Here is a 57671-nt window from a genome sequence, read left to right as displayed (position 1 = left end):
CTCATGGGCGGCGTGCTGGCCGCGCTGCCGTTCATCCTGATCGTCGCGTTCGCGATCGGCGGCACCCCGGGCTCGCGGGGCGGCGACAGCGACCGGATCACCCTGATGGACACCGCGACCGCGTCCGCCGCGAACTTCGCCGCGACCTGCCTGTTCGTCTCGGCCGGGTTCCTGCTCGTCGTCCCGATCGCGCTGTTCTGCGGCGACACCGTCGCCTCCGAGGCGAGCTGGTCCTCGCTGCGCTACCTGCTGGCGGCGCCGGTGCCACGGGCCAGGCTGCTGTGGAGCAAGCTCGTCGTGGCGCTCGGCTTCAGCCTGGCCGCCATGGTGCTGATGCCGCTCGTCGCACTGGCCGCGGGAGCCGTCGCGTACGGCTGGGGGCCGCTCGAACTGCCCACCGGGGGAGCACTCGCCGTCTCGCAGACCGTGCCCCGGCTCGGACTCGTCGTCGCCTTCGTCTTCGTGTCCCAACTGGTCACCGCCGGACTGGCCTTCTGGCTGTCCACCAAGACCGACGCCCCGCTCGGTGCGGTCGGCGGCGCGGTCGGGCTGACCATCGTCGGCAATGTGCTGGACGCCGTCACCGCACTCGGCCCCTGGCGCGAATTCCTGCCCGCGCACTGGCAGTTCGCCTGGGCGGACGCGCTCCAGCCGGAGCTGGAGTGGGGCGGAATGACCAAGGGGGCGGCGGTCTCGGTGACGTATGCCCTGATCCTGTTCGCGCTGGCCTTCCGGGGGTTCAGTCGTAAGGACATCGTGTCCTGACCTTGACTTTCCGCCGCTTTCCCGGCCTTCGTTGCCGCATCGAGATCCTTCCGCAACGTCTTCGTCGGCTCCCCGGCGCCATCTCGCGCGTCACATTCACAAGTGTTGACACGACGACGTTGGGGGCAGGCGATGGAACGCCGGACGGCTGGACACACCAGGCGGCGCGTACGGAAATGGCGGGGCGCACTCGGGGTGCTGCTGGCGGGCGGGGTGCTGCTCACCGGGTGCTCGGGGACGTCGAACGGGAACAGGGCCACCTCCGACAGCCGGGGCGGCGGGGCGCTCCCGGGCCCGGCGCCCGCCGCCTCGGCCGGTGCCGAGAGCGACGGCGCGAAGAAGCAGGACGGGCTGCGGGAGTCCGCACCGCCCGACTACCTCTCCACCTTCGCCCTGGACGTCGACACCGCTTCGTACGGCTACGCGCGCCGCACCCTGGCCGACAGCGGCCTGCCGGATCCGTCCACCGTGCGGCCCGAGGAGTTCGTCAACAGCTTCCGCCAGGGCTACCGGCGCCCGGACGGCAACGGCTTCACCGTGAACGTCGACGGGGCCCGCGCCGGGGACAAGGACGGGGACTGGTCGCTGGTGCGGGTCGGGCTGGCCACCCGGGCCGCCCCCACCCGTGACGAACGCCCGCCCGCCGCGCTCACCTTCGTCGTCGACATCTCCGGCTCGATGGCCGAGGCGGGCCGCCTCGACCTGGTGAAGGAGTCCCTGGACATCCTCACCGACGAACTCCGCGACGACGACTCGGTCTCCCTGGTCACCTTCAGCGACGAGGCGAGGACCCTGCTGCCGATGACCCGGCTGCGCGACCACCGGGGCAGGATCCGCGAGCGGGTCGACTCCATGGAACCCACCGACTCCACCAATGTGGAAGCCGGCATCCGCCGCGGGTACGACGAGGCGGTCGACGGCCGCGTCGAGGGCGCCAACAACCGGGTCGTGCTGCTCTCCGACGCTCTCGCCAACACCGGCGAGACGGACGCCGAAGCCATCCTGGAACGCATCGGCTCCGCCCGCCGCGACCACGGCATCACCCTCTTCGGCGTCGGCGTCGGCAGCGAATACGGCGACGCGTTCATGGAGCAGCTCACCAACAAGGGCGACGGCCACACCACTTACATCGCCGACAAGGACCAGACCCGCAAGGTCTTCGTCGACCAGCTGCCCGCCCACCTCGAACTGACGGCGCGCGACGCCAAGGCCCAGGTCGCCTTCGACCCCAAGACCGTCAAGCAGTTCAAGCTCATCGGGTACGAGGACCGCAAGGTCGCCGACGAGGACTTCCGCAACGACCGGGTCGACGGCGGCGAGGTCGGCCCCGGCCACACGGTGACCGCGCTCTACGCCGTACGGCTCAGGGCGGGCGCGTCGGGCCATGTGGCCACGGCGACCGTGCGCTGGCTGGACCCGAAGACCCGGGCGCCGCACGAGCAGCAGGGCGCCGTCGGGACGGGTGCGATCGACGGACCGCTGTGGAGCGGGGACAGCAAGCGCCTCCAAGTGACCGCGGTCGCCGCCTACTTCGCCGAGGAGCTGCGCGGCGAGGAGCTGCCGGGCGCGCCGGGCCTCGGCGTGCTGTCCTCGCACGCGAGGAAGCTGGCCGCCGAGACCGAGGACGACTCGGTGGAGAAACTGGCGACCATGATCGGACAGGCCGACCGGCTCAAGAACGGCCCGGGAGACGGTGGTTCGGACGAAGCACCGGAGGGCGAACTGGGCTGACCGGGCCGACCGGGCCGATCGGACCGGCTGGACCGAACGGGGGGCGGCGGCCCGCCCGCCGAGGACATGATGTGCCTCATGTCCTCTTCCCTGTCCTCCCTGTTCCTGGCGCTCGCCGTGATCACGACGGGCCTCTACGCCGGATTCATGCTGACCTTCCTGATCGCGGTCATGCCGGGCATCGCCGCGCTGCCCGACGAGCGGTTCGCGGACGCCATGCGCCGGTTCAACGAAAAGGTGCCGGGACCGGCGTTCCTGGTCCTCTTCCTCGGCGTGATCGCGTTCCCGGCCGTCGTGACCATCGGCGGCGACGGCGGCAGGGACCGGGTGCTCGCCGTCGCGGCGCTGGTCTGCGCGGTCGCCGGCCACCTGATCACGATCGCCGGCAACATCCCGCTCAACAAGGCGCTCGCGGAGTCCGAGGGCGGCGACGACAGCGCGGCCCGCGCCGCGTTCGAGTCCCGCTGGAACCGGCTCCACCGGGTCAGGACGCTGCTGGCCCTCGCCGGGTTCGCCCTGCTGGCCGTGGTCGGGGCGGAGTTCTAGTCCACGTCGTGCAGGGCCCGTACGGCGCCGAAGGACTTGCTCGCTTCTTTCAGTGCCAGGACCGGGGCGGCGGGGTCCGGGGCCGGGTCCTCGGCGAACTGGTTCATGAGGGCTCCTCAGCGGAGGCACGCACCGATGGAACGCGGTTCCCCACGCCGTGAAAGGATTCAATGAGGGACTCGGAAGCTCGGCGGGGATCGCTGGCACCGTCAATGGTGCGGTGGCGTCCCTGTTCCGTACCCGCCCGGCAGGGGCCCGGGTGGAGGAGCTGTGACGGTTGCCGTGTGAACGCAACCGCCGTGCGCCACCGCGGGTCTGACTCTGCGAAGCACCGGTGCCGTACCGCCGCACCGGACCATCCGCGTACGCCGGATCTCGGACTCACACCAACCTCCCACACCCGAACGAAGGAGCCCATGTGGCATCCCGCGCGCTAGGAACCACCGTGGTGCTCGCCATCACCGTGGCGACCGCCGTGATCACCTTCCCCGCCGCCCAGGCGGCGACGCCCGACCGCGCCGCGACCTCGGTGTCGGCGTCCGCGGACGGGGCCGTGCCCGCACCGGTCCCGCGCCGCGACGACTTCAACGGGGACGGCTATCCGGACCTGGCGTTCACCGCGCCCGGCGCCACCGTCGACGGCAAGGCCAAGGCCGGTTACGTGGCCGTGGTGTACGGCTCCGGGAACGGGCCGCGGACCTCCACCAAGCAGGTCTTCACCCAGGACTCGCCCGGCATACCGGATTCCTCCGAAGCCGGTGACGCGTTCGGTGGCTCGATGGTCTCCGCCGACCTCGACAAGGACGGATACAGCGACCTCGTGGTCGGCGCGGGCAACGAGAAGATCGGCTCGGCCGGGTCCGCCGGTTCGCTCACCGTGATCTGGGGCGGCGCGCAGGGGCTCTCCGGCGGCGCGACCCTCCTGACCGGCGACGAGCTGTACGACGAGGTCGGCGCCAGGACCGCGGCAGGCGACTTCGACGGCGACGGCGCCATGGACATCGTCACGGTCGGCATGCACAACACCTATGTCCTGTCGGGCCCGTTCAAGCGCGACGGCAGCACCGCGGCCCCCGCCAGGGAGATCCGCGACATGGACGACCTGCGCTACATGGACATCACCGCGGGCGACTTCGACGGCGACGGCCACGACGACCTGGCCGGCGTCGTCCACGACGGCGACGAGTACGACGCCCGCCGCATCCTCGTCCGCGACGGCGGCGCCACCGGCCTCGCCGAGGACTACACCACCGTGAACGCGGCCAACGGCTACCGCCTCCAGGGCGGCGAGACCATCACGGCCGGCCGGATCGACGGCGACAAGTACGCCGACCTCGTCGTGGGCCGCCCGGTCGACGGCTACGACAGCGACCTGGACCTCCCGCTCGCAAAGGGCGGCATGATCACCTACGTACCGGGCGGCGCGAACGGCCCACGGGGCGACCGGGCCAAGGTCTTCAACCAGGACAGCGCCGGTGTCCCGGGCGCCGCCGAGCGGGGCGACGGCTTCGGCGCCTCGGTGTCGATCGGCGACATGAACGGCGACGGCTACGGCGACATCGCCGTCGGCGTCCCCTACGAGGATCTCGGCACGACGAAGGACGCGGGCTCGGTCCTGGTCCTCCCCGGCACCGCGTCCGGCCCGACCGGGACCGGCACCGTGGGCTTCAACCAGGACACGGCGGACGTTCCCGGAGCGGCCGAGGCGAACGACCGGTTCGGCGGCGCCGCCAAACTGGTCGACGCCAACCGCGACGGCCGCAGCGAACTGGCCGTCGGCGCTCCCGGCGAGAACACGGACGCCGGCTCCCTGTGGATCTTCCCGACCGCGGCGTCCGGCCCGGTGGCCAAGGGCTCGTTCACCTTCGGCCACGGAGCGCTCGGCACCGTGGGAACGAACGCGGCGCTGGGATCGTCCTTCAACCGCTGATCCTGATCCCGCGATCCCGCCCCGGGGTAGGGCCGGCCCTACCCCGGGAGTCGGGCAGCACGGATGTACCCGCCCGGGACCGGCTTCTACGGTGGGGCCATGAGCCCGAGGCAGCGTCAGCCAAGTCCCGTCGTACTCCCGGCGGATGCGGAGCCGGACGGTCCCCGGACACGCCCCCGCACCGTCTGGCAGGCCCTCCCGTTTCCCCGCTACCCGCTGTCCTCCTGGCCCTGGCGGTCGGCGGGTTACCTGATCAGCGGCGCCCTGACAGGTGCGGTCGTCCTGGTGGTGACCGTGACCGCCGCGGTCGTGGGCGGCGCGCTCTCCGTCGTGCTGATCGGCCTGCCGCTGCTCGCCCTCCTCACCCTGACCGGCATCCCGGTGGCGGCCCTGGAGCGGCGCAGGCTCGGCCTGATGGGCCCGGCCCCGGCCCCGGACCCGCACCGCCGCCCGGCCGAACCCGGGCTGCGGAGCTGGGCGGCATGCCGGTTCCGGGAACGGGCGACCTGGTGGGAGCTCGGATACGCGGCGCTGTTCGCCCTGGTCCTGTGGCCGCTCGACGCCCTCGCGGTGGCCCTCTGCACGGCCGCACCTCTCGCGATGGCGGGCACCCCCGTACTGATGGAGGTCTACGGGGACGGCGAGGAGCTGCGCGTGGTGAAGCTGTGGACGGTCACGACCTGGCCCGGGGCCTTCGCGACGGCGGCGCTCGGGCTCGTACTCCTGCTGCTCGGCGGCTACGCCCTGGGCGCCCTGGCCGGAGCCAGGGCGGAACTGACCCGCCTCCTGCTCACCCCCGGCCCCTCGGAGCCGGACGCACGGGTGATGGAACTGACCCGCTCCCGGGTCCGGCTGGTCGACGCCTTCGAGGCCGAACGCCGCCGCATCGAACGCGATCTGCACGACGGCGCCCAGCAGCGCATCGTCGCCCTCACCATGATGCTGGGCCTGGCCCGCCTGGACGCCCCGCCCGGCCCCCTCGCCGACCAGCTCACCCGGGCCCACGAGGAGGCGGGCAGGGCCCTCGCGGAACTGCGCGAACTGATCCACGGAATTCACCCCCAGGTGTTGGCCGACTACGGCCTCCAGGCCGCGGTCGCCGACGCCGCCGAACGCTCCACGATCCCCGTCGGACTGAACGTCGAACTGCCCGGCCGGCTCCCCGAAGCCGTCGAGACGGCCGCCTACTTCGTGGTCTGCGAGGCCCTGGCCAACGTCGCCAAGCACAGCGGCGCGGGCCGCGCCGAGGTCAGCGGGGGCCACCGCGCGGGCCGCCTCTTCCTGGAGATCCACGACGACGGACAGGGCGGCGCGAGCACGTCCGGGGGCGGCAGCGGACTGACCGGCCTCGCCGACCGGGTCTCCGTGCTCGATGGCAGACTTGCGCTGTCCAGCCCGGCCGGGGGACCGACCCGATTGCGTGTGGAGATTCCTTGCGAGTGGACCGATCGCTCCGTGTAGTCCTGGCCGAGGACAGCGTGCTGCTGCGCGAGGGACTGACGGGTCTGCTCGGCCGCTTCGGCCACGAGGTGGTCGCGGCGGTCGGCGACGCGGAAACCCTCGCCACGGCCGTGGCCGAACACGCCCCGGACATCGTCGTCACCGACGTCCGGATGCCGCCCGGCTTCCAGGACGAGGGCCTGCACGCGGCGGTCCGGCTCCGCGAGCGGCAGCCCGCCCTCCCGGTGCTGGTCCTGAGCCAGTACGTGCAACGCGCCTACGCCGCCGACCTCCTGGACTCCGGCGACGGCTCGGGCGTCGGCTATCTGCTCAAGGACCGGGTCGGCCAGGTCGAGGAGTTCATCGACGCGCTGCGCGAGGTCGCCGACGGCGGTACGGTCGTCGACCCCGAAGTCGTACGCCAGCTCCTGCGCCGCCGCCGCGACCCGCTGGAACGCCTCACAGCCAGGGAGCGCGAGGTGCTCGCCCTGGTGGCCCAGGGCCGGTCGAACGGCGCGATCGCCCGCGAACTGGTCGTCTCCGAGGCGGCGGTGGGCAAACACATCGGCAACATCCTCGCCAAACTGGACCTCCCGCCGGCCGACGAGACGCACCGCAGAGTCCTGGCGGTCCTGACCTTCCTGCGCGCCTGACGGACCCGGACCCGAACCGGTCCGAGGACGGCAAGAAGACCCTCCCGGAGGAGGGTCTTGATCCGTGCGCCCCCGGCAGGACTCGAACCTGCGGCCAAGTGCTTAGAAGGCACCTGCTCTATCCACTGAGCTACGGGGGCCGGGTGGTGGCCTCGGCGGCCTGGAGCCCTGGGGCCGGGCCGGTCGGTGACCTGCCGGGACAAGGATAGGGCTCCGATCGCCTCGTCCCGGTTGCTTCACCTGCGTGGCACGATGTGGAGGTTCGGTGAAGCGAACCGATAATCGCAGGTGGGTGGGATTCCCGCACGGCTTTTGGCGCCTCACGCCCCGGGTGTTGTGCACTCGTTATGCCTGCGCCCCACTCATCCCCTCTGTCCCGACTTCATTCCTGGGAGAGAACCGGCGCGCAGAGGTGGCTATACGCTTCAAAAAGGCTCCAAAATTGGGCATTCTTCGCATGTGGTGACCTTGGACGTACGGCCTCAGCTCATCGACGCACTCTCCGCCCTGCGCGACCGTGTCGCCGCCGTGCGTCTCCCACTCCCGCTGCCGGGAGCCGCCCGCGCCCGGCAGACCCGGAGCGAGCTGCTCGCGCAGCTCGACGACTATCTGCTTCCCCGGCTCAGGGATCCCGAAGCACCGCTGCTCGCGGTCATCGGCGGGTCGACCGGTGCGGGGAAGTCGACGCTGGTCAATTCGCTGGTGGGGCGGCCGGTCAGCGAGGCCGGGGTGCTGCGGCCGACGACCCGGACACCCGTGCTCGTCTGCCATCCGGACGATCACCACTGGTTCGCGGGGGCACGCGTACTGCCGCAGCTGACCCGCGTCTGGCTGCCGCCGGAGGAGTCCGGGGAGCCCGGCCGGTGCGACGACCTCGCCGGGTGCGAGGAGGAGAACGGGACCTTGTTGCGGGTCGAGACCTCGCCCGGGCTGCCGCGCGGGCTCGCGCTGCTGGACGCGCCCGACATCGACTCGCTCGTGGTGCGCAACCGGATGCTGGCCGCCGAGCTGATCTGCGCCGCGGACGTATGGGTGATGGTGACGACGGCCTCCCGCTACGCGGACGCGGTGCCCTGGCACCTGCTGCGTACCGCCAAGCAGTACGACGCCTCGCTCGTCACCGTCCTCGACCGGGTGCCGCACCAGGTGATCGCCGAGGTGTCGCAGCAGTACGGGGCGTTGCTCGCCCGTGCGGGGCTCGGCGAGGTGCCGCGCTTCACCATCCCCGAACTGCCCGAATCGGCCGGTGGCGGCAGCGGGCTGCTGCCCACGACCGCCGTCGCCCCGCTGCGCGCCTGGCTCAGTCACCGCGCCCAGGACCCGGCGGCCCGCCAGCAGGCGGTCGGGCGTACGGCGGCCGGGGTCATCGACTCGCTGGACGTACGGATGCCCGAGCTGGCCGGGGCCGTCGCGGCGCAGTACGCGGCGGCCGTAAGGCTGACCGGTGTGGTCGAGGACGCGTACCGGGGGGAGGGCGCCCGGGTCCGGCGCAGGCTGCACAGCGGCGGCGTGCTCGCCGGGGACGCCCGGACCAGGTGGCGCGGCTACCCGCAGTACAGCACCCCCGGGGAGCTCCTCGAAGCGCTGGTCGAAAGCCTCGCCGCGCTCCTGCAGTGCGCCGTGGCCGCCGCCGACGAGCAGATCCGTACGACCTGGCAGCGCGAACCCGCGGCCGACGGGTTCGGCTTCGAGGACGTCGGCCGGGAAGCCGGGGGATGGGGGCCCGCAGAGGACATCCGGGGCCGGATCGCCATGGCCGTACGGCGGTGGTGGCGGGTTCTGGAGGAGCTGGCCGAGGAAGAGGTGCGCAGCCTGGAACGCAATGCCGCCCCCGACCCCGAGACCGTGGCCGCGCTGCTGGCCGCCGCGCTGCTCGGCGGCCGCCGCACCCGCGGCGCCGGGGAACAGCTCGCCGAACGGATCGGCGCCCAGACCGCGCTCCGGCTGCGCGACAAGGGCGGGGCGCTGCTCACCGAATGCCTGGACCGGGTGCTGGACGGCGAGCGCGACCGGCGGCTCGCACCGCTCGATGCGCTCGACGTCGCCCCGGAGCCGCAGGCCGAACTGATCGCCGCGCTGTCCGTACTGCAGAAGGAGAGGTGGCAGCGATGACTGCCGTCACTGACGAGGGGACCGCACCGGCCGGGAGCCCCGCTCCCCCCGAGGACCGGGAGACCGACGGGCCGGTCCCGGTGCCGGAGACCGGCCGGGTGCCGGAGCCGGGCAGGGTGCCGGAACCGGGCCGGGAATGGAACGACGGGCTCATCGCCCGGCGGGCGGCGGCCAAGGCGGCGGACCCCGGGCCCGAGCCCGGCGGGGACGACGACGTACGACCTCCCCAGGTCGAGGCGTACGTGCCCTCCGGCGGCCCGCTCCGGCCCCGGCTCGATGCGCTGCGGGAACTGGTCGGACTGTCCCGGGCCCGGCTGGACGGGGACACCCTCGCCGAAGCGGGGCGGGTGCTCGACGAGGCGGCGGCCCGGCAGCGGCTCTCCTCCCGGCACACCGTCGTCGCCATCGCCGGGGCCACCGGCAGCGGCAAGTCGATGCTCTTCAACACCCTCGCGGGCGCCCAGATCTCCGAGACCGGGCTGCGCAGGCCTACCACCGCCGCCCCCATTGCCTGCTCCTGGACCGACGGGGCCGCCGGGCTGCTCGACCGGCTCGCCATCCCGGGGCGGCTCAGGCGCAGGCCGCAGCCGGGCGGCGCGGACACCGACGAGGCCCTCCAGGGGCTCGTACTCGTCGACCTGCCCGACCACGACTCCGCGGCGACCGCACACCGGGAACAGGTCGACCGGGTCCTGGCACTGGTCGACGCGGTGATCTGGGTCGTCGACCCGGAGAAGTACGCGGACGCGGCCCTGCACGAGCGCTATCTGCGGCCGCTCGCCGGACACGCCGAGATCACCTTCGTCGTCCTCAACCAGATCGACCGGCTGCCCGGCGACGCCGCCGACCTGGTCCTCGACGATCTGCGCCGGCTGCTCGACGAGGACGGCATGGCGCTCGGCGAACACGGCGAACCGGGCGCCACCGTCATGTGCCTGTCCGCGCTCACCGGCGAGGGCGTCGATGAACTGCGCGAGGTGCTCGGCCGGTTCGTCCAGGAACGCACCGCGGCGGCGCGCAGGCTCTCCGCGGACGTGGACGCCGCCGCGGCCAGGCTCCGCCCGGCTTACGTGGCCGAGGGGCGGCCCGGCCTCGGCGAGCGGAGCCGTGAGGAGTTCACCGACCGGCTGGCGGAAGCCGTCGGGGCGGCAGCGGCGGGCCAGGCGGCCGAGCGCGAGTGGCGCAGGAACGCCGGACGGGCGTGCGGCACGCCGTGGCTGCGGCTCTGGCGCTGGTACGAGTCCACCCGGCGGCCCGGAAGCCTGGAGCGCCCGGTGCGGCCCGAGCCCCCCGAGGAGCGGCCCTCCTCCCGGCAGAGCGTCGAGCAGGCGGTGCGGAAGGTGGCGGACGAGGCCGCCGACGGGCTGCCGGGCCCCTGGGCGCAGGCGGTCCGCGAGGCGGCGGTGAACGGCGCGGACGGGTTGCCGGAGGCGCTCGACGCGCTGGCGGAAAGGTCCGGTGCGGAGCACGCCCCGGGCGGCGGGGCGGTGGTGGCCACGGGTGTGGCCGGGGCCTGTGGAGTGGCGCACAGTGGCCGGGTGAGCGGGAAGCCGCCGCGGCCGAAGTGGTGGCCGGCGGCGGTTCTGGCCCAGGCCGCGATGACGTTGCTGCAGGTCTTCGGAGGGCTCTGGCTGGTCGGGCAGATCGTCGGCGTGCTCGAACCGGGCTACTTCACGCCCGCCCTGGTGATGCTGGCCGGGATCGTCGGCGGGCCGCTGGTGGAGTGGTCGTGCGTGGCCGCGGCGCGTGGGCCGGCACGACGGTACGGGCAGGAGGCCGAGCGGCAGTTGCGCGAGGCGGCGGCGGCCTGCGGGCGGGCCCGGGTGCTCGATCCGGTGGCCGCGGAGCTCGTGCGGTACCGCGAGGTGCGCGAGAGGTACGCGGCGGTGACGGAGATTTCCACAACCGGCGGGTAGTCCCCAGGCGCGAGCAGGATTTCCGCCTCTCCTTCAACCTGGGGTCAGTGACCGCGTGGACGCGATCGCTGTTCCGAAGGCCGAAGGGGAGGCGGAGTCATGAACGACACGTTGGTGACATTGGTGGGCAACGCGGCTACGGGCGTGGAGTTCCGGGAGACCGCGACCGGTGGAATGGCGCGATTCCGGTTGGCGGTGACGCCGCGCCGCTGGGACCGCGAGAAACAGCTCTGGACGGACGGGCACACCAGCTTTTACACGGTGTGGGCCTGGCGGACTCTGGCCTTGAATCTGTCCGGTTCCGTTTCCGTCGGGGAACCACTCGTCGTGCACGGCCGGCTGAAGGTGCGCGAGGAGGAACGGGAGGGGCAGCGCAGGACGTTCGTGGACATCGAGGCAGTCGCGGTGGGCCACGATCTGACGCGGGGGACGGCGGCGTTCCGGCGGGTGATGAGGGGCGACCCCGCGCTGACGGCACGGGTGGGGAGTGCGGACGGGTCGGGGGCGCCGGCGGAGCCGGAGGAGGTCGCGGGGCCGGGCGGCCCCGATGGGTCCGGGGGACCGGACGGCTCCCGGCGCCGGCGGCCGACGGTCCGTCAAAAGGCTGCGAAGGAACTCGCGTCGGTGCCGTGACGGGCCCGGAGCGGTCCAGGAGCAGGGCGAAATACGGGCCCGGGTGGGCGGGGAAGGGGCCGTGGAGGCGCACGCGGGTGATACCGGCGATAACGATTCCGATTCGGAATGGTTGTACGACGGTATGACGGGGGACTGTTCATCGCTTCCTCCTTAGGATTCCCCAGTACTCACGGGGCACTTGAGTCGACTGGCGGGGCAATCCCCACACGCGCATAAGGCGCGGAGGGCCCCGCCCGGAGGGGAATTCTGTGTTTTCTGCTTCTTCAGCGACCGCTTCGTCGTCCTCGGGGACGACGGCCAGTTCTCCGAGGCGGCGCGGCATAGCCCGGCTGGCCGCATCGATGGTGGCATCCGGTCTGGTCATGGCAGGCGCCCTCGTCGGCGCGGGCGGCGCGGTCGCCGACGAGGCACCGCAGCATCAGGGCGGCGCGGCCGCGGTGCTGGACGGGTTGAAGACCTTCGACCGCGCCGTGCTGCACACGGGCGGCAAGGACCAGCAGCTGCCCGCCGGCCTCTTCGAGATGACCGTCGACGGCGGCGGCAAGCTCAAGACGTACTGCATCGACATCCACAACCCCACCCAGGACCAGGCGAAGTACCTGGAGACCCCCTGGAACCAGACCTCGCTCGGCAGCAACAAGAACGCCGGCAAGATCCGCTGGATCCTGGAGCACTCCTACCCGCAGGTCGACGACCTCGCGGCGCTCGCCAAGGAGGCCGGCACCGGCCCGCTCACCGAGAAGACCGCGGCGGCGGGCACCCAGGTCGCCATCTGGCGCTACTCGGACGACGTGAAGATCGACGCGACCGACGGCCAGGCCGAGAAGCTGGCCGACTGGCTGGAGAAGAACGCCGTCGACCAGGCCGAACCCAAGGCGTCCCTCGCCCTGGACCCGGCCGCGGTCTCCGGCAAGTCCGGCGAGCGGCTCGGCCCGGTCACCGTCCACACCAACGCCGGCCAGGTCTCCGTGACCCCGCCCGCCGACGCCGCCACCGGCGTCAAGGTCACCGACAAGGCCGGCAAGCCCGTCACCGCCGCGGCCAACGGCGCCGAGCTCTACTTCGACGTGCCCGAGGGCACCGCCGACGGCTCCGCCTCGCTGACGGTCCAGGCCACCACCTCGGTGCCGGTCGGCCGCGCGTTCGCCGGTGTCACCAAGAGCCAGACCATGATCCTGGCCGGCTCCAGCGAGTCCACGGTCTCCGCGACCGCCACCGGCACCTGGGCCAAGAAGGGCGCCATCCCGGCCGTCACGGCGAAGAAGAACTGCGCCAAGGGCGGCGTGGACGTCACCGCCTCCAACACGGGCGACGAGGCCTTCACCTTCGAGCTGGCCGGTGTGAAGCACACCATCGAGGCGGGCAAGTCCGAGACGGTCACCGTCCCGGTCGCCGAGGACCAGGCCTACGACTTCACGATCACCGGCCCCGGCGGCTTCTCCAAGACGTTCAAGGGCGTCCTGGACTGCAAGACCAGCGGCAGCACCACCGGCGGCACCGACACCCAGACCGGCGGCGACAAGCCCGCTCCGGCCACGTCCGGCGGCAGTTCCACCACCGGCGGCTCGGGTGACCTCGCCGAGACCGGTGGCTCCAGCGCCACCCCGGTCATCGCGGGCGTCGCGATCGCCCTCGTCGTTGTCGGCGGCGGCGCGGTCTTCCTCCTCCGCAAGCGGAAGACGCAGACCTCCGCACAGTGATTCCGCACCGTCGCGCCGCACCCTTGATTGCGGAGTGACGAACGGGGGGCGGACTGTCACGTTCGCTGATGAGGGCCCCAGTACGCCGACGCGTACCGGGGCCCTCGCATGCCCGGCGACGGCACCCCGCACGCTCCGGGGCCGCAACGGAGGGTCTCGCGGACCGGGCGGGTTTCCATCCTGGGATGGACGTCAGGCAAGATGGGGTGTATCTGCCCACACATCGATTGCCGGACGGTTTCTCTTGGCTGAGTACATCTACACCATGCGCAAGACGCGCAAGGCGCACGGCGACAAGGTGATCCTTGACGACGTCACGCTGAGCTTCCTGCCCGGGGCGAAGATCGGTGTGGTGGGTCCCAACGGCGCCGGTAAGTCCACGGTGCTGAAGATCATGGCGGGCCTGGAGCAGCCGTCCAACGGTGACGCGTTCCTGTCGCCCGGTTTCAGCGTCGGCATCCTCATGCAGGAGCCGCACCTCGACGAGACCAAGACCGTCCTGGAGAACGTCCAGGACGGCGCCGCCGAGGTCATGGGCAAGCTCAAGCGCTTCAACGAGGTCGCCGAGCTCATGGCGACCGACTACTCCGACGCGCTCATGGACGAGATGGGCAAGCTCCAGGAGGACCTGGACCACGCGGGCGCGTGGGACCTGGACGCCCAGCTGGAGCAGGCCATGGACGCCCTGGGCTGCCCGCCCGGCGACTGGCCGGTCGTCAACCTCTCCGGTGGCGAGAAGCGCCGCGTCGCGCTCTGCAAGCTGCTGATCGAGGCCCCCGACCTGCTGCTCCTCGACGAGCCCACCAACCACCTCGACGCCGAGTCGGTCAACTGGCTGGAGCAGCACCTCTCGAAGTACTCCGGCGCCGTCGTCGCAGTCACGCACGACCGGTACTTCCTGAACAACGTCGCCGAGTGGATCCTGGAGCTCGACCGCGGCCGCGCCATCCCCTACGAGGGCAACTACTCCACGTACCTCGACAAGAAGGCCGCCCGTCTCAAGGTCGAGGGCCGCAAGGACGAGAAGCGCGCCAAGCGGCTCAAGGAAGAGCTGGAGTGGGTCCGCTCCAACGCCAAGGGCCGGCAGACCAAGTCCAAGGCCCGTCTCGCCCGTTACGAGGAGATGGCGGCCGAGGCGGACAAGATGCGGAAGCTGGACTTCGAGGAGATCCAGATCCCGCCGGGCCCCCGGCTCGGTTCCATCGTCGTCGAGGTCGAGAACCTCTCGAAGGCCTTCGGCGACAAGGTCCTCATCGACGACCTGTCGTTCACGTTGCCGCGCAACGGCATCGTCGGCGTCATCGGTCCGAACGGCGCGGGCAAGACCACGCTGTTCAAGATGATCCAGGGCCTGGAGACCCCCGACAGCGGATCGGTCAAGATCGGTGACACGGTCAAGATCTCCTACGTCGACCAGTCCCGCGCCAACATCGACCCGAAGAAGACCCTCTGGGCCGTCGTCTCGGACGAGCTGGACTACATCAACGTCGGCCAGGTCGAGATGCCCTCGCGGGCGTACGTCTCCGCGTTCGGCTTCAAGGGCCCGGACCAGCAGAAGCCGGCCGGGGTCCTCTCCGGTGGTGAGCGCAACCGCCTCAACCTGGCGCTGACGCTCAAGGAGGGCGGCAACCTGCTGCTCCTCGACGAGCCCACCAACGACCTCGACGTCGAGACCCTGTCCTCGCTGGAGAACGCCCTCCTGGAGTTCCCGGGCGCAGCGGTGGTCATCTCCCACGACCGCTGGTTCCTGGACCGCGTCGCCACGCACATCCTGGCGTACGAGGGCGACTCCAAGTGGTACTGGTTCGAGGGCAACTTCGAGTCGTACGAGAAGAACAAGGTCGAGCGCCTCGGTGCGGACGCGGCCCGCCCGCACCGTGCCACGTACAAGAAGCTCACGCGAGGCTGATCGTCTTGGCTCGTCACATCTACAACTGCCCGCTGCGCTGGTCGGACATGGACGCCTTCGGCCATGTGAACAACGTGGTCTTCCTCCGCTACCTGGAGGAGGCGCGCATCGACTTCATGTTCCGGCTGGCGCCGGGGGACGGTTCGCCGTCCTTCGCGGGCGGCTCCGTCGTGGCCCGGCACGAGATCGACTACGTACGGCCGCTGGTCCACCGGCACGAGCCGGTGACCGTCGAGTCGTGGGTCACGAAGATCGGCGCCGCGTCGCTGACGATCGCGTACGAGATCAAGGACCCGGACCAGGTGTACGTCCGGGCCTCGACCGTCGTCGTGCCGTACGACCTGGCCGAGGAGCGGCCCCGGCGGATCTCCGCCGAGGAGAAGCTCTTCCTCCAGCAGTACCTGGCCGAGGAGCCCGCCGCAGCATGACGGTGCCCGTACGGTCGCTGGAGTTCGCCGACCCGAGGGAGGCCGCGGATCTCGCGGCCTTCCTCGGCCGGCTGCTCCACTACGACCGGGCCGCCGCGGTGCGGATGCAGGCGGGCGGCGGTGCGCTGGCCGTGTTCGGCAGGCCGCCGTCGTTCGAGGTCCTGGCCATCCGGACGGCGCGGCTGTCCGGGCCGGACGACGACTTCGACGTCACGGTGTCCGCCGGTGAACTCCTCGAATCCCTCGGGGAGTCCACCGGCACCGGCGCCGTTCCGGCACCCGTCACCGGGCCGCCGTGGACGGGGGTCCTCCCGCCCCGCGGCGGCTGGCGCGAACTGCCGGGCCTGCCCGACCCGGTCTCCCTGCGCGCGGCGGTCACCGCCGCGGTGGCGGAGTTCCGCTCCCGCGACGAGGCGCTGCCCGAGGAGCGCCGTACCCGGGCGGAGCGGGACCTGATCGGCCGCGAGATCTGGTCGCGCACGGTCGCCGGCACCGGGCTTCCGCTGCGGGCCGTCCACGCCGCCCAGTCGCTCGGATTCCTCCGCCCTGCGCCCGACTTTCCCGTCGCCCTGCTCACGGCCGGGTCCTGGCTCCGGCTCCGTACCCCGTACGGCTCCGTCGCCCTGCGCGGTCCGGGCAGCGGGCTCGGCCCGCTCAACCTGTCGGTGGGCACGGGCTGAGCGAGAGGCTCTAGCCGGTCAGGGCCCTGTCCACCAGGCGCCGCGCGGCCGTGTCCTGGGCGTCCTGGGCCGGGTCGCCCATCCGCAGGGTGAACGTGGCGCTGGTCGCGGCCCGTGAGCCGTCAGGTGTCACCCCGCTCTCGGAGACGATCCCCAGATGGGTTCCGCCGTGGAACCAGATCCCGCCGTCGCTCCCGGCCACCGGGCGCCAGGCGATGCCCAGCCCGTAACGGACTCCCGGCACATCGATCCAGTCCTCTGCCGCGGCCGTCTCCTTCATCGCGGCCAGCTCGGCCGGGCGCAGCAGCCGGCCGCTCATCAGGGCGCGCAGGAAGACCCCGTGGTCGTGGGTGGTGCTGATGACGGAGCCGTCCGCACCGCCGCCGGAGGCCAGCGTCGTGTCGGTCGGCCGGGTGCGGCCGGGGAACCAGGTGTGCGCGGTGGCCGTGGGCCGGGGCAGGTACGGGGAGGTGCCCGGGGTGAAGGTGTGGCGCAGGCCCAGGGGTTCGACGATCCGGTCGTGGATCTCCCGGGCCCAGGAGTTGCCGGTCACCCGCTCGATGATCAGACCCGCCACCACGTAGTTGGTGTTGGAGTAGCCCCAGCGCCGCTGCGGGGCGGGTGCTCCGGCGTCCGGCACCCACAGGGGCGGCCGGCTCAGGGCCGCCTTCAGCTGGTCCTCGGGGGTGGTGGTGCGAAACCGGGAACGGAGGTACCCGGCCGGGGTGAACGCGTCGGCCGCGTCGGGCGAGACGGCCAGGTAGTCGTTCAGGCCGCTGGTCTGGCGCAGCAGGTCGGCGACCGTGATCCTGCGGCCGTCGTTGCCGTTGCCCCGGACGGCGCCGGGGAGCCACCGCTCGACGGTGTCCGTGAGCGCGAGCCGTCCCTCGCCCACCAGCTGGAGGGCGAGCGTGGCCGTCAGGGTCTTGGTGTCGCTGCCGATCCGGTAGTAGGCGTCCCAGGGGACCGGGTGGTGCCCGGCTGCCTGGTCGGCGGAGCCGGCGCGGGCCGTGGTGCGGCCGCGGGCGCTCTGGACCTCGGCCAGTACGCCGGTGGCGCCGGTGGCCACGATCGCGTCCACGTCCTCCTGAAGACGGTCGCCGAGCCCGGGACGGTGGCGGGGCGCGGCCGTCGCCGTGGGTGCGGACGCTGCGGTTAGCAGGGCCGCCGCCGTGGCCGCCAGGCCGGTACGTCTGCTGATCACCGGTCCTCCCCGGTGCGAGGGCAGGTCAGGTCGGCGGCGGGGAGTGTGCCGTCGCGCAGGTAGTCGTTCACGGCCCGGTCGGCGCAGGGGACGGCGGTGAGGCCGTCGAGTCCGCGCCCGTACACCCCGTGCGAGCGGATGTCCGCCGTCACCAGCCGGGAGCCGGTCAGGCGGCGGTGCAGGGCCAACGCCCCTTCGTACGGGACGTTGTTGTCGCGCCGAGCCTGGAGCATCAGGACGGGTACGTCGTTGCCGATCACCGTGGCGGGCTCGCGGGACGTGCTCGTCCAGAAGGCGCACGGGGCCACCATGCTGTTGACGAGCGGGCCGAAGACGGGCTGGGTGGCGCGACTGGCCTCCATGTTCTTCCAGTACGTCTCCGGGTTCCGCGGCCAGCCGCCGGCCGGCCAGCCGCTGTCGCCGCACATGAAGAGGGCGCCGCCCAGCATGCTGTCCGCCAGCTCGGGCGAGGCGAGCAGCTCCAGCATGGCCGCGAGCTCCGGGCCGGGCTCGACCGGCCTGCCGGCCGCGGCGTCGGCCAGGTCCCCCACCGTAGCGGCGAGCGCCGGGTCGTACTCCTCGTGCTGGATGAGCTGCCGCAGCACCAGCCGCAGCAGCGGCGCGTCGAGCCGGACGCCGGAGACGGTCACCGGACGCCGCTCGGCCCCGTCGAGCAGCCGTTGGACGCTCGACCGCACACGGGCGGGCGTGGTGCCGAGCCGGTAGGTGCCGTCGTGCCGGGCGGTCCAGCCGGCCCAGGCGTCCAGCGCCTCTTCGAGCGGTCTGCCCGCCCGCTGGAAGAGTTCGTACTGGGTGGCCGACGGGTCGGTCGAGGAGTCGATGACGACGCGGTCGGCGCGGCGCGGGAACATCTGGGTGTAGACGGCGCCCAGATCGGCGCCGTACGAGACGCCGTAGTACGACAGTCTGCGCTCACCCAGCGCCGCGCGGATCGCGTCCATGTCGCGGGCGACGTTCCGGGACGTGGCGTGAGGGAGGAGCCGGGCGTTGTCCCCGTGCTCCTGGCAGCGGCGCGCGGTGTCGCGGGAGGACCGTACCGACTGCTCGAAGTCCTCGCGACGGGTCGTGACCGGGCCGGGCGCGGGCGACGGGGCGGCCGGGTCGCAGGCGACGGGGGTGGACTCGCCGAGGAAGCGGGGATCGAAGCCGATCAGGTCGTAGCGGTCGGCGGCGTCCTTCAACGCGGGGCGCAGATACAGGGTGCCGGCGAGTCCGGCGCCGCCCGGACCGCCCGGGTTCGACAGCAGGACGCCCCGCCGCTGCCCGTGCTTCGCGGTGGCCTTGATACGGGAGACGGCGATCCGGATCGTCCGGCCGCCGGGGTCGGAGTAATCGAGCGGGACGGTCACCTCCGTGCACTGCGCACCCGCCTTGTTCAGCTCCCGCTGCTGCGGTGAGCAGGGGCCCCAGACGAGCCGCTGATGGGCGGGTGCGGTGGCTGCGGCGGGGGTGGCCGATGCGGGCATGCCGCCCGCGAGTAAACAGGTCAGGCCCAGGCCGACGGCGGTCGGCGTGGCGACGCGCATGGTGCTCCTCGGGATCAGGTGGATGACTCCCGCACGACGCTATGGGTGTACGCGGCGCGGGAACATCGGGCCACCCGGCCGAAGCGACCTGGGGCCAGCACCACCAACACCCGTCACGGGCGCGGCTGGTCGTCCGGCCAGACCCCGATGTGGTCGTGCTCCAGCTCCAGCATCACCCGGTGCTCCATCCCGAGCGCCTGCGTGTAGTCGGCGGGCAGTTGCAGCCGGCCCGCGCGGTCGAGCATTGCGTACTCCCGGGCCACCTGGGACTCCAGGCCCGTGGTGGCGTCGACCTCGGTGCGGCGCAGCACCTCAAAGGACGTACGGCCGTCCCGGATGGCGACCGTGCGGCGGCCCTCGTCGGCCACCGCCTGGTCGTGGGTGACGATCACGATCGTGGTGCCGAGCTCCTCGTTGGCGCGGCGGAACGCCGCGAAGACCTGCTCGCCGGTGGCCGAGTCGAGCTCGCCGGTCGGTTCGTCGGCGAGCAGCACCGACGGGTTGTTGGCGAGCGCGACCGCGATCGCCACCCGTTGCTGCTGACCGCCGGAGAGCTGTTGCGGGCGCCGGTCGCGGCAGTCCTCGACCTCCAGTATGCGAAGCAGCGACTCGGCGCGGGCGGCCCGTTCGGCGCCTCGCATCCGGCCCCGGCCGCGCAGCTGCATCGGCAGGGTGACGTTCTGGGCGGCGGTGAGGTACGGGAGCAGATTGCGGGCGGTCTGCTGCCAGACGAACCCGACGACGTCCCGTCGGTAGCGGAGCCGTTCCTTCGGCCCCATCGACAGCAGATCGCAGCCCCCGACCTTCGCCGACCCGGCCGTCGGCACGTCGAGGCCCGCCAGGATGTTCATCAGGGTCGACTTGCCGCTGCCCGACGCGCCGACCAGGGCCATCAACTCACCCTGGGTGACCAGGAGATCCAGCCCCTGCAGGGCCTGCACCTCCACCCCGTCCGCGGAGAAGATGCGGACCAGCCGGTCGCAGGCGATCAGCGCGTCGTGCCCGTACGAGGGCCGGTCGCGGCGCGCGTTGGCACGCTGTTCGAGCTCGGCGAGTGTGGTGTCGGCCGACGGCGACGTCATCGGGAATCTCCTGCCCTGAGTTCGGTGTTCGGTCCGCGACGGCCGGCCCACCGGGCCTGGACGGCGGCCACCGCGGCGGTGAGGACGACCACACCGAGCGCCGGGAGCGTCAGCGACCACGGGTCGGCCCGCAGCGGAGCGGTGTCGAGTGCGGTGGGGCCGGGCCCGGAGGAGAGCGCCAGGCCCACCAGGTCCACGCCCGGTGCCAGCAGCGCGATCGCCGCCCAGCCGACGAGCACCCCGCCGACGGCCGCGAGCAGTGCCTGCGGCAGCGCTTCGAGGCCGAGCAGCCGCCTGCCCTGCCGGGAGGTGAGGCCCATGGTCCGCAGCCGCGCCAGCAGGGCCGTGCGCTCCGGCGCGGTCCGCAGGAGCGACAGCAGGACGGCGAGCAGGGCGTAGCCCGCACCGGCCGCGATCGCCGCCGCGTAGATGCCCCAGGCGCCCTGCTGCATGGGGGTGTCGACGAACGCCGCGCGTTCCTCGGAGCGCAGCCGTACGGAGAAGTCCTTGCCCGCGTCCTTCACCGCCGCCCGCAGCGCCTTCGCGTCCGGGGAGCCGCCGGTGACCAGCAGGGTGCTGGTCTGCCGGCGGGTGAGCGACGCGGAGTCGACGATCAGGAAGTCGCTGTCGGGGACGGCGGCGGTGCGCGGGACGACGCCCGCCACCCGCACCGTGAGGTCCCCGGCCGCCGTGGGCAGCTCGCGCGGCCGGTCGCCGAGCTCCGTGGCGACCGATGGCGACACGATCACGGGCACCACCGTGTCCTTCGACGGGGCGGTCCCCTTCGCAGCCGTACGCCCGGGGGCGCGCAGCCGGTCGGCGGGGAACGGGCCGAGGCCGGTCGTACGGGCCAGCCGGGCGTACGCCGCCGGGTCGACACCCAGCAGGACGGCGCTCTTCATCCGGTTGTTCCCGGCCGGGTCGGCGGGCAGCGGCACGCCGTACACGACCTGCACCGCCGCCACCTCCCGCACCCCGTCCGCTCCCCGCACCTGCCGGATCAGGCGGTCCGGCAGTGGTACGGCGTCGTACGGGCCGCTGATCCGGGCGTCGGCGCCGACCGTGTGCACAGCCGCCCGGTCCCGCGCGTCCGCGACACCCGCGAGCACCGAGCCGCCGAACGCTGCCGTGGTCAGGGCGAGCAGCAGCGCCAGCAGCGGCAGGGTGCCGCCCGCCGAGCTGCGCCCGGCCCGCGCCAGCGACAGGAAGCCGACCGCACCGCGCCGCCGGGCCACGGCGCGCGAGGCGAGCCGCAGCGGCAGCGGAAGGAGCCGTACCAGGACCAGGGCGGCGATCAGCCCGACGAGCACGGGGGCGGCGCTGACCAGCAGGTCGCTTCCGCCGTCGCCTCCCGTACCGCGTCGGCGCAGGCCCGCGACCGCGCCGACGGCCAGCACCAGCACGGTGAGTTCGGCGACCGTGCGCCGCCGCGACGGGCGGGCGTCCATCAGGTCGTCGCGGGCCCCGGGCAGCTGCGGCCTGCGGTGCGGCAGCACCGCGCCCAGCGGCAGGGCGAGACAGACCAGCGCGGCGACGGCCGCCGGTCCGACGACGGAGGGCCACAGCCGGGCCCGGTCGAGGAGCGGCACGGCGATCAGCAGACCCAGCACCGCCGCGGGCAGTGCGATCACCGCCGTCTCGGCGAACAGCCGGCCGCCGATCCCGCGCAGCGATCCGCCGCGCGCCCGCAGCAGCGCGAGTTCGGTGCGGCGCCGCCCGCCGATCAGCCCGACGGTCATCAGCAGCACGACGGCGGCGACGGCCCCGGCGCCCACAGCGGCGACCGTGACGACCGGGCCGATCGCCGCACGCAGCGATCCGTACCCGGTGAGGATCTCGTCGAGGTCGGTCGTAAACGTGGCGTTGACACCGGCCGCCCCGCGCAGCCGTACCAGCCCGGGGCCGCCCTCCAGGGAGGCGATCGACGAGCGCAGCCCCGCCGCGTCGGGGGCGGTGAGGCGGGAGGCGTCCGGCGGGAACCGCCAGAACGCCTCCGGCCGGCCCGCCGTGGCGAGCAGGGCGGGCGCGGCGTCCGGGGGCAGCAGCACGGCCGCGGTCCAGTAGAAGCGCGGAGGGGACAGAGTCGGGGGGGACGGAACCGGTTCGGGGACCAGGGCCGGGGTCCGCAGCAGCGGCTGGGCCGACCAGTAGGCGGACCGGGGGTCGGTCGGGGCGACGATGCCGGTGATCCGTACGGTCAGTCGCTTCCCGCTGGGGGCCGGTACCGAGATGACCGAACCGGTCGTCGCCTTCAGGACCTTGGCCGTCTCCTCGGTGACCGCGGCCTCCACCTCGGTCGTGTCCTCGGAGACCTGGCCGTGCACGGCGGGCCACTTCCCGGCGCGCAGGGTGGCGTGGTCCGGGAGGGCGGACAGCGTGGAGTAGGTCAGCTGGGGGTCGACGAGGTCCGGCCGCGGCAGCCAGCGGTCCTGCGCGACGATCGGCTTCCCGGTGCGGAAGCCGTACGAGGAATCGCCGGTGCCCGACACCACCGGGCCGGGCAGCAGGGACCGTGCCTTGCGGTGGACGGAGGCCAGCGCCGCGTCACGGACGGCCGCCTCGCGCTCCGCCGCCGGCAGCTGGAGCTCGGGCTCCGGTGCGCTCAGCTCCAGCACGCTGCGCGAGGGGTCCGCGACGGTGATGTCCTGGCGCAGCCCGTCGTTCTCGTAGCGCTCGACGGTGCGCGGGAAGGCGGCCGCGAGGAACGACGTCAGCAGCACCAGCAGCCCCAGCGCCCAGGCCGTGCCGGGAGCGGTGCGCAGCCGGGTGCGGACCCAGGGCGCATTGGCGGGGGTGCTGCGGTCTCGTACGGAACCGCCGACCTGCGCGGTGCCGCCGTCTCGTCCCGGGCTGCCGTCTCGCACAGAGCTGCCGTCCCGAATGGAATCGCCGTCTCGAACGGAACGCGGATTCATGTCAGTTGTCCCCCTGGACACGCAGTGAGGCCGCGGGGTCGGCACCGCGCAGGGCGAGGGACACGACGGTCACCAGCGGCAGCGCGGCGACGCCCGCCAGCAGCGCCGCGATCTGCCCGGCCGGCAATTGCACCAGCACCCCGGGCACGGGCGCGGTGGCCTCCCCGGTCAGTACGACGAGCGGTACGACGGCGCGGTTCAGCACCGCCCCGAGCACGGTCCCGACCAGCAGTGCGATCGCGATCAGCAGCCCCTGCTCGGCGGCGATCATCCTGGTCAGCCGGCGGCGCGGGGTGCCCAGAGCCCGCAGGACGGCGAACTCGCCGGCCCGTTCCCGCTGGGCGCCGACGGCGCTCACCGCGAAGCCGACCGCCGCCAGGGCCGCGGCGACCACCGCCACCGCGGGCAGCGCGGACTGCGGTCCGGCGCCCAGCGGATCGCTGACCAGCTCCCGCGCGATCTCGTCCCGCACCAGGACCTGGGACGGATCGGTGTCCGGCTGCGCCCGCAGCGTGGCGGCCGCCTCCGCGGCCCGGCCGGAGGCGGTGCTCAGCCACCACTCGTTGGCATCGAGCACGGCGCCCGGACGCTGCGCGAGGACCTGGCCGACGGCCCTGAGATCGAGCAGTACGGCCCCGCCGTCGCGGCTCCGGTCCGCGGACCCGCCACCGTCCGAACCCTCGCCGGTGGTCGGCAGCCGGCGTACCGAGTCCACGATCTCCACCCGGACCGTCTCGCCGGCCAGCGTGACATCGACGCGCTGCCCCTTCTTCGCCCCGGCGGCCTTCAGATACGCGTCGGTGACGATCGCCTTCGGCGCCGGAGCCTTCGGGCGGGGCACGGTGACCCGTACCGAGAAGGCGGGCGTCCAGTCCCACACGTCGGGGGCGGAGCCGGTGTCGTACGTGAAGGCCAGCGGGCTCTTCGCGGAGGCCGTCGCGTCGACCGGTTCGCCGGCCTGCGTCTCGGAGCCGGAGCCGGAACCGGTCAGTTCGGCGTCCCAGCGGAAGTCTGCGGGGACCGGGACCGGCCGCTCGGTGCCGTCGGCCGTCACGGTCCGCAGGGCGCTGATGTCGAGGCGGTACATCTGGCTCCGGTCGGACGGCCGGTTGCCGGTCAGCTCGAATCCGGTCACGGCCAGATCGCCCGCGGCCGACACCGTGAGGGCGACCGGATGCGCCCTGCCGTCGGCGGGTACGGATCCGGCCGGCACCCGGTAGGGCAGGCCGTAGCGGTCCTCCAGCAGCACGGCGAGGACCGGCTCGTCGCCCGGCCGTCCGTGCGCGCCGGCCGCCTTGATCCGCACGTCGAAGCCCAGCCGCTCGCTGCTCTTCGGCAGCATCAGGCCGGACCGTCCGGTACTCGGCGGGTCGAGCGGGTCGAACAGCCGCTCCCGCGGCCGGTCGCCGAGATCGTCGCGGATCAGCATCCGCTCGGTGGCGTGCGCGGTGTCCAGAGCGAGGACCGAGGCGGTGCGGTTGCCCGAGAGTTCGGTGGTGGTGCGGAACGCGGGCGCCGCGTCCCGGACACCCGGCAGCCGCGTGTACGCGCCCGACTTCACCGGGTCGTCCTCGGTGCCGGTGATCACGCGCAGCGACGCACCGGCCCTGAAGTCCGCCTGGTCGCTCTGCGAACGGTCCCAGGAGGCGCGCTGCCCGACGGCCAGCATGCCCATCGCCACCGCGAGGACCAGCAGCAGCACGGGCCCGGTGTTGCGCAGCGGGCGCCGGCTGAACTGCCAGCCGGACAGGGCCGCGATCAGCCCCCGGCCGCCCGCCGCGCCGCGCTCCGCGAGCCGGGCCGCGGGCGGCAGCAGCCGCAGCGTCAGTACGGTGCCCGCGAGCAGCAGCAGGGCCGGAGCCGCGACCAGCAGCGGATCGACGCCGAGCCGCCCCTGCCGGTCCCCGCTCAGCACACCGCCGCCGACTCCCGTGGCCCGCCGGTCGAGCTGCCAGTACGCCACCGCCGCGATCACCAGCAGGCCGATGTCGGCACCCGCCCGCAGCGGCGCGGGCAGCGCCGCGGTCCGGCCCGCCCGGCGCTCCCCGGCACCCGCCGCCAGCGCGGGCGCCACGACGGCCAGCGCGCAGGCGAGCGCGGTGACGACGGCGACCAGCCACACCGTGGCGGTGGCGCCGCCGTCGATCCGCAGACCGATCCGGGACAGCGCGCCGCGCCCCGCGAGCAGCCGGGTCAGCGGCCCGGCGAGCAGCGGGGCCACCAGCGCGGCGGGCAGCGCGAGCAGCAGCGCCTCGATCGCGGCGAGTGCCGTGATGCGGCCGCGCGATCCGCCCCGGGCCCGCAGCAGCCGGGTCTCGCCGTCGCGCTCGCTGCTCAGCAGCCGGGCCACCAGCAACAGCGCGTACCCCGCGAGCAGCACCAGCTGGACGGCCACGATCATCAGCGTCGAACGGGAGACCAGCAGCGCCCGGTCGATCTGCTCCAGCACCAGGGGCAGCGAAGTCCGTGCGGTGGCACCGCTCTTGAACTCGGGGGCGGCCAGCAGCGCCTTCGGAGCGGCGGTGGCGGCGCCGTGCAGTGCGTCGATGCGCCCCGTGGTGACGGTGCGGAAGTCGGCGGCCGCCAGCCAGGACATCGTCCCGGAACTGAGCCGTCCGGAGCGCGCCGCGGCAGGGTCGGTGAGCAGCGGACCGTAGGTGGTGAAGGCGACCTTGCGGATGCCGCGCCCGCCGAGCTCGTCCAGCTGCCAGTACGGATCGGCCGGGTCGGACACCTCGTACACGCCCGTGACCAGGACCGGCAGCGGCTTGTCGGTCAGCCGGTCGGTGACGGTGAACCGCGAACCGGGCTTCAGCTTCAGCGCCTTTGCGGCCGGGCGGGGCAGGGCGACCTGGACGGGCGCACCGGACTTCCCGCCGGCCGCCGCCGGGGCGCGGCCCTCGGCGATCTCGACCCGGCTGCGGTCGAGCGAGGCGAAGTGGGTGAGGTCGGGCTCGCCGTCCCCGGCCTGTGTGGCCCGCAGTTCACGCGGCAGCGCGTACGCCCCCGAGGTCTCCAGCGTCCGGACGGTCGCCGGAAGGCCGTCGAAGGCCTCGCGGGCGGCCGTCCTGGCGGTCGCGTCGGCCGTGTCCCGCTGTGCGGGTGCCACCTGCGCGGACATCACCAGGGAGGCGTCGGCCGCCGAACGGTGGGTGAGGGCGTGGCGGAGCGCCGCGTCACCGACGGAACCGGAGAAGGCGGTGAGCGCGGCCAGCACCGAGGCGGTCAGCAGAACGGCGAGAACCGCCGCGGAGAGCAGAAGCCGATGGGCCCGTACCCGGAGAAAGACGAACCCCGTCACTCACGCCCCCCTGGGCCCTCAACGCCACACACGCCCCCCGGCGTTCCACGGATGCTTTCAAGGGCGTGCGCTCTTGGAAACCGCTTGCGTAAGTACTTGATCCGATTGTGACCGTTTATCGGTGTCGGAAGACCGAATTCCGCTCTTCGGGAGGCGCAGGGGGGTGCGGGGGAGGCGCAGGGGGCGGTGCGGGGCTCAGCCCTCGGTGTTCACCATCGAGGCGGCCGCGTAGGTCAGATAGTCCCACAACTGCCGCTCGTGTTCCGGAGCCAGCCCTAGTTCGTCCAGGGCCACCCGCATATGGCCCAGCCAGGCGTCGTGCGCCGCCCGGTCCACCCGGAACGGGACGTGCCGCATCCGCAGCCTGGGGTGTCCGCGCAGCTCGCCGTAGGTACGGGGCCCGCCCCAGTACTGCATCAGGAACAGCGCGAACCGGTCCTCGGCCGGGCCCAGATCCTCCTCCGGGTACATCGGCCGGAGCAGCGGGTCCTCTGCGACTCCCTGGTAGAAGCGGTGCACCAGGCGTCGGAAGGTCTCCTCGCCGCCGACCTGCTCGTAGAAGGTCTGCTCCTGAAGCGTGTCGTGCGGATTCTCTGTCACCCGTCCATCGTCGCAGACGCACCGGCCGAGGACCGGGGACCTAGTCCCCCCTCACCGAAGACCCGTCCGGGCCCGGGTTCCTGGCCCCCTGGCCTCCGGCGCAGGAAGGTGGAGGTATGGACGCGCACACCGATCGGTTCGCCGCGGCCGCCGCCGAGGAGCGGTGGGCGATGGTGCGCTCCATCGTGGCCGGCGGGGCGCTGGTCGACCCCGGCTGGCGGGCCGCCTTCGAGGAGGTGCCGCGGCATCTGTTTGTGCCGTACTACTTCGTGGCCGGCGGCTACGACCGCCTGTGGTGCGAGGACCCCGACCCGGTCCGGCGGGCCCGGTGGCTGCGCGGGGCGTACGAGGACGGGGCACTGGCCACCCGCATCAAGGACGGCGAGCTGATCTCGTCGAGCAGCCAGCCCTCGCTGATGGCCCGGATGCTCGAAGAGCTGGACGTACGGGACGGGCACCGGGTCCTGGAGATCGGCGCGGGCAGCGGCTACAACGCGGCGCTGCTCGCCCACCGGCTGGGCGACGACGCGGTGACCACCGTCGACCTCGACCCGGAGATCACCGAGTCGGCCCGCAGGCACCTGGACGCGGCCGGTTACCACCCGGAGGTGATCACCGGGGACGGGACCCGGGGCTGGCCCCGCCGGGGCCCGTACGACCGGATCATCGCCACCTGCACCCTGCCGTGCGTACCGCAGTCCTGGCTGGAGCAGTGCGTACCGGGCGCCCGGATACTGGCCCCGTTCGCCACCGGACTGATCATCCTGCGGGTACGGGAAGCGGCGCACGGGAAGTACGCCGAGGGCCGGTTCCTGCACACGGCTGCCTACTTCGTGCCGCTGCGCGGCAGCCCGGTGCCGCCCGTCCGGCGCCCGCACACCCGCGCGCTGCCGAGGCGCTTCAGCGAGAACGACCTCTTCCGGTTCCTGCTGGCGCTGACCGAGGGCTCGCTCGACCCGCGCGAGGCCCTCTCCCTCTGGCAGCGCGAGAAGCGCCCCGAGCGGGAGCGGTTCGGCATCACGGTCCGGGACGGGCGGCAGTGGGCCTGGCTGGACGACCCCGAGGGGCCGTACGCCTGGCCACTGCCGACCGTGTGACCTCTGTTACGTCTGCGACGCGTGCGACGCGCGTGGCGCGACCCACGCCTGCGACGCGGATCAGCCGCGGCGGATCGTGATCGTCGTCCACGCCCCGACGTGTACCTTGTCGCCGTCCTGGAGCGGGACGGGCACATAGGGCTGGATCGGGTCCTCGGCGCCGTTGAGCGTGGTGCCGTTGGTGGAGTTCTGGTCGACCACGGCCCAGCCCCCGTCGGGCTGCTGCACCAGCACCGCGTGCTGGTGCGAGACGCCCGGGTCCTCCGGAGGCACGGACAGATCGATGTCGGGCGACTCGCCGGTGCTGTGCCTGCGGCGGCCGATGGTGATCTGGTTGCCGGCCAGCGGAAGCTGCTGCTCCGGGGAGTACGCGGGCAGGTTCAGCCCGGTCGCCTCGGGGCCGCTGCGCTGCATCATCGCCAGGAAGTACTCCCGGTCCGGGGCGATGACCGCGGTCCAGCTCGCGGGCGGCTGGTTCTGGTTCTGCCCGGGGAACGGCGGCTGCTGCTGCGCCGGGGCCGACTGCTGAGGGCCCTGGGTGCGGGACGGCGGCGACAGCATCCAGTCGTCCTCGCCGCTGCCGCTGCTCTGCGGCCCCTGCTGCTGGTGCGGCGGCGCGGGCGGCTGCGGAGCCGGCGGGCCGGGCTGCGGGAACGCGGGCGGCGCGGACTGCTGGAACGGTGCCGGCGGTGCCGACTGCTGCTGGAACGGCGGCGGCGCGGACTGCTGCTGGAACGGCGCGGGCGGTGCGGGCTGCTGCTGGAAGGACGGCAAAGGCGGCGGACCCTGCTGCTGGAACGGCGGCGGGGGCGACTGCGGACCGGGTCCGGGGGCCGGGGGCGACTGCGGGCCCGGACCGGGGGCCGGGGGACCGGGCTGGTCGCCCCGCTCGGCGGAGAGCGGCTCGGCCGGGCGGTTCATCTGCGAGGGCCGCGAACCCTGGTACTCGAACGGGTCGCGCTGCTGATGCGGCGGGGGCGGCTGCTGCGCCTGGAAACCGGGCGGCAGGTTGAGGCCGGGCGGCGGGCCGGGCGCGCCCTGGGCCGGGGCCAGCGGCGTGTACGACGTCGCGGTGTTCGTGAGGAAGTTCCAGCGGCACTCCTCGCAGAACGGCGCCATCGCCTCACGCGGCGTACGGCACTGCGGGCAGAGCTCGGCGGCCTGGGTCGCATCGGGACCCGGGTTCGGCGGGTAGCCGTAACCGGCGGCGGGCGGCGGGGGCGGCGGCGGGGGGACCGCACCCGCAGGCGCGCCCGCGCCGGTCATGCGATGGCCGCAGACCTCGCACCAGTCGTCGGAACCCGACTGGTGTCCGTTCGGGCAGGTCGGCATGTCGGCGCTTCCCCCTCTCCTGGGCCGGCCCCGGGGCCGGCGTATTTTTCTGCTCTTCGCCTCCCGGCGGATCATTCCGGCCGGGGGGCTCGACTGTGTGGCTCTGTGCCTACTGTTTGCTGTTTATTGATCGTTTCTACTTCTTGACGCGAACGGTCTTGGTCGAGCGCGTTTCGAGTGTCATCTCGTCGGCGTCCGCGACCTTCGCCTTCAGGCGCACAGTACCGGTCGCCGCGTCCACGACGTCCACCACCTTCGAAAGCAGTTTCGCAGTGTCCTCGTTCCCGGAGGCCGATGCCAGCTGCACCGCGCGGCCCAGTTTCGCGGTCGCGCCGTCGAAGTCGCCCGACTTGCGGGCATCGAGTCCCTGCTGGATGACCTGGGCCAGTTCCGCCTGGCCGGTGTAGTGCGCGACCTGCGGATTGATCGAGGTGGAGGCCACCATGTCCTCGGTCCACACGGCCCTGACCAGGCCCTGCGAGAGCGTCTGCGGGGCCCCGCCCGACGGGTCGGGGAGGATCAGCGAGACCCGGGACGCCAGCATCTCCTGCCCGATTCCGGCCTGCGGCACGGTCACGCACACGTGGTAGTCGCGGGACTCGTCGCCCCAGGAGCCCGTGGGGTAGTCCCCGGCGCGGGGACCCGCCTCGGTGCGCCGGCCGGTCAGATCGACGACCGTCGGTGCGACCTGTTTCACAAACTTGATCTCGACCCCGACGGGCGTCCAGAGCCGCAGTGCGACATCCGCGACCTCCTTGCCCATCGCGTTCTCCATCATCTGCGTGAAGTCCGCGGCCAGCCCCGCGGGGTCGGCCACGATGTCGGCCGTGCCGAGCAGCGCGGAGGCGATCGCTGTGACCTCTTTCACCTCCCAGTCGGTGCCGACACCGCGGGCGTCACAGGTGAAACGGCCCGCGCAGGAGTCGAGCGCGGCCCGCAGGTCCTCCGGCGCCTCGTGCTCGTTGCGGCCGTCGGTGAGCAGGATGCCGTGCCGGATGTCCACATCGGCCGCGCCGAGCAGCCGGTCGGTCAGCCGCAGCCAGGTGCCGATGGCCGTACCGCCACCGGCGCTGAGCGCGCGCAGGGCCTCCTTGGCCTGGGCCTTGGTCCGCGCGTCGGCCAAGGCGAGCCGGCCGTTGCCCGGGTAGACCTCCTTGGCGACGTGCGTGCCGCCGACGACGGCGAACGAGGTGCCGTCGCGCAGGGTGTCGATGGCCGCGGCGGTCGCGTCGCGGGCGTTGCGCATCTTCGTCGGTGGATAGTCCATCGAGCCGGAGCAGTCGACCATGATCACCACGGCGGCGTTCGGCCCCCGTCCGGGAACGTGCTCGGGCGACGCGGCCGCACCGGACAGCGGGACGCCGCCGGTGGTGCCGCCCCCGGTCGAGGTGACGGTGACGATCGCGTTGACCTCGCGGCCGCCTTCCGGCAGATATTCGTTCTGGTACACCTCGACGGAGAACTGCGGCACGTTCGACTTGGAGAAGTTGGCCATCTGGTCGGCTCCTTGGGACCCCAGGTGTCGGATGAAGACAGCTGCGAGCGAAGAAAAACGGGCGAAGGCGGCGGTGGCGGGGCGGACGGTCGGAACTGGAACCAAGCGTTACGGAACGGGGCTCACGGGGTACCGCACGCCGATCCTGCCCCCTGCGGCTCCACGGCGAACGGCAGCAGAGCCACTGTTACGTTGTCGTGGCCCCCGCCGTCGAGCGCGTGACCCACAAGCACCTGGGCGCCGTGCAGCGGCCGTTGGTGCGCGTCGGCCGGTACCGCGGCGGCCATCTCGGCCGCCGACTCCGCGTAGTTCCACAGGCCGTCCGTGCACACGACCACCAGACCGGACCGGTCCGGTTTGAAGGACGCGGTGTGCGGTTCCAGTTCGTACGCGTCGGCGCCGAGCCACCCCGTGATCGCGTGGGCCCGCTCGTCCGCGTACGCCTCCGCCTCGTTCATCAGGCCCGCTGCCACCATCTGTGCGGCCCACGAGTCGTCCTCGGTCAGCCGGGCGGGCGGGTTGCTGCGGTCGTCGGGCACCCAGTAGACCCGGCTGTCGCCGACCCAGCCGACGATCAGCAGACCGCCCGCCATGATCGAGCCGACCAGGGTGCACGCCGGGGCGTTCTGATGGCGGTGCTGGTCGTGCTCCATGGCCCGGCCGGGCTCCTGGGCCAGGGAGTTGACCGCCTCGCCGGCCGCGAGGATCGCCTCGTGCATCGCCTGCTGCGGGTGGGTGCCGCGCGGCAGCGACTCCAGGAGTGCCTCGTTGGCCGCGCTCGCGGCGGCCGCCGACGCCTCGTCCGGGCGGCTGGCCGACGAGACGCCGTCGCAGACGATCGCGACGACGGCCGGTGAACCGTCGGGCAGGGCGGTGGTCGACACCGCGAACGAGTCCTCGTTGCGGTGATGGCGCAGGCCCCGGTCGCTGACGGCGGCCACCGAACCGAGCTCCCGCTCCATGTGGTCACGCTCGCGAGGCTGGGCGTGACCGCAGTTCTCGCAGTAGCCGTCGGTGTCGACGCTGCCCGCCCGGCAGGCCACACAGCGCTTGGCACCGGCCGGCGGCGTGGCCGCCACCGGATCCACGGCGGGGGTACGGGGGTCGGGTGCGGCCGCCGGCGCGGGCAGCTCGAAGTCGTCCGATCCGCTCGACGTACTCGGCCCGTTCGACGTCGACACATTCGATGTGCCCGGTCCGGCCGGTCCGTCCGGTTCACGCCGCCGGTCGAAGCGGACCCCCGCCGAACCCTCCGCGGGCACGGTCATGGCGACTGTCGGGTGGTCCTGGGCGACGGCGGGCACGGCCGACAGGTCGTACCCGCACGCACCGCAGAACAGGTCCCCCGGCTCCAGCGGCTCCTCGCAGCCGGGGCACTTCGACAGGGCCGTCTCCTGGGGCTTCTGCTCCTGGGGCTTCTGCGACATTTTCACACCCACGTCCGGGGGCGGAGACGGTTGGCCCGCTCCACCAGTTCGATCCTCTCATCGCCGGGCTCAGCAAGCCTGGCGAGCATCCGGTACGAACGTTCGAGCCCGAAGCGCAGGCCCCGCTCGTCCAGCTCACTGCCCAGCAGCACTCCCGGCCCGGCAGGCGCGGGAGGCTGCGCCGAGGGGCTACCGGAGAGCACCCAGTCGAGGGCCGTCCCCAGCACCTCGGTCGAAAGCTGCTCCCGGCGCACCGCGTCCAGACCCAAACCGGCCAGTCCCGAAACCTGGGCCGAGGCGGCCATCAGATCGGTGATCAGCGGCTCGTCCGGGGACCTCCCGCGCAGCCGGGCACGCACCGCGGCGACCCGTGCCGCCGTGTAGTGGATCGACGCCTCGGGCACCGACTCCAGGGCGCTGACGGCCCCGGCCCGGTCCCCGGCGGCGATCTGCACCCGGGCCAGCCCGAAGGCGGCGCTGACGAAGCTCGGGTCGGTCGTCCACACCAGCCGGTAGTACTCGGCGGCGTTGTCCAGCTGGCCCAGGACCTCCGCGCAGATCCCCAGCGCCAGCTTGGGCGCCGGCTCGCCGGGGAACGCGTCGTACACCGCGTCGAAGGACAGCGCCGCGTTCTCGTTGTCGCCGGTCACCAGCGAGGTGATGCCGCGGTACCAGACCACCCGCCAGTCGTCCGGGTACTGGCCCTCCAGCGCGGTCAAGGTCTGCCCCGCGGCACCGAGGTCGTTCAGCTCCAGGCGGGCGCGCAGCTCGCGCAGCCGGGTCTCCAGCGAGGCCACCGGCACCGCGCCCAGCACGGAGATCAGCTCGGACGGGGCGGTGGTCATCAGCCCGGCGAGGAAACCCGCGTTGGGGTCGCTCGCGTCGACCCGGGGCACCGGCAGCGCGAGCGAGGTGGACCGTACGTCGAGCTCGGCGAGGAGCGGGCCGTCCGGCGCGGGGGAGAGCGCCGCCGGAGCGGCGGCCGGGCCCCGGGGGGCCGGAATCGCGGCCTGCGGCTGCGCGTACGCGGCGGCCTCGCCGTTCCCGCCCGGCGCGTTGCCGGCCCGTACGTGGGTGGGCGGCACGGCCAGTGGAGCGGCCCCGGGCGCGGCGTACCCGGGAGCGGGCGGGGCATACCCGGGCAGCGCGCCGGGCGCCGGTGCGGCGGGCGCGGGCGGAGCCGCGGCCCGGGGCGCGTTGCCCGCCCCACCGCGCCGCCCGCGGCGGCCGGACCGGGCCGGGGCCATCGCCCGGATCCCCAGCCGCGACACATCGCCCATCGGCTCCGGGAACAACTGTGTGTCGGTGACCCGCACTTCGGTGCCGAACAGCGTCGAGAGCGCCGGGCGCGGCCGCCCCGTCTGCAGCGACACCACCTCGCGCAGCACCCCTGTCAGCTGCTCCGCCATCTCCACGGCCGAGGCGAACCGCCGCGCCGGATCCGGGTCGGTGGCCCGCACCAGCAGCCGGTAGAACGACTCGTAGGTCCGGAACACCTCGATGTTGTCCGGATCCGGGAGCGAGTCCACGAAGACGTTGGTGTAGCCCTGGAAGTCGAAGGTGAGCACCGCGAGCGTCCGCGCGACCGTGTACAGATCGGAGGCGACCGACGGGCCGATCTCCGCGACCTCCGGAGCCTGGTAGCCCACCGTGCCGTAGATGGCCGACTCGTCGTCGTCCATCCTGCGCACCGCGCCCATGTCGATCAGCTTCAGCTGGTCCTCGGTCTGGATCGCGTTGTCGACCTTGAAGTCGCAGTACAGCAGGTTGCGGCTGTGCAGATGGCCGAGCGCCTCCAGCGCCTCGATGCCGTACGCGCAAGCCTGCTCGACGGGCAGCGGGTCGCGCTTGCCGGCCGGGGTGCGGCGCTCGTTGGCGATGTCCTTGAGCGCCTTGCCGCCGACGTACTCCATCACGATGTAGCCGTCGAGCGAGCCGGTGCGCTGGTCGAGGTGCTCGACGAAGTTGTAGATCCGGACGATGTTGGAGTGCTCGATCTCGGCGAGGAAGCGGCGCTCGGAGATCGCGGCCTCCATGGCGTCCTGGTCGCCGGTGTCGAGCAGGCCCTTGAGGACCACCCAGCGGTCCGAGACCGCACGGTCGACCGCGAGATAGACCCAGCCGAGTCCGCCGTGCGCCAGACAGCCGGCGACCTCGTACTGGCCGTGCACGATGTCGCCCGCGTGGAGCTTGGGCACGAAGGAGTAGGGGTGACCGCACTTGGTGCAGAACCCCTCCGTGCGGCCGATCCGTTCGCCGCGCGACCGGCCGACCTGGGCCCCGCAGTCGGAACGAGAACAGAATCGCTTCCGCTCCGGTACCTCCGGGTTCTCCATCACCGCCGAGCGCGGGTCGGGACGCGGCACATCCGGCACCTCGACCAGGCCGACGCCCAGCCTGCCCCGGGCGGACGCGCCCGAGGCCGAACCGGAGGAACGGACCGAGACCGAGCGGGAGGTGGCGCCGGAGGACAGCGAACGCGAGAGCCGCCCCGACACCGAGCGCCGTGAGGTCGACGAGCGGGAGGAGCGGGACGACCGCGAGGACGCCCGTGACGAGGACCGCGAACCACTGCTGCTGCCCCGGCTGTTCGCGCCGCCGACCGCGATCCCGGTGGGCGGCGAGCTCACCATCCCATCCCCGAGTTCTCGGCTTCGCTCGAACAGGGGAGGCCCCTGTGGCGACACGACGGGAGCCAGGCCGCAGGTGTCGCAGTACAGCTCACCACCGCCCATGTCCTCGTAACTGCCCTCGCACGCGGGGCGCTGGCACTGCGTACTCATGGTCGGTCCCCCTGATCGCCCCGCCGCCGCAACGGCCCTGCCACCTTGCACACATCCGTGGTCATCGCCGGTCCTCCGGCCCCGGTGCCCGGCGCTGGGACAGCAGCTCGGCCGCCGCCTCCTGGTAGCGCAGCACCGCCTGTCCGGCGACCCGCAGATCGCACGGCGCGCTCCACAGCATCCGGCGCGCCGCGTCGTACCGCTCGATCAGCAGTGGGTCCTCGGCCAGCCCGTGCCGGGCGACCTTCGCCTTGTACGCGTCGAGCCGGCCGCGCAGCTCCGCCCGCACCGCGAGCGGGGCGGTGACAGCGGTCAACGACTCACGGGCCCGCAGCAGTTCCTCCTCCGCCTCCCGCTCCAGCGTCTCCAAAAGCGGGGACAGCCGGTGCCACTGGGCGTGCCTGCGGTACTCCGAGGCGGCGGCCAGCCGTTCCTGGAGCACCGTCGCCGGGCCGCTGACCGCGGGCACCTCGGAGGCCGCGATCTTCGCCAGTACCTCGCCGCGCGCCGACCGGGCCTCGGTCAGGGTGCGGTCCGCGCGGGAGAGCACGTCGCGCAGCTGGACCAGGCGCTGCTCGGCGTCCTGCCGGACCGCGAGCACCGCCTCGATCTCGCGGCGTACGTCGTCCAGGGCGCGGGCCGCCCGGTCGTAGCGCGCCGTGTCGGGGCGGCCGCCGCCGGGCGCCGAACTGCCGGGCCCCGGCAGCCAGAACGCGAGAGGATCGGAGATCACCTGCGCCCGCAGCGTGGTCAGCTCCTGGGTGATCGCCGCCAGGTCGTCGCCCGCCGGGTGCTCACCGGGCCGCACGCCCACGGAGTGAGCCAGCGAGCGGGTGCGGTGCAGCTCGGCGGCGAGCAGGTCTATCCGGGCGGGCAGCGCGGACCACACGGAGTCGGAGGCGACGACCATGTCCAGCGAGCGGGCGTACAGCTCGTTCATCCGGGCGACCAGCTCCTCCAGCGTGAACCGCTCGGAGAGCCTGGCCGGACCGTTGACCGAGGGATCGGGGCGGGCCGCCGCGTGCGCCACGGTGACACCCGGGCCGCGCAGCAGCTCGGTGAGGGCCAGCAGATCGTCCCGGTTGGGATAGCGGCGGCGGGCCCGCACCGAACGGGCCCGGTCGAGCGCCCGCGCGTAGGCGTCGAAATACCCCCACAGCAGCGTGATCGACTGCTCGGTGGTGGCCCAGCGTTCCCTGGTGACGCCGGTCAGCTCGGCGCCCTCCAGGAGCCGGCGGCCCGCGTGGTCCTGCAGGGCGAGCAGCGAGGTCTCGATCGCCTCGTGCTCCGCGCCGAGCCGGGCCAGCGCGCGGTCCGCCTCGTCCCGGTCCATGACCGGGCCGGGGGGCCTGGCCGCATAGCCGGGGAAGGGGCCCGCGCCCATCGATCACCTCTCCGCTCTTACTGCCGGGGCGTACCCGGCAGGATCAGTGCCACTGCCTCACCGGCCGGGGTCCGCGCCGTCGCGCACACCCGGACGGACCGGCCGTCAGTTGCTCCGGTACTTCGGTGCCGGCGGTCCCTTTATCCCCGGCAGCCCGGCCTCCAACCAATGCTGGTACGACTGCATCCAGTCGCTCTTCGCTCCACCACTTCGGTAGCCGACCAGTACCTGGTTGACCCGGGCCACCAGATCGTCGGCCCCGAGCTTCGCGGCCACACCGTAGTACTCGGTGGTGAACGGCATGTCGCCCTTCAGCTCGACCGCCGGGTCCTGGGCCGCCTGTCCGGCCGCCAGGGCGTTGTCCGTGACCACCGCGTCGACCTCGCCCATCTGCAACCGCACCAGGCAGTCCAGCTGGTTGGGGACGGTGAGCTGGTTCTCGTCCGCGGTGGTGCCGTCGTGCGGGTCTTCGAAGACCGCGCCGAACGACTGCTTCTTCAGCGCGTCGTAGGCGGTGGAGCCGTTGGCCGTGCAGACCCGCTTGCCGGCCAGGGACTCGTCGTACCCGGTGATCGACGATTCCTTCGGCGCGAGGACCTGTTGCCCGGCCTGGAAGTAGGCGGTGGAGAACGAGACCTTCCGGGCCTGCTTGCAGTTGATCGTCATCGTGCGGACGACGACGTCGACTTTGCCGTTCGCCAGGAGCTCGGCCCGCTTGTTGGTGGGAATGGCCCGGAAGATCACCGCGTCGCGGTCGTTCAGGATGTTCTCGGCGATGGCCCGCACCAGGTCGATGTCGAAGCCTTCGATCCGGCGGTTCTCCGGGTTGCGGTATCCCCAGCGGAAGCTGTTCTGGTCGACCCCCGCGATCAGCTTCCCGCGCTTCTTGATCTTCTCGATGCTGGGACCGTCGGCGGACGAGGGCGGGAGGCTCGCCTCCGGGTCCGTGCAGTCGTCGGCCTTGGCCTGGACGGCCTGTGCGGTGCCCTGGCCCGTGAGGCCCCCGCCGAATGCGTCGGCGCCGCCGTGGGAGAGCGGCAGCAGGGTGAGCGAGGCCGTCAGGGCGCAGGCCGCGGCCATGGCTGTCACTCCGCCCCAGCCGCGCAGCCTGACCCGGGCCGACCATGCGCCCATGCGCTTCCTGGTCATCGCTCCTCCTTTCATCGCTCCCCCGATCATCGGTACTCCGAGAGCCTGCGGTTGATCCCGATGATCGCCGCGGCGGCGCCCAGCACGGCCAGCACCGCCGCCCCGGCCGACAGGCCCCACAGCGCCCCGCGCCCGTCCCCGGCGGCCCGGGTGAACTGGTCCTGCTCATGGGCGAGCGCCTTCGCCAGCGCGTCGTCCACCTGCTGGAACGACTCACCCGTGGACTTCTCGGGCCCGACGATCTGCTTCAGGGCACCCTCGTAGTCACCGTTGTCGTCGGTGGTGCGGGCGGCCCGGTGACGTTCCTGCCACTCGGTGACGGCGGCGGAGGCGGCCTTCACCGGATCGCTTCCCCGGGCGTCGTCCGCGAGCCCCTCGGCCTTCCCCAGTTCCTCGCCGAGTGCCTTCATGCCCGTGTTGTAGTCCGTCTCGTACTTGTCGTTCTTGCCGTCCGGGGTGAGCACCGCACCACGGGCGACCAGCGTGAGGTTCTCATTGGCGCGGGCCTTCAGCGAGTCGATCCGCGCGTGGTTGAGCACATCGAGGGACTGCTGCCCGTTCACATCCGCGGCATTCAGCTGGGACCGGGCCACCGTGTGCCCCACGGCCAGCCACAGCAGGATCACGGTGGACGCGGCGGTCGCCACGAGCAGCCCGTGGTTGAAGACCCGGTTCGTCCTTCGGTAGTTGCGCCGCTGCGCCCAGACCAGCGCGGCCAGCGCCACCACGCCGAGCCCCAGCGAGAACAAGGGCAAGGTCCGCGCCGAGTCGTTGTCCTCGCCGAGCCGGCCGGTCTCCGCCGCGTAGAGCCGCTCGGCGGCCGGCAGCAGCACGTTGCTCATCTTCTGGTTGGCGTACCGGAGATAGGCGCCGCCCAGCGGCAGGCCCTGCCGGTTGTTGGCGCGGGCCCGTTCGATCAGGCCCGTGTAGCGGGGGAGTTCCACGTTGAGGGTGGTGATCTCCTGCCCGGACTTCGTCGCCGCGTCCGTGTTGGCGGCGGCCTTCACCAGCAGCCGGGACGCCTCCTTGATGTCCCGCTCGTACTGGTCGTGGACATCGCGCGGCTCCTGTGCCCCCGCCAGGAAGCCGCTCGCAGCCGCGGTGTCGGCGTCGGCCAGCGAGCGGTAGACGGCCGCCGCGTCGGCGCTCAGCGGCTGGCTGCGGCCCACCACGTCACCGGCGGCGGACTCGCGGTCGGCGACCTCGAACGCCGTCACGGCCCCGAACGCGACGACGAGCAGGGCCAGCACGGCCCCGATGATCTGGAGCCTGCCGGGCTCGGTGGTGGCCGCGGCGCGCACCCGGTCGGCGGTCATGGACAGCACACCGCGCTGGTGCGGAGCGGGTACGGTCGCGGGCGCGGGCGGCTGCGCCTGCTCGTGTTCCGGCGCCGTGCGTACATTCGGCGGGTATGTCACTCGACCTCCCCCTCGGTCACTGACGGTGGCCCGGCCCCCGGCCGATCGGGGGCTGGTGCCCGGCCATGAAGTATGGCCGCAGGGACCGACATCCACACCTGGAACGTCCGGATCCTGCATCGGCCCACGGATGTGATGCGATCACACATCCGATTGCGGTCACCTGCATTCGATCAAGGCCTGCGCCGCCGATCAAGACGATCGGCGGACCAGTACCCGATGCGGGCCGATCTCCCCACTCATGAACACGTCCGGTGCAACTGATCGGTTCCCGTACGCGGCAAGGGGCGCCCGCGGCGCGAAAGCACCGCAGAACGCCCCTTGAGTCACGAACAGCATGTCAGCCGTACTGCGCACGCAGCCTCTCGTGCACCGCGGCGGCCGCGCCCGTGTGGTCCAGGCCGAGCAGCGCGGCCCCCAGCACCGGCGGCTGGGTCACCACCCGGAGCTCCGCCTTCGGGGCCCGCACCGCGAGGAGTTCGGAGATCCTCGCGTCCAACTGCGGGTGACGGGCCGCCAGTACGCTGCCGCCAAGCACCACCGGCGCCTCCTCGTCCAGCAGATCGAGCCGGCCCAGCGCGACCGAGGCCATCGCGACGACCTCCTCGGCCAGCCGGTCCACCAGCGTCCCCGCCACCGGGTCCCCGGCCGCCGCGGTCGCGAAGAGCACCGGGGCCAGCTCGTGCCGGCGCTCGAAGTCGACCCGGCCCAGATGCAGCGCCTCGATCAGCGCGTACATGGAGCCGAGCCCGAAGTGCCCCGGTAGCGCACGGACCAGCTCGGTCGGCTCGCCGCGCCCGTCCTCGGCCCGCGCGGCGAACCACATGGCCTCCTCGGCCAGCCCCGCGCCGCCGCCCCAGTCACCGGAGATCCGGCCTATGGCGGGGAACCGCGCGGTCCGCCCGTCCGGCACCATGCCCACGCAGTTGATCCCCGCGCCGCAGACCACGGCCACACCGCGCGGCTCGTCCACCCCCGCGCGCAGTATCGCGAAGGTGTCGTTGTGCACCTCGACGGTGGCGCCCCAGCCCCGCGCGCGCAGCGCCGCGGCCAGCTGCTCCTCCTCCACCGGAAGGTCGGCGTTGGCGAGACAGGCGGACACGTGCGCGACGGGGCTGAACGGTCGGCCGGATCGGCCGGATTCGCCGGACAGCTCCAGCGCCCGGCCGACGGCCGCGCCGAGGACGTCGACGGCTGCCTCGACACCCACCGCCGGCGGCTGGAAGCCACCGCCCCGGGCCGTCGAAAGCACCGTTCCGTCCGCGCCGATCAGCGCCACGTCGGTCTTGCTGTTCCCCGCGTCGATCGCGAGGACCGAAGCGTTCACGCCCACGCCAGGTGCTCCCGGTTGTGCGCGATCAGCTTGTCGGTGAGCGCCTCGGCGTACTCGAACTGCCCGATCAACGGGTGCGCGAGCAGCGCCTTGAAGACCCGGTCCCGGCCGCCGCGCAAGGCTGCTTCCAGGGCGAGGTCCTCGTACGCCGTCACGTTGGCGATCAGACCGGCGTACAGCGGGTCCAGCTCGGGAACGGCGAGCGGCGTCGCGCCCGTGCCGTCGACCCGGGCCTGCACCTCGATCACCGCGTCGTCCGGCAGGAACGGCAGGGTGCCCCGGTTGTACGTGTTGACCACCTGCACCGCCGAGCCGCCCGAGCCGAGCAGCGAGGACGCCAGGTCCACGGCGGCCTCCGAGTAGAAGGCGCCGCCCCGCTTGGCGAGCAGCGCGGGTTTCTCGTCAAGCGCCGGGTCGCCGTACATGGCGAGCAGTTCCTTCTCCATCGCGGCGACCTCGGCGGCCCGGGACGGCTTGGTGCCGAGCTCCCGCACCACCGCGTCGTGCGCGTAGAAGTACCGCAGGTAGTACGAAGGGACCACGCCGAGCCGGTCGGTGATCGCCCGGGGCATGCGCAGATCGTCCGCGATCGCGTCGCCGTGCTCGGCGAGCAGTCTCGGCAGCACGTTCTCGCCGTCCGGGCCGCCGAGACGCACCCCGAGTTCCCAGGTCAGGTGGTTGAGCCCGACATGGTCGAGGTGTACCTCGCCGGGGGTGACGTCGAGCAGCCGGGCGAACTTCCGCTGGAAGCCGATCGCCACGTTGCACAGGCCGACGGCCTTGTGGCCGGCCTGGAGCAGCGCCCGGGTGACGATGCCGACCGGGTTGGTGAAGTCGATGATCCAGGCATCGGGGTTGGTGCGGCGGACCCGCTCGGCGATGTCCAGGACGACCGGCACGGTGCGCATCGCCTTGGCGAGGCCGCCGGCGCCGGTGGTCTCCTGACCGATGCAGCCGCACTCCAGAGGCCAGGTCTCGTCCTGGTTGCGGGCGGCCTGGCCGCCGACGCGCAGCTGGAGCAGGACCGCGTCGGCGCCGGCGACGCCCGCGTCGAGGTCGGAGGTGGTGACGATCCGTCCCGGGTGGCCCTGCTTGGCGAAGATCCGCCGGGCGAGGCCGCCGACGAGCTCCAGGCGGTCGGCCGCCGGGTCGACGAGCACCAGCTCCTCGATGGGCAGCGTGTCCCGCAACCGGGCGAAACCGTCGATCAGTTCAGGTGTGTAGGTGGACCCGCCACCAACTACTGCGAGCTTCATAGGTCAGCCCTTTACTCCGGTCAGTGTGACGCCCTCGACGAATGCCTTCTGGGCGAAGAAGAAGACGAGGATCACGGGGGCCATGACCAGTACGGTCGCGGCCATGGTCAGGTTCCAGTCGGTGTGGTGTGCGCTCTTGAAGGACTCCAGTCCGTAACTGAGCGTCCAGGCACCCGGGTTCTCCGACGCGTAGATCTGCGGGCCGAAGTAGTCGTTCCAGGCGTAGAAGAACTGGAAGAGGGCGACGGCGGCGATGCCCGGCTTGGCCATCGGGACCACGACGCGCATCAGGGTGCGGAACTCGCCGCAGCCGTCGACCTTCGCCGCGTCGAGGTACTCGTTCGGGATGGTCAGCAGGAACTGCCGCAGCAGGAAGATGGAGAACGCGTCGCCGAACGCCATCGGGATGATCAGCGGCCAGAGCGTGCCGGACATGTCCAGCTGCTTGGCCCAGAACAGGTACATCGGGATGACGACGACCTGCGGCGGCAGCATCATCATCGAGATGACCAGCATCAGCGACAGGTGCCGGCCGCGGAAGCGGAACTTGGCGAGCGCGTACGCCACGGGCAGCGACGAGACGACTGTGAGGACGGTGCCGAGTCCCGCATACAACAGGGTGTTGCGCCACCAGGTCAGGAAGCCGTCGGTCTCGAAGACCCGCTGGTAGTTGCTCCACTCGAAGGGGTGCGGCCACAGATCGCGGGTCAGCGCCTGCTGGCCGCTCATCAGCGAGGTGAGCAGCAGGAAGACGAACGGCAGCACGAAGAAGAGCGCGGCGGCGACGCCGAGCGCGTGCACGGCGATCCAGTTCAGCAGCGACTTGCGCCGCGCGACGCGTTCGGCCGGGGTGGCCGGGCCGGTCGCGGGGCCGGCCGTCTTCACGGCGTCGAGAGTCTGCGCCACGTCACTCACCTGCCTGGATCAGTCCGCTGCGGCGCCGCATCAGCAGTGCGGTGAACGCCATGGAGAGTACGAAGAGAACGAGCGCGACCACGCAGGCGGAGCCGTAGTCGAAGCGCTGGAAGCCGAGGTTGTAGACGACCTGCGGCAGCGTCAGTGTCGACTTGTCGGGATAGCCCGGTTCGAACTGCTGCCCGGAGCCGCCCATCACACCCGAGGCGACCTTTCCGGCCACGAACGGCTGGGTGTAGTACTGCATCGTCTGGATGATCCCTGTGACCACCGCGAACAGGATGATCGGCGAGATGTTCGGCAGGGTGACGAAGCGGAACCGCTGGGACGCGGTCGCCCCGTCCAGCTCCGCCGCCTCGTACTGCTCCTTCGGTACGTCGAGCAGCGCGGCCATGAAGATCACCATCAGGTCGCCCACCCCCCAGACCGCGAGCGCGGTCAGCGCCGGCTTGGACCAGGTGGCGTCGGTGAACCAGCCGGGCGTGGGCAGCCCGATCTCGCCGAGGATCGAATTGACCGGCCCGGTACCCGGGTTGAGCAGGAAGACGAAGCCGAGGGTCGCCGCGACCGGCGGGGCCAGGTACGGCAGGTAGAACAGGGTGCGGAAGACCCCGGCGCCCGTCTTGATCTTCGTGATCAGCAGCCCGACGCCGAGGCCGAACACCACCCGGCAGGTGACCATGACCACGACCAGCCAGAGCGTGTTGCGCAGCGCCGGCCAGAACAGCGGGTAGTCGTTGAAGACGAACGACCAGTTCTTCAGCCCGCTGAACTCGGGGGCCGAGAAACCGTCGTAGTCGGTGAAGGAGAAGTAGACGGTGGAGATCAGCGGGTAGGCGAAGAAGACGCAGAACCCGATCAGCCACGGCGACATGAAGGCCGCTGCCCGCAGCGCCGACCGGCGGCGCTTCGCACGGAGTGTGTACGTGGTCATCGCGGCGCTACTTCGCCTGCGCGATGGCTGCGTCGATCTCCTTGGCGGTGTTCTTCAGACCCGCCTCGACGTCCTTCTGCTTGCCCGTCTCGATGTCGAATCCGAGGTTCTTCAGGGACACCAGGTACGCGCCGCCGTTCACCGAGGGCGGGGTGGTGGTGCTCTTCGGGTTCGCGGCGATGTCTAGGAAGGTCTTGAACCGCGGGTCGTACTTCAGCTTCGGCGACTTCAGCGCCGCCAGGGTGGAGGGCACGTTGTGGATGGCATTGGCGAAGTTCACCACGGCGTCGGTGTCGGTCGTCATGAACTTCACCAGCTCCCAGGCCGCGTTCTGCTTCTGGGAGGTGGCGGCGATACCGGCGATGGTGCCGGTCAGATAGCCCTTGCCGTAGGTGTCGGCCTCGTCGTCGGCGACGGGCATCGGGGCGACGCCGATCTCGAACTCCGGCTTGGTCTCCTCGGCCATCCCGAGCCGCCACTCGCCGTCCAGCTGCATGGCCACCTGGCCGGTGTGGAACGGGTGCTTGGCGCCCCACTCGTCACCGAACGACGTGCGGTACGTCTCCAGCTTCTCGTAGCCGCCCAGGTCGTCGACCAGCTTCTTCTGGGTCTTGAGCATGTCGGCGAACGCCGGGTCCTCGGCGATGTTCGACTTGCCGTCCGCGTCGAAGTACTTCGGGTCCCAGCCGCCGAGGTAGTGCTCGGTGGTCGTCTCGTAGCCGTGGTAGTTCGGCATGAAGCCGAGCTGTTCGTACGAGTCGCCCTTGGTCTTCGTCAGCCGCTTGGCGGTCGCGGCCAGCTCCGACCAGGTCTGCGGGGGCCGCTTTATGCCGGCCTTCTCGAACGCGTCCTTGTTGTAGTAGAGGCCGTACGCGTCACCGAGCAGCGGCACGGTGCAGCGCACCCCGTCGAACTGGGTGTACTCGTTCATCGCCTTGGGGAAGGTCTTGTCCGGGTCGATCCCGTCCTTCTTCAGGAAGGGGTTGAGATCGACGAACGCCTTCGACGAGCAGAACTTGCCGACGTTGTCCGTGGTGAACGACGAGATGACGTCCGGGGCCTTCGACCCGCCCGCCCGCAGCGCCTGGTTGATCTTGTCGTCGGTCATGTCGCCGATGACCTTCACATGGATGTTGGGGTGCGCCTTCTCGAAGGCGTCGACCGTCGCCCGGATTCCCGCGACCTCGTTCGGGGAGACCCAGCCGTGCCAGAAGTTGATGGTCGTCTCCTTGGACGGGTCATCACTGGCACCGGAGTTGCTCTGACCGGTACAGGCCGAGGCGAGCAGAGATATGGCGGCGGTCGCGGCGAGCGCGGCGGCCGTCTTCCGGCGGTTTCCGGACATGGCGGTCTCCCGGTAGAGGAATGGGGGCGGGGGATACGGAGGAAGAGAACGGGAACGGGCCGAGTGGAGTCGGCGTCAGCGGGACGTGTCGAAGACCTCGTCGCGGGTGGTGGCGAGGGCGCTCTCCAATGCGCCGCGCAGTACGGGGCGGCGCGTCACGTCCCCGGCGATCAGCCGGGGCCGGGAGGCCGCCAGCTGGGTGAGCTCGGACTCCACCCGGCAGCGCAGCTGCTCCCCGCCGGCCGCGATGACCTCGCCGGACAGCACGAAGATCTCCGGGTCGAGCACGGCGACCATGGAGGCGAGCCCGGTCGCGAGCCCGGTGGCGAACCGGTCGAGGAGCTGGACGTACGGGCCGTCCTCGCCGGCCTCCGCGGCCGCGGAGGCGCGGGTGAGCAGCCGGGCCGCGACCTCGTGGTGGGTGCCGGAGCCGCGGATCAGCTCGTCGTCGATGCCGAGCTCGCGGCCCAGCCGGGACAGCACCTGGGCGCCGGCCAGCTCCTGGAAGCCACCCGCGTTCACCTTGGTGACCTGACGGACCAGCGGCGCGCCCGGCACCGGCAGGAAACCGACCTCGCCGGCGCCCCCGGTGAAACCGCGGTGCAGCCGTCCGTTTATGACGAGGGCGGCACCGAGTCCCTCCTCGTTCCACAGCAGGACGAAGTCGTCGTGCCCCCGCGCCGCGCCCAGCCGCTGCTCGGCCACCGCGACCAGGTTCACGTCGTTCTCGTACTCCACCGGCATCGGCAGGAAGGCGGCCAGCTCCTCCAGCAGCGTGGGGGAGTGCCAGCCCGGCAGGTGCGAGGCGTACCGCAGCCGCCCGGTACCGGGGTCGAAGGCGCCCGGGGTGCCGATGACGACCCGGTGCACATCGGAACGGGTGAGCCCGGCGTTCTTCACCGCCCCGTCCAGCGCCTCCGCCACCTGCCGCACCACACTGTCGGCCCGCCGCCCCGGGGTGCGCAGCTCGAACTCCCCGACCGTCTGACCGGTCACATCGGCGACGGCGGCGACGATCCGGCGCGCGTTCACATCGAGCCCCGCGACATGGGCGGCCCGCGTGTTAACCCCGTACAACTGCGCGTTGGGCCCCGGCCGCCCCGCCACCGTCCCGGTCGCGACGACCAGCCCGGCCGCCTCCAGCCGCGCCAGCAACTGCGACGCGGTCGGCTTGGAGAGCCCGGTCAGCTTCCCGATCCTGGTCCGCGAGAGGGGGCCGTGCTCCAGCAGCAGATCGAGGGCGGCCCGGTCGTTCATGGCCCGCAGAACGCGGGGGGTACCCGGGGTGGTTCCGGCCATGAGCACTGCACCTGCCCTCTGTTAGGAAAGTTTCCTATTCGGTGAGGACCGTATGCGCGTGTCACCTGGCCGTCAATGGGAAGCGCCGCGGTGGCAACCAAAGTGTTACCCGGAACACTTCCGGAACGTCCGGGTCCAGGGTGACGCATGCCCAACTCTGTTCGTCGAGGAACAGAGTTGGGCATGCGCCGGTCCGCCCGGCGAGCGCTACTTCGAGATGCTCGGCGGGGTGATCGGGGCCGTGGCCAGGGACTGGGGCGAGGTGGTCGAGGCGTAGGCCGACGGGGCGGCCGTGGAGGCCGACGGGTCGGCCTTGGTGGGCTCGTCCGGCTGGGCCGGGACGCCGCCGACGATGCGGATGCCCGCCTCGTCGAAGGCCCGCTTGATCCGCCAGCGCAGTTCGCGCTCCACGCCCAGCGCCTTGCCCGGCATCGTCTTCGCGCTCAGCCGGACCGTCATCGAGTCCAGGAACACGGCGTCCAGGCCCAGGATCTCCACGGGACCCCACAGCCGCTCGTTCCAGGGGTCTTCCTTGGCCATGGCCGCTGCCGCCTCGGTGATCACCGTACGGACCTTGTCGAGGTCCTCGGTGGGGCGCACCGTCACGTCGACGCCGGCCGTCGACCAGCCCTGGCTGAGGTTGCCGATCCGCTTCACCTCGCCGTTGCGGACGTACCAGATCTCACCGTTGTCGCCGCGCAGCTTCGTGACCCGCAGGCCGACCTCTATGACCTCGCCGGAGGCGACGCCCGCGTCGACGGTGTCGCCCACGCCGTACTGGTCCTCCAGGATCATGAAGACACCGGAGAGGAAGTCGGTGACCAGGTTGCGCGCACCGAAACCGAGCGCCACACCGGCCACACCGGCGGAGGCCAGCAGCGGGGCCAGGTTGATCTGGAAGGCGCCCAGGATCATCAGGGCGGCCGTGCCGAGGATCAGGAACGACGCGACCGAGCGGAGTACCGAACCGATCGCCTCCGAGCGCTGACGGCGGCGTTCGGCGTTGACCAGCAGCCCGCCGAGCGCGGTGCCCTCCACCGCCTGGGCGCTGCGGTTCATCCGTTCTATGAGCTTGGTGAGAGCACGCCGGATCGCGATGCGCAACACGATCGCGATCGCCGCGATGAGGATGATGCGCAGACCGGTGTTCAGCCAGGTGGACCAGTTCTCCTCCACCCAGCCCGCGGCGTCGCCGGCCTGCTTGGCGGCTTCGTCGAACGAGCTGCCGGGCTCGGGTGACGGGGCTGCGGCCAACAGGGCGGACAGGGACACGGTGGGACCTCCAGATGGGCGACGGCCGTCCGACCACACTAACGGGGCATCGGGAATGCTCCGTTGCCCCGTCAGAGCGGCGACAAACGCCTCAATCGGGGGATACCGGGGTCGATGAGTGGCGGCGGGACGGTACCTGCGGCGGCGTTCTGTGGCCGATCGCACACCCGGCGGGCCCGTCCTCGGCAGGTGGACGGGAGAAAAATCCTCCCGGCCCGTTACCCGCACGTGGTGGCGCTCCGACCAGGCAGGAGTAGAGACTGAGATCGGATCGTCCCGGCGCGAGCCACGCGCCGCCGGCGTACAAGGAGGCATCCACCGTGCCGCATGTCCTGGTTCTCAACGCGTCGTACGAGCCGCTCGGCGTCGTACCGCTCCGCCGCGCGCTCGTCCTCGTCCTCGAAAACAAGGCCATCTGCCTGGAGGAGACCGGCGCCCTCATGCACAGTGCCACCCGGGCCGTCCCGGCCCCCAGCGTCGTCCGCCTGAAGCGGTTCGTACGGGTTCCCTACCGGGGGCCCGTACCACTGACCCGCAGGGCGCTGTTCGCCCGGGACGGGGGGCGCTGCATGTACTGCGGCGCCGCCGCGACCAGCGTCGACCATGTGATTCCGCGCAGCCGCGGCGGACAGCACGCCTGGGACAACGTGGTGGCGGCCTGCCGCCGCTGCAACCACGTCAAGGCGGACCGGCACCTGCCGGAGCTCGGCTGGCGGCTGCACCAGCAACCCGCCCCGCCGACCGGCCTCGCCTGGCGGATCATCGGCACGGGACACCGTGACCCGCGCTGGTTGCCGTACTTGCAACCGTTCGGCGCGGACGACGCCATGGCCCGGATCGACGGCATTTCTGCCTAGGGATCCGGGCCTTCGTCGTCCCCGGGACGGGGAAGGCCCGGATCGCCGCTCCGCCGCTACTCCGTTGCGGCGACGGCGTACGCCTCCACCGACCAGAGCGAGTAGCCGAACTCGCTGCCCCGGGCATCGCCCTGGACCCTGAGGTAGCGGGCGTCCTTCGCGTCCATCCGGACCGACTCGCGCCCGCCCCTGCCGTCCCGGACGGTGGCCGCCGTGCGCCAGCTGCGGCCGTCCGAGGAGACCTGGAGCCGGTAGCGGGTGGCGTACGCGTCCTGCCAGTGCAGCACCACCCGGCCGATCCGCGCGGCCCGGGGCAGTTCCGCCTGCCACCAGGCGTTGTCCTCGACCGGGGAGGACCAGCGGGTCTCCGGATCGCCGTCGGCGGCGGCCGACGCCGGGAAGTCCGGGGTCTCGTCGCCGGACGAGGACACGGTGGCGGTACGCAGCAGATCGGGGCCCGCGGTGCGCGGGAACGCCCGTACGGTGAGCGTGCTGCGCTCGTCGCCGAAGCTGAAGGGCACCTCGTACTCCCCGGCAGGGGTGCCAGCCGGGACCGTGATCTCGACGGGGACTTCGGTACGGGAACCGCGCGCCACCCTCGTCTGCTTCGGGATGTCCACCTTGATGCCCTTGGGGGCCTCCGCGGTGAGCGCGCCCCGCACCTCGGCGGGGCGCCGGGCGGCCAGGCGCGCCTCGACCCGCTGCGGCCCGCCGCCGATCTCGGCGTCCGTCTCACCGCGCGCCAGATCGAGCCGGGCCGCGGGCTCGTCGCCGAACCAGGGCACGAGCGCGCGCACCCGGGGAGCCGGCAGCGGGGCGCTTCCCGGGGCGCCGGCCCCCGGGGCCATCGGCGCCACCGTGCGGGAGATGATCGGGGGCATCGCCGGGCCGCCCGTGGGCCAGCTGATCCGTATCGCGTCGGCCCGCAGCCCCTTGCCCTCCGTCTGGGTCCAGCCGCTCTCCGACAACGCGCCCAGGCGACGCCAGCCCTCGCCGGGCACATGGGCCTCCAGCGCCGCGCCGGTCACCGCGCCGCCGCCGGGCAGGGTCATCGCCGTCACGGCCTCCACCGGGCGGGCCCGGTCCAGCCGGACCGTGTAGCTGCCCGGAGCCTTCGTGACCGTACCGGCGTCGCGGTCCGCACCCGTCCAGGCGTCCGCCTCCCGGCGCACCCGGTCCAGGAACGGGCCCAGCACCCCCTCGCCGACCGTCGCGCCGTCCGCCTTCGCGGCCTTGCGCAGCGGCTCCAGGGCCAGCGAGGCCTTCCAGGCGGCGGCGCCGTCGCCGCGCGACTGCGCCTGGAGCAGATCCACCGCCAGCTCACCCGCCCGGCCGTACCGGGACAACTGCTCCGTCCACGGCCGCACTTCGCCGTCCAGGCGCCCGTCCGCCAGGCTCTTCAGCCGCTGCGGCGCCTCCCGCATCACGGTGAACGCCTCCCGCAGCCCGCGCGCCGCGTCGTCCCGCGCCGTGGTGTCGTGCGCCGCGCGGGTGTTCCAGAACGCGGCCAGCAGCGGCCGCAGATACGCGGACTCGTCACCGCCCAGCACCGACGCCGCGCTGTTCCCGGCCAGCGCGCGCAGCGCCTCCCTGGTACGCGCGTCACCGCCCGCCAGGTCGTCGATCGCCGCCTGCCAGGACTCCTGCGGCCGGTAACCCTTCGGGTTCCAGGCGAAGTCGGCGGCGGTGAACAGCGGAATGCGGGACGCGGACGACTGCTCCATCGCGTTGGCGAGGAGCGCCGCGGAACCCGTGGCCACCGCCGGGTCCCGGCCGGTGTACGGGCCGAGGAATATCCGGTCCTGGGCGTAGTCGTTGACCGGGTAGTTGTCCATCGTGACCAGCGGGTGCCCGAACGCGGCGCGGGCGCCGGCCAGTTCCCCGCCGGTGATGGTTCTCGGTACGACCCCGACACCGGTCCAGGCGATCTGGACCCGGTCGTCCAGCTCCGCGGCGAGCGCCTCGCGGTAGTCGGTGGACCCGTCCTGGTAGAACTCCGTCGGCATCACCGACAGCGGCTGCGAACCCGGATACCGCTCCGCGAGGTGCCGCGCCACCTCGCCGGCCACCCGCGCCTGCGCCCTGGCCGCCGCCTGCGGGCCGCTGCCGAAGGTGTCGGCGTCGCTGTCGCAGTGCCATTCGCTGTAGCTGACGTCCTGGAACTGGAGCTGGAAGACCCGCACGCCCAGCGCCCACATCGCGTCGAGCTTCTTCGTCAGTGCCTTCATGTCGTCGGCCGACGACATGCACATGGCCTGGCCGGGGGCGACGGCCCAGCCGAGCATCACGTGCTCGGCGCGGGCCCGCTCGGCCAGCGCACGGAAGTCGGCACGCCGGTCGGCCGGGTAGGGGTCGCGCCAGCGGGCCTGGCGGTACGGGTCGTCGCCCGCCGCGTACAGATACCTGTTCTGCTTCGTGCGGCCCATGAAGCCGATCTGGGCCAGCCGCTCCTCGCGGGTCCACGGCTGCCCGTAGAAGCCCTCGGTCATCCCGCGCACGGCGGTGCCCGGCCAGTCCCTGACGGTGACCCCGGCGACGCTCTGGTCCCGGATCAGCTGACGCAGGGTCTGCACGCCGTGGAAGAGGCCGTCCTCGCCGACACCGTCCACCGCGACGGTGTCCCGGCCCGCGACCCGGCCGACCGCGATCCGGTAGCCCCCGGAGGGCAGATCGCCGCGCTCGGAGGCGTGCAGCGTGCGCAGTGCGTCGCGGGCGCCGTCGCCCCCGAGCCTGATGACCGGGCCGCGGCCGGGCACGGCCCCGTGGACGGTCCGCACGCCCGCGTCCCGCAGGATGCGCCGGAGCGCGTCGACCGCGTACGGATCGGCGTGCGCGTCGGCGACGAGGGTGACCTCGGCCGAGAGCGGTACGGACGCTCCGGCGGCCTCGATGGACTGCGGCCGGGGCCATACGGCGGGCAGCCCGCCGTCGTCCGCGCGGTCGGGGGTGGTGACGGCGGGAGAGCCGGGGGCGGAAGGGGCCGCGACGGCGGCCGGGGTTCCCGTGGAGAGCAGTCCGCCGAGCACCGCGACCGCGATGGCCGCCGCCTGCTTTCCGCGCCTGAGCCGCATCCCCGTCTCCCTCGTTCCCGCCGCTGGTCCCCGGCGCTTCCCGTCCCGCCGCTGGTCTCCGGCGTCCGACTGGTGGGCTCCGAGCCCACCACCCGCACGCGAGGGTGTCAATGCGCGTGGGTGGTGTGCCGGAAATGCCCGGTGGCGCGGACGGGGCGAGCGGCGGCGGGGCGCGGCGGCGGACGCCAAAGATGACGCCGGATGGCCGAAAAGAGCGGACAACTTGCGGAGAACCGGCTCGCTGGGAACGGAATGTGACCCAGGGCACGTTGGACTCGTTGTGATGACGCCTACGTCTGTGGTCGAGTCCGCCGGGTAGGCCTGCTGTGTCCTGTCACCCCACGGCCAGGAGGCCGCCATGCCCGCCGCCGCCCAGCTTCTGCTCTCCGCCCTCTCCGGACAGGTGCCGGACGCCACCGCCCCGCCGGGCGGCGTGGCCCCCGCGCCCGGCCCGCTCCCGGTTCACGCGCCCCGCACCGGCCCGCTGACGAGCGAGTCGCCGCTCGCCGATGCGATACCCCTCACCAGTGAGCCGCCGCTCGCCGACGCCACACCTCTGACCAGCGAACCCCCGCTCGCCGTAAACGCCCCGCTGACCAGCGAGCCGGCCACGTCCGGCGGCGCGTGGGGCATGGAGTTCCCAGGAGTCTGAATGGGCTTGCCCCGGCTCGCCGCACTGCACGGCGTCGCCACCTCCTACTCCCCGTCCGTCGATGTGACGGTGTCCGTCCCCGACGACACGGTCGTCGCCGTGCTCGCCGCGCTCGGCGTGGACGCCGCCACGCCCGAGGCGGTAAGGCGGTCGCTCGCCGCCGCCGAGTCCGCGGCCCGTTCCCGGCTGCTCCCGCCGACCCTGGTGGTATGGGCCGGTGAGCCGCTGCCCGCGGCCCTGACCGCCCTGCCGCCCGGCACCACGCTGGACATCGCCCTCGAAGACCCCGGTGCGGACCCGCCGCCTCGGATGCGCGTCCGGGCCGACCGACCGGATCCGGCCGTTTCGGAACGGCGCGCCGCCGACGGGCGTACGGATCCGGGGGGCAAAGGGCGCAAAGAGGGTGAACGGGGTGAAGGGGGCGGGAATGCCGGTTCGGGGACGCCCGCGGCCCCCGCCTGGTGGACCGAACCGCCGCTCGGGGTGCACCGGCTGGCCGTACGGGCGCCCGGCGGCCGGAGCGCGGTCGGCACGCTCGTCGTCGCCCCGCCCCGGGCGCCCCGGCCGCCCGCCCGCGCCCACGGCTTCCTGGTCCAGCTCTACTCCCTGCTCTCCGCCCGTTCCTGGGGCATGGGCGACCTCGGGGATCTCGCCGACCTCGCCGCCTGGTCCGGCCGGACCCTCGGCGCCGGATTCGTCCAGATCAACCCGCTGCACGCCGCCGTGCCCGGCAGCCCCACCGACCCGTCCCCCTACCGCCCCTCTTCGCGGCGCTTCCCCGACCCCGTGCATCTGCGCGTCGAGTCCGTCCCCGAGTACGGGCACGTGACGGACCGGGCCGCCCTCGACGACCTGCGCCAGGATGCCGCGGCGCTCAGCGACACCGTCCTGAACAAGGGCGCCCTGATCGACCGTGACGCCGTCTGGGAGCTCAAGCGCCAGGCTCTCGAACTCGTACGGAAGGTGCCCCTCACCCCCGGCCGCCGCGCCGCGTACTGCGACTTCCTGGCCGGGCAGGGACAGGCCCTGGAGGACCACGCCCTGTGGTGCGCGCTCGCCGAGGTGCACGGCTCCGACTGGCACGCCTGGCCCGCCGGGCTGCGCGACCCCCGCTCCAAGGAGGCCGCCCGAGCCCGCGCCGGACTGCTGGGCCGGGTCGACTTCCACTGCCGGCTCGTCTGGCTGACCGACGGTCAGCTCGCCGAAGCCCAGCGCGCCGCGCTCGACGCGGGCATGGCCGTCGGCGTCGTCCACGACCTCGCCGTCGGCGTGCACCCCGGCGGCGCCGACGCCTGGGCTCAGCAGGGCGCCTTCGCGCACGGCATGTCCGTCGGCGCGCCGCCCGACGCCTTCAACGCCCGGGGACAGGACTGGGGCCTGCCGCCCTGGCGCCCGGACGTCCTCGCCGCGTCCGGCTACGCCCCGTACCGCGGACTGCTGCGCGGGCTCCTCGCCCACGCGGGCGCCCTGCGCATCGACCACGTCATGGGCCTGTTCCGGCTCTGGTGGGTGCCCGAGGGGCGTCCGCCCACGGAGGGCACCTATGTCACCCACGACGCCGAGGCGATGCTCGCCGTCCTCGTCCTGGAGGCGCACCGGGCCGGCGCGGTCGTCATGGGGGAGGACCTCGGCACCGTGGAACCGGGGGTCCGCGAGGCGCTGGTCCGGCGCGGGATCCTCGGCACGTCCGTCCTCTGGTTCGAGCGGGACTGGGCGGGCACCGGCCGCCCGCTGGCGCCCGAGCAGTGGCGCGAGGACTGCCTGGCGACGGTCACCACCCACGACCTGCCGTCCACCGCGGCCCGGCTGACCGGCGACCATGTGACGCTGCGCCACCGCCTCGGCCTGCTCACCCGCCCCCTGGACCAGGAGCTGACGGCGGACGCGGCGGAGACCGCCGAGTGGCTCGGGTACCTCTCCGGACTCGGCCTGCTCCCCGAGGGCGAAGGCGACGAGGAGGGCTGCGTACGCGCCGTGCACCGCTTCCTGCTGCGCACCCCCGCCCGGATGGCCGGTGTCTGGCTGCCCGACGCGCTCGGTGACCGCCGCCCGCAGAACCTCCCCGGCACCTGGGACCAGTACCCCAACTGGCGCCTGCCCGTCGCCGACGAGGAAGGCCACCCGGTCACCCTGGAGGCGCTGGCCGCCGCGCCCCGCCTGCACCGGCTGATGGAGGTCTTCGAACCGTGCGCCAAGCGCCCGGATCCCACCCGGTGACCCCGCCCGGACCTTGGGCCGACTCCGCCCGGAGCGCAGCTCCGAACCCCGCCCCCGACCCCGTACGGCACCCCCGGGCGCGCGCCCCTCGCGGGCGTTCGCTACGTTTGCACCGTGGACAAGAAGAACGCTATGCGCGCCGGCGCCGTCGCGGCCGGAACGACGCTGATGATGCTGCTCATGTCGTCCCCCGCGCTCGCGCTCACCCGCGACGACGGTGACGACCCGGGGCCCGGCCTGAGCGCGATGGAGACCATCGGCCTCTACGTCGTGGCACCCATCGTCCTGTTCCTGGTCATCACGGGCCTGGTCATGGTCCTGGACAAGTCCAAGAAGCAGGCCTGACACTCCACGCCCGTCCCGTGTGCGCCGCAGGTACTCCACGAGTACCGAGCGGCGCACACGCATGTCCGCGGCGAGTGCCGGGCGACGCACGGGCCTGCCCGCGACCGGACACCCCGTCCGGAGCCGGGCACCCGGTCCGCGGCGCCCGGTAGGTTGCGGCCATGATCGAGTGGGACGTCAAGAAGCTCCGCATCCTGCGCACCCTGCGCGACCGGGGCACGGTCACCGCCACCGCGCAGGCCCTGCTGATGACCCCCTCCGGCGTCTCGCAGCAGCTCTCCGCCCTGTCCAGGCAGCTCGGCGTGCCGCTCCTGGAGGCGCAGGGCCGGCGGGTCCGGCTCACCGACGCCGCGCACCTCGTGCTGCGCCACGCCGAGGCCGTCTTCGCCCAACTGGAGCGCGCCGACGCCGAACTGACCGGCTATCTGCGGGGCGAGGCCGGCGAGGTGAGGATCGCGGCGTTCTCCACCGCCGTGTCCGCCTTGGTCGTACCGGCCGTCCAGCGGCTGCGCGCCGAGGACCGGCCGGGCCCCGACGTGCGGGTGCGGGAGGCGGAGGCCGGGCAGGCGTACGAGCTCCTGGCCGCCGGTGACGTCGACCTCGCCCTGTCCCTCGCCGCGCACGCCCCGACGGCCCGCGATCCCCGGTTCGCGGTGCTGCCGCTGCTCGCGGACCCCCTGGACGCGGCGCTGCCCGCGGGCCACCCGCTCGCCGCCGCGCCCGCCCTGCGGCTGGCGGACCTCTCCGGCGAGCCGTGGATCTTCGGCGGCTCGGGGCCCTGGTCGCAGATCACGACGGCCGCCTGCGAGGCCGCCGGATTCGTACCCGAGCAGGCGCACAGCGCCTCCGGCTGGACGGCGATCCTGGCCATGGTCGAGGCGGGCATGGGAGTGGCACTGGTCCCACGCATGGCGTCGGCGGAACGCCGCAGCCGGGGCGGGGTGGTGATGCGCGCACTCGACGCCGACCAGCCGCGCCGCCATGTGGTGGCGGCGGTCCGACAGGGCGCCGAGCGGGGCCCCGCAGTGGCCAGGGTCCTCGTCGCGCTCACCGCGACAGCCGATTCGTTCACTTCGACTGAATGAACAGTGCAAAAACTTTCGCTGGACCTGATGGGTTGTCCGCCGCGACAGTGGACGCATGACCTTCGATCAGAATGAGAACCACCACGAGGACCCCCACGCCAACGACGCGGCCCCGTACGGCGGTGGTGACCCGTACGCCGACTACCGGACCACCGACCTCCCCTTCACCGAGCTCGTCGACCTCGCCGACCGCCGCCTCGGCGCGGGCGTGATCGCCGCCAACGACGAGTTCTTCGCCCAGCGCGAGAACCTGCTGCTCCGGGAGCGCGCGGTCTTCGACCCCGAGCACTTCGGCCACAAGGGCAAGATCATGGACGGCTGGGAGACCCGCCGCCGACGCGGCGCGGACGCCGACAACCCCTTCCCGGCCCCCGGCGAGCACGACTGGGCCCTGATCCGCCTCGGCGCCCCCGGCATCATCCGCGGCATCGTCGTGGACACGGCCCACTTCCGCGGCAACTACCCGCAGCGCGTATCGATCCAGGCCACCGCGGTCGAGGGCACGCCCAGCCCCGAGGACCTCCTCGCCGACGACGTGAAGTGGGAGGAGATCGTCCCGCCGACCCCCGTGCTCGGCCACGCAGCCAACGGCTTCGAGATCACCGGCGGCCGCCGCTACACCCACATCCGCCTGTGCCAGCACCCCGACGGCGGCATCGCCCGCCTCCGCGTCCACGGCGAGGTCCTCCCCGACCCGTCCTGGCTCGCCACGCTCGGCACGTTCGACCTGATCTCGGTCCTGAACGGCGGCAGCTACGAGGACGCCTCCGACCGCTTCTACTCCTCGCCGACCCAGATCATCCTGCCGGGCACCTCCCGCAAGATGGACGACGGATGGGAGAACCGCCGCCGCCGGGTCCGCGACACGAACGACTGGGTCCGCTTCCGCCTCCCCGCCCAGGGCGCGGTCCGCGCGGTCGAGATCGACACGGCCTACCTCAAGGGCAACTCGGCCGGCTGGATCGCCCTCCAGGGCCGCAACGGCGAGACCGGCGATTGGTTCGAGATCATCCCCCGCACCCGGCTCCAGCCCGACGCCCTGCACCGCTTCCCGCTCCGCGCCCAGGCGATCGTCACCCACGTCCGCCTCGACGCCTTCCCGGACGGCGGCGTCGCCCGCATGCGCCTGCACGGCAGCCTGACGGAGTCCGGCACGGCCGACCTGGCCCGCCGCTACGAGGAGTCCGGCGCGTAAGGCCTTCCGGCGGGTCAGGGCCTCGGACAGGTCCTGACCGGCCCCGGACCCCGGTACCTCCCTGCTCCCGCCCGTCGGACGGCTGCGCGACCGCGCCCGTCCGACGGGCGGTTTCCAGTGTCACGCAGCCCGGAGCACGACGAACACGAAGAAGGGGCGCCCCCCGCCGTAGCGGGAAGCGCCCCTTGCTGTCGGGCCGTTACGCCGCCGCCGCGTCCGCGGCGCGGGCCTTCAGGGCGCGCTCGACGCCCGAACGAGACTCCGACATCAGCCGGCGCAGGGCCGCGCTCGGGTCCGTCGAGGAGAGCCAGGTGTCCGTGGCGTCCAGGGTGTCCTGCGAGACCTGGAGGGCCGGGTAGAGGCCGACCGCGACCTGCTGGGCCATCTCGTGGCTGCGCGAGTCCCAGACGTCCTTGACCGAGGCGAAGAACTTCTCCGTGTACGGGGCCAGCAGTTCGCGCTGGTCGGTCTGGACGAAGCCGGCGATGACCGCCTCCTGGAGGGAGTTCGGCAGCTTGTCGGACTCGACGACCGAGGCCCACGCCTCCGCCTTCGCCTCCTCGGTGGGCCGTGCCGCGCGGGCGGTCGCCGCGTGGCGCTCGCCCGCCGCCGTCTTGTCCCGCTCGTACTCGCCGGCGATCTCGTCCTCATCGAGGAGACCGGTCGCGGCGAGCCGTTCGACGAACGCCCAGCGCAGCTCGGTGTCGACGGCCAG

General features: G+C 72.8%; 42 protein-coding genes, 1 tRNA gene and 1 pseudogene (2 of these 44 cut by a window edge). 20 read left to right on the top strand and 24 right to left on the bottom strand.

What is annotated here, in order from left to right:
* The 3 genes from ACIRJP_RS22015 to ACIRJP_RS22005 all read left to right on the top strand — a co-directional run.
* A protein-coding gene (locus tag ACIRJP_RS22015) for an ABC transporter permease (protein ID WP_404176644.1) crosses the window boundary here: on the top strand, nucleotides 1–765 show its 3' portion. The gene continues 114 nt to the left of window position 1, outside the view; the window shows 765 of its 879 coding nt (coding positions 115–879); the start codon falls outside the window, past its left edge; it ends in the stop codon at nucleotides 763–765.
* A 132-nt stretch (nucleotides 766–897) separates the two neighbouring features.
* Nucleotides 898–2496: a VWA domain-containing protein gene (locus tag ACIRJP_RS22010; RefSeq protein ID WP_404176641.1), complete on the top strand. Its 1599-nt coding sequence runs from the start codon at nucleotides 898–900 to the stop codon at nucleotides 2494–2496.
* 78 nt (nucleotides 2497–2574) lie between these two features.
* A complete protein-coding gene (locus tag ACIRJP_RS22005) occupies nucleotides 2575–3042 on the top strand; it encodes a DUF1772 domain-containing protein (protein WP_404176639.1) in 468 nt (155 codons plus the stop codon).
* Here the strand turns inward: ACIRJP_RS22005 and ACIRJP_RS22000 are convergent.
* Nucleotides 2992–3149 (bottom strand): annotated as a pseudogene (locus tag ACIRJP_RS22000) (D-xylose ABC transporter ATP-binding protein); the annotation flags it as partial. The gene ACIRJP_RS22005 and the pseudogene ACIRJP_RS22000 overlap by 51 nt on opposite strands.
* A gap of 311 nt (nucleotides 3150–3460) precedes the next feature.
* On the opposite strand from ACIRJP_RS22000, the gene ACIRJP_RS21995 reads away from it, so the two are divergent.
* The 3 genes from ACIRJP_RS21995 to ACIRJP_RS21985 all read left to right on the top strand — a co-directional run bounded on the left by ACIRJP_RS21995 (nucleotide 3461) and on the right by ACIRJP_RS21985 (nucleotide 7065).
* Nucleotides 3461–4972 carry an FG-GAP and VCBS repeat-containing protein gene (locus tag ACIRJP_RS21995; protein WP_404176636.1) on the top strand — a complete coding sequence of 504 codons (1512 nt, stop codon included), beginning with the start codon at nucleotides 3461–3463 and terminating at the stop codon, nucleotides 4970–4972.
* Nucleotides 4973–5071: 99 nt separating this feature from the next.
* Complete coding sequence (locus ACIRJP_RS21990) at nucleotides 5072–6433, top strand: sensor histidine kinase (RefSeq protein WP_404176633.1); 1362 nt, start codon at nucleotides 5072–5074, stop codon at nucleotides 6431–6433.
* Nucleotides 6406–7065 (top strand): response regulator, encoded by a 660-nt coding sequence (locus ACIRJP_RS21985; protein ID WP_404176630.1) that lies wholly within the window; start codon nucleotides 6406–6408, stop codon nucleotides 7063–7065. The genes ACIRJP_RS21990 and ACIRJP_RS21985 overlap by 28 nt, the downstream gene beginning before the upstream one ends.
* Before the next feature lie 67 nt (nucleotides 7066–7132).
* Here ACIRJP_RS21985 and ACIRJP_RS21980 read toward each other — a convergent pair.
* Nucleotides 7133–7205: transfer RNA gene (locus ACIRJP_RS21980), tRNA-Arg, on the bottom strand.
* Between the two features lie 328 nt (nucleotides 7206–7533).
* Between ACIRJP_RS21980 and ACIRJP_RS21975 the strand changes: the two genes are divergently transcribed.
* From ACIRJP_RS21975 to ACIRJP_RS21945, 7 genes are all read left to right on the top strand, one after another.
* Complete coding sequence (locus ACIRJP_RS21975; RefSeq protein WP_404176688.1) at nucleotides 7534–9177, top strand: dynamin family protein; 1644 nt, start codon at nucleotides 7534–7536, stop codon at nucleotides 9175–9177.
* Complete coding sequence (locus ACIRJP_RS21970; RefSeq protein WP_404176628.1) at nucleotides 9174–11093, top strand: YfjP family GTPase; 1920 nt, start codon at nucleotides 9174–9176, stop codon at nucleotides 11091–11093. Before ACIRJP_RS21975 ends, ACIRJP_RS21970 begins: the two co-directional genes overlap by 4 nt.
* A 99-nt stretch (nucleotides 11094–11192) precedes the next feature.
* Entirely contained in the window at nucleotides 11193–11726 is a 534-nt protein-coding gene (locus tag ACIRJP_RS21965) for a single-stranded DNA-binding protein (protein ID WP_404176625.1), read from the top strand.
* Between the two features lie 251 nt (nucleotides 11727–11977).
* Nucleotides 11978–13429 (top strand): LAETG motif-containing sortase-dependent surface protein, encoded by a 1452-nt coding sequence (locus tag ACIRJP_RS21960; RefSeq protein WP_404176623.1) that lies wholly within the window; start codon nucleotides 11978–11980, stop codon nucleotides 13427–13429.
* Nucleotides 13430–13673: 244 nt separating this feature from the next.
* Nucleotides 13674–15338, top strand: a complete 1665-nt coding sequence (ettA, locus tag ACIRJP_RS21955) for an energy-dependent translational throttle protein EttA (protein WP_404176620.1) — start codon at nucleotides 13674–13676, stop codon at nucleotides 15336–15338.
* Nucleotides 15339–15343: 5 nt separating this feature from the next.
* The gene (locus tag ACIRJP_RS21950) at nucleotides 15344–15766 is read left to right on the top strand and encodes a thioesterase family protein (RefSeq protein WP_124717647.1); all 423 of its coding nucleotides are present in this window, start codon (nucleotides 15344–15346) and stop codon (nucleotides 15764–15766) included.
* Nucleotides 15763–16446 (top strand): hypothetical protein, encoded by a 684-nt coding sequence (locus tag ACIRJP_RS21945; protein ID WP_404176617.1) that lies wholly within the window; start codon nucleotides 15763–15765, stop codon nucleotides 16444–16446. The genes ACIRJP_RS21950 and ACIRJP_RS21945 overlap by 4 nt, the downstream gene beginning before the upstream one ends.
* Nucleotides 16447–16456: 10 nt before the next feature.
* Here ACIRJP_RS21945 and ACIRJP_RS21940 read toward each other — a convergent pair whose 3' ends face one another.
* The 6 genes from ACIRJP_RS21940 to ACIRJP_RS21915 form a co-directional block, all read right to left on the bottom strand.
* Nucleotides 16457–17650: a serine hydrolase domain-containing protein gene (locus ACIRJP_RS21940; protein WP_404176614.1), complete on the bottom strand. Its 1194-nt coding sequence runs from the start codon at nucleotides 17648–17650 to the stop codon at nucleotides 16457–16459.
* On the bottom strand, nucleotides 17647–19197 hold the full coding sequence (locus ACIRJP_RS21935) for an alpha/beta hydrolase (RefSeq protein ID WP_404176611.1): 1551 nt from the start codon (nucleotides 19195–19197) through the stop codon (nucleotides 17647–17649). The genes ACIRJP_RS21940 and ACIRJP_RS21935 overlap by 4 nt, the downstream gene beginning before the upstream one ends.
* 113 nt (nucleotides 19198–19310) lie before the next feature.
* Complete coding sequence (locus ACIRJP_RS21930; protein ID WP_404176608.1) at nucleotides 19311–20279, bottom strand: ATP-binding cassette domain-containing protein; 969 nt, start codon at nucleotides 20277–20279, stop codon at nucleotides 19311–19313.
* Nucleotides 20276–23194: an FtsX-like permease family protein gene (locus tag ACIRJP_RS21925; RefSeq protein ID WP_404176605.1), complete on the bottom strand. Its 2919-nt coding sequence runs from the start codon at nucleotides 23192–23194 to the stop codon at nucleotides 20276–20278. Before ACIRJP_RS21925 ends, ACIRJP_RS21930 begins: the two co-directional genes overlap by 4 nt.
* Before the next feature lies 1 nt (nucleotide 23195).
* Nucleotides 23196–26495 carry an FtsX-like permease family protein gene (locus tag ACIRJP_RS21920; protein WP_404176602.1) on the bottom strand — a complete coding sequence of 1100 codons (3300 nt, stop codon included), beginning with the start codon at nucleotides 26493–26495 and terminating at the stop codon, nucleotides 23196–23198.
* A gap of 195 nt (nucleotides 26496–26690) precedes the next feature.
* Complete coding sequence (locus ACIRJP_RS21915; RefSeq protein WP_404176599.1) at nucleotides 26691–27095, bottom strand: globin; 405 nt, start codon at nucleotides 27093–27095, stop codon at nucleotides 26691–26693.
* Nucleotides 27096–27211: 116 nt separating this feature from the next.
* Between ACIRJP_RS21915 and ACIRJP_RS21910 the strand changes: the two genes are divergently transcribed.
* A complete protein-coding gene (locus ACIRJP_RS21910) occupies nucleotides 27212–28192 on the top strand; it encodes a methyltransferase domain-containing protein (RefSeq protein ID WP_404176596.1) in 981 nt (326 codons plus the stop codon).
* Nucleotides 28193–28252: 60 nt separating this feature from the next.
* On the opposite strand, the gene ACIRJP_RS21905 is transcribed toward ACIRJP_RS21910, so the two are convergent.
* The 14 genes from ACIRJP_RS21905 to ACIRJP_RS21840 all read right to left on the bottom strand — a co-directional run bounded on the left by ACIRJP_RS21905 (nucleotide 28253) and on the right by ACIRJP_RS21840 (nucleotide 47534).
* Entirely contained in the window at nucleotides 28253–29524 is a 1272-nt protein-coding gene (locus ACIRJP_RS21905) for an FHA domain-containing protein (RefSeq protein ID WP_404176593.1), read from the bottom strand.
* Between the two features lie 136 nt (nucleotides 29525–29660).
* Nucleotides 29661–31019, bottom strand: coding sequence for a VWA domain-containing protein (locus ACIRJP_RS21900; protein WP_404176590.1), 1359 nt, complete (start codon nucleotides 31017–31019; stop codon nucleotides 29661–29663).
* 122 nt (nucleotides 31020–31141) lie between these two features.
* Nucleotides 31142–32446 carry a protein phosphatase 2C domain-containing protein gene (locus ACIRJP_RS21895; RefSeq protein ID WP_404176587.1) on the bottom strand — a complete coding sequence of 435 codons (1305 nt, stop codon included), beginning with the start codon at nucleotides 32444–32446 and terminating at the stop codon, nucleotides 31142–31144.
* Between the two features lie 2 nt (nucleotides 32447–32448).
* Complete coding sequence (locus tag ACIRJP_RS21890) at nucleotides 32449–35229, bottom strand: tetratricopeptide repeat protein (RefSeq protein ID WP_404176584.1); 2781 nt, start codon at nucleotides 35227–35229, stop codon at nucleotides 32449–32451.
* 61 nt (nucleotides 35230–35290) lie between these two features.
* Complete coding sequence (locus tag ACIRJP_RS21885) at nucleotides 35291–36613, bottom strand: hypothetical protein (protein ID WP_404176581.1); 1323 nt, start codon at nucleotides 36611–36613, stop codon at nucleotides 35291–35293.
* A 105-nt stretch (nucleotides 36614–36718) separates the two neighbouring features.
* The gene (locus ACIRJP_RS21880) at nucleotides 36719–37762 is read right to left on the bottom strand and encodes a glutamate ABC transporter substrate-binding protein (protein WP_404176578.1); all 1044 of its coding nucleotides are present in this window, start codon (nucleotides 37760–37762) and stop codon (nucleotides 36719–36721) included.
* A gap of 26 nt (nucleotides 37763–37788) precedes the next feature.
* Nucleotides 37789–39180, bottom strand: a complete 1392-nt coding sequence (locus tag ACIRJP_RS21875) for a hypothetical protein (RefSeq protein ID WP_404176575.1) — start codon at nucleotides 39178–39180, stop codon at nucleotides 37789–37791.
* 340 nt (nucleotides 39181–39520) lie between these two features.
* A complete protein-coding gene (locus ACIRJP_RS21870; RefSeq protein WP_404176572.1) occupies nucleotides 39521–40513 on the bottom strand; it encodes an N-acetylglucosamine kinase in 993 nt (330 codons plus the stop codon).
* A complete protein-coding gene (locus ACIRJP_RS21865; protein ID WP_404176569.1) occupies nucleotides 40504–41769 on the bottom strand; it encodes a 6-phospho-beta-glucosidase in 1266 nt (421 codons plus the stop codon). The genes ACIRJP_RS21870 and ACIRJP_RS21865 overlap by 10 nt, the downstream gene beginning before the upstream one ends.
* Nucleotides 41770–41772: 3 nt before the next feature.
* The gene (locus tag ACIRJP_RS21860; RefSeq protein ID WP_404176566.1) at nucleotides 41773–42675 is read right to left on the bottom strand and encodes a carbohydrate ABC transporter permease; all 903 of its coding nucleotides are present in this window, start codon (nucleotides 42673–42675) and stop codon (nucleotides 41773–41775) included.
* Nucleotide 42676: 1 nt separating this feature from the next.
* Nucleotides 42677–43618, bottom strand: a complete 942-nt coding sequence (locus ACIRJP_RS21855) for a carbohydrate ABC transporter permease (RefSeq protein ID WP_404176563.1) — start codon at nucleotides 43616–43618, stop codon at nucleotides 42677–42679.
* A gap of 7 nt (nucleotides 43619–43625) precedes the next feature.
* Nucleotides 43626–44963, bottom strand: a complete 1338-nt coding sequence (locus ACIRJP_RS21850; RefSeq protein ID WP_404176560.1) for an ABC transporter substrate-binding protein — start codon at nucleotides 44961–44963, stop codon at nucleotides 43626–43628.
* A 75-nt stretch (nucleotides 44964–45038) separates the two neighbouring features.
* Nucleotides 45039–46262 (bottom strand): ROK family protein, encoded by a 1224-nt coding sequence (locus ACIRJP_RS21845; RefSeq protein WP_404176557.1) that lies wholly within the window; start codon nucleotides 46260–46262, stop codon nucleotides 45039–45041.
* A 207-nt stretch (nucleotides 46263–46469) separates the two neighbouring features.
* Complete coding sequence (locus ACIRJP_RS21840) at nucleotides 46470–47534, bottom strand: mechanosensitive ion channel family protein (protein WP_404176554.1); 1065 nt, start codon at nucleotides 47532–47534, stop codon at nucleotides 46470–46472.
* Nucleotides 47535–47854: 320 nt separating this feature from the next.
* Between ACIRJP_RS21840 and ACIRJP_RS21835 the strand changes: the two genes are divergently transcribed.
* Nucleotides 47855–48391 carry an HNH endonuclease gene (locus ACIRJP_RS21835; protein ID WP_266732969.1) on the top strand — a complete coding sequence of 179 codons (537 nt, stop codon included), beginning with the start codon at nucleotides 47855–47857 and terminating at the stop codon, nucleotides 48389–48391.
* Nucleotides 48392–48447: 56 nt separating this feature from the next.
* On the opposite strand, the gene ACIRJP_RS21830 is transcribed toward ACIRJP_RS21835, so the two are convergent.
* On the bottom strand, nucleotides 48448–51462 hold the full coding sequence (locus tag ACIRJP_RS21830) for a beta-N-acetylglucosaminidase domain-containing protein (RefSeq protein ID WP_404176550.1): 3015 nt from the start codon (nucleotides 51460–51462) through the stop codon (nucleotides 48448–48450).
* Between the two features lie 358 nt (nucleotides 51463–51820).
* Here ACIRJP_RS21830 and ACIRJP_RS21825 point away from each other — a divergent pair, with 358 nt between their 5' ends.
* From ACIRJP_RS21825 to alc, 5 genes are all read left to right on the top strand, one after another.
* A complete protein-coding gene (locus tag ACIRJP_RS21825) occupies nucleotides 51821–52114 on the top strand; it encodes a hypothetical protein (RefSeq protein ID WP_404176547.1) in 294 nt (97 codons plus the stop codon).
* On the top strand, nucleotides 52115–54331 hold the full coding sequence (gene malQ, locus ACIRJP_RS21820) for a 4-alpha-glucanotransferase (RefSeq protein ID WP_404176544.1): 2217 nt from the start codon (nucleotides 52115–52117) through the stop codon (nucleotides 54329–54331).
* Nucleotides 54332–54445: 114 nt separating this feature from the next.
* Nucleotides 54446–54676, top strand: coding sequence for a hypothetical protein (locus ACIRJP_RS21815; RefSeq protein ID WP_124717671.1), 231 nt, complete (start codon nucleotides 54446–54448; stop codon nucleotides 54674–54676).
* Nucleotides 54677–54837: 161 nt separating this feature from the next.
* On the top strand, nucleotides 54838–55761 hold the full coding sequence (locus ACIRJP_RS21810) for a LysR family transcriptional regulator (RefSeq protein WP_404176541.1): 924 nt from the start codon (nucleotides 54838–54840) through the stop codon (nucleotides 55759–55761).
* 55 nt (nucleotides 55762–55816) lie between these two features.
* Complete coding sequence (gene alc, locus ACIRJP_RS21805) at nucleotides 55817–56956, top strand: allantoicase (RefSeq protein ID WP_404176538.1); 1140 nt, start codon at nucleotides 55817–55819, stop codon at nucleotides 56954–56956.
* Nucleotides 56957–57155: 199 nt separating this feature from the next.
* Here the strand turns inward: alc and pepN are convergent, their stop codons facing one another.
* Nucleotides 57156–57671, bottom strand: partial view of an aminopeptidase N gene (gene pepN / locus ACIRJP_RS21800; protein ID WP_404176535.1) — the final stretch only. 2055 nt of this gene lie beyond the right edge of the window; the window shows 516 of its 2571 coding nt (coding positions 2056–2571); its start codon lies beyond the right edge, outside the window — the gene reads right to left on this strand; the stop codon is at nucleotides 57156–57158.

Origin of the sequence: Streptomyces sp. NPDC102437, from assembly GCF_044765565.1 — a bacterium.
GTDB lineage: Bacteria > Actinomycetota > Actinomycetes > Streptomycetales > Streptomycetaceae > Streptomyces.
Note: the sequence above shows the minus strand (reverse complement) of the source record. Positions and strands in the feature narration are given on the sequence as shown.

Bases quoted from the DNA above. Each gene is read 5' to 3' on its own strand.
- malQ (WP_404176544.1), top strand. From the start codon at position 52,115: ATGGGCTTGCCCCGGCTCGCCGCACTGCACGGCGTCGCCACCTCCTAC.
- ACIRJP_RS22010 (WP_404176641.1), top strand. From the start codon at position 898: ATGGAACGCCGGACGGCTGGACACACCAGGCGGCGCGTACGGAAATGG.
- ACIRJP_RS21990 (WP_404176633.1), top strand. From the start codon at position 5,072: ATGAGCCCGAGGCAGCGTCAGCCAAGTCCCGTCGTACTCCCGGCGGAT.
- ACIRJP_RS21945 (WP_404176617.1), top strand. From the start codon at position 15,763: ATGACGGTGCCCGTACGGTCGCTGGAGTTCGCCGACCCGAGGGAGGCC.
- ACIRJP_RS21830 (WP_404176550.1), bottom strand. From the start codon at position 51,462: ATGCGGCTCAGGCGCGGAAAGCAGGCGGCGGCCATCGCGGTCGCGGTG.
- ACIRJP_RS21850 (WP_404176560.1), bottom strand. From the start codon at position 44,963: ATGTCCGGAAACCGCCGGAAGACGGCCGCCGCGCTCGCCGCGACCGCC.
- ACIRJP_RS21885 (WP_404176581.1), bottom strand. From the start codon at position 36,613: ATGGGCGCGGGCCCCTTCCCCGGCTATGCGGCCAGGCCCCCCGGCCCG.
- ACIRJP_RS21900 (WP_404176590.1), bottom strand. From the start codon at position 31,019: ATGGCCAACTTCTCCAAGTCGAACGTGCCGCAGTTCTCCGTCGAGGTG.
- ACIRJP_RS21935 (WP_404176611.1), bottom strand. From the start codon at position 19,197: ATGCGCGTCGCCACGCCGACCGCCGTCGGCCTGGGCCTGACCTGTTTA.
- ACIRJP_RS21825 (WP_404176547.1), top strand. From the start codon at position 51,821: ATGCCCGCCGCCGCCCAGCTTCTGCTCTCCGCCCTCTCCGGACAGGTG.
- ACIRJP_RS21905 (WP_404176593.1), bottom strand. From the start codon at position 29,524: ATGCCGACCTGCCCGAACGGACACCAGTCGGGTTCCGACGACTGGTGC.
- ACIRJP_RS21880 (WP_404176578.1), bottom strand. From the start codon at position 37,762: ATGACCAGGAAGCGCATGGGCGCATGGTCGGCCCGGGTCAGGCTGCGC.
- ACIRJP_RS21890 (WP_404176584.1), bottom strand. From the start codon at position 35,229: ATGAGTACGCAGTGCCAGCGCCCCGCGTGCGAGGGCAGTTACGAGGAC.
- ACIRJP_RS22005 (WP_404176639.1), top strand. From the start codon at position 2,575: ATGTCCTCTTCCCTGTCCTCCCTGTTCCTGGCGCTCGCCGTGATCACG.
- ACIRJP_RS21810 (WP_404176541.1), top strand. From the start codon at position 54,838: ATGATCGAGTGGGACGTCAAGAAGCTCCGCATCCTGCGCACCCTGCGC.
- ACIRJP_RS21930 (WP_404176608.1), bottom strand. From the start codon at position 20,279: ATGACGTCGCCGTCGGCCGACACCACACTCGCCGAGCTCGAACAGCGT.
- ACIRJP_RS21965 (WP_404176625.1), top strand. From the start codon at position 11,193: ATGAACGACACGTTGGTGACATTGGTGGGCAACGCGGCTACGGGCGTG.
- ACIRJP_RS21970 (WP_404176628.1), top strand. From the start codon at position 9,174: ATGACTGCCGTCACTGACGAGGGGACCGCACCGGCCGGGAGCCCCGCT.
- ACIRJP_RS21925 (WP_404176605.1), bottom strand. From the start codon at position 23,194: ATGAATCCGCGTTCCGTTCGAGACGGCGATTCCATTCGGGACGGCAGC.
- ACIRJP_RS21910 (WP_404176596.1), top strand. From the start codon at position 27,212: ATGGACGCGCACACCGATCGGTTCGCCGCGGCCGCCGCCGAGGAGCGG.
- ACIRJP_RS21895 (WP_404176587.1), bottom strand. From the start codon at position 32,446: ATGTCGCAGAAGCCCCAGGAGCAGAAGCCCCAGGAGACGGCCCTGTCG.
- ACIRJP_RS21845 (WP_404176557.1), bottom strand. From the start codon at position 46,262: ATGGCCGGAACCACCCCGGGTACCCCCCGCGTTCTGCGGGCCATGAAC.
- alc (WP_404176538.1), top strand. From the start codon at position 55,817: ATGACCTTCGATCAGAATGAGAACCACCACGAGGACCCCCACGCCAAC.
- ACIRJP_RS21865 (WP_404176569.1), bottom strand. From the start codon at position 41,769: ATGAAGCTCGCAGTAGTTGGTGGCGGGTCCACCTACACACCTGAACTG.
- ACIRJP_RS21855 (WP_404176563.1), bottom strand. From the start codon at position 43,618: ATGACCACGTACACACTCCGTGCGAAGCGCCGCCGGTCGGCGCTGCGG.